Genomic DNA, 56245 nt, shown 5'->3' with positions numbered 1-56245 from the left:
ATGCCGAAGGCGACGACCCTCCTCGGCGCGGCGGTGATCGTAGGCGCCGGCATCTTCCTGTTCTTCCGTGAGCAGGCAAACGCGCGCCTCGCCCGCGCGCAGCAACAGGAACAGGAGGGCGCGGCCCTTCCGCCGCGCCCCTGAAGGCCTCTTTCGGGAGCGGACGGCCGGGCAGCGCGGAACGGGCGTTTCCATCCGCCCCGGCCTGTTCTATATTGCACGCATGTCCGACAGCTTTCCTTCCGGCAGCGTCCGCGATGCGGCCCTCGAAACCCTGCTCGATTTCTATGTCGAGGCCGGGGTGGATTGCGCTGTCGGCGACGCGCCGCAGGATCGCTTTTCCCAAAGCCTGCAGGCGCGCCCCGCCCCGCTCCCGGACAGGGACGCGCCACAGGTGACGCCGGGCGATCCCGAAAGCAAGCCGCAGCCGCAACCCGCCGTGGCAGCGCCCCGCATCCGCAGCTTCGACAATGCCGACGACTCCGCCCGCGCCGCGCGCGAACGCGCGCAGGCGGCGCAAACCCTCGATGAGCTGCGTGAGGCCCTCGCCTCGTTCGAGGGATGCGGCCTCAAGGCCACGGCGAAGAATCTGGTGTTCGCAGACGGCAATCCACAGGCGCGCGTCATGTTCGTCGGCGAGGCGCCCGGCCGCGACGAGGACATCCAGGGCCTGCCCTTCGTGGGTCGATCCGGCCAGTTGCTCGACCGGATGCTGCATGCCGTCGGCCTCGACCGCAAGACGGGCGCCTACATCGCCAACATCGTGCCATGGCGCCCGCCAGGCAACCGCACGCCGACACCGCAGGAAGCAGCGGCCTGCCACCCCTTCATCGAGCGGCAGATCGAGCTGTGCGACCCCGACATCCTCGTGTGCCTCGGCGGCCCGTCCGTGCAGGCGCTGCTTGGCGTCAGGGATGGCATCCTGCGCACACGGGGGCGCTGGTTCACCTATCACACCGGCCGGCGGGAGATCCGCGCGCTCGCCACGCTCCACCCCGCCTACCTGCTGCGCCAGCCATTGCAGAAGCGCCTCGCCTGGCAGGATTTCAAGGCCCTGCGGAACGCGCTTGCCGAAACGGCCCGGGCGAAAGCTCCCGCCGGGACGTAATAGAGCGCCCGCCCGCTTATGCTCCCCAGCCGGCCACGATCGCGAGTTCCGCCTCCGGCCGCACCGTGACGACCTCCCGCCGGCCGAGATAGACGGCGCCAGAGCTGCCGTCGATGGAGAGCCAGTCGCCCGACGACACGGTGTGATCGCCGATCGTCACGCTCGTCCTGCCGTCCTTCTCCGCGAAGCCCAGCGCGCGGCAACCCACGACGCAAGCGCGCCCGAGCTGGCGCGCCACGACGGCGGCGTGGGCGGTGCGGTTGCCGGCGGCCGTCAGGGTGCCGGACGCGGCGGCGATGCCGGCGACGTCGTCTGTGGCGATGTCATGCCGGATCAGGATCACAGGCTCGTGCTGGCCCGCAAGCCGCGTCGCGGTTTCGGAGTCGAAGGCCGCCCGCCCGGCGACGGTGCCGGGCGACGCCGGAATACCGGTCGCGGCAGGCGCCTCTTCCCCGGCGAAGCGCGTCAGCACGATCTTGTCGAGATCAACGCCCGCGAGCAGCGCCCTGCCCTCGGCCGGCGTCAGGGTTTTGGCCTCCACGAGATCGACGGCGACCTTCAGCGCCGCGCGCGGTGTACGCTTGGCGGCGCGTGTCTGCAGGAAATACAGCACGCCTTCCTCGACCGTGAACTCGACGTCCTGCATGTCCTTCTGCGCGGCTTCGAGCTGGGCGATTCCCGCCACGAGTTCCCGCGCTACATGAGGCAGCCGGCGTTCCAGCAGCGACAGGTCGCCGGGAAGCCGGCGGCCTGAAACCACATCCTCGCCCTGCGCGTCGAAGAGGAAGTCCGCGTAAACGCCCGGTGCGCCGGTGGCCGGGTCGCGCGAGAACGCCACCCCCGCGCCCGAGGCGCCGCCCGCATTGCCGAACACCATGGCCTGCACGGTGACGGCGGTGCCGGTCAGATCCTCGAAATGGTTCAGCCGCCGATACTCGCGCGCCTTCGGCGCCTCCCACGACCGGTAGACGGCAAGCGCCGCGCGCTCAAGCTGCTCGGCCGGATCGACGGGTAGCGGCTTGCCGATGCCCTGCATCGCCCGGCGGTAGTCGAGGGCCAGCCGCTCCAGCGATTCCGAATCAAGATCGGCGTCGGCGGCCACGCCCTCCTCGGCCACGAGCACCGCGAGGCGCTCCTCGAAAACGCCCGCGCCGATCCCGGCCACGACTTCGCCGTAACCCTGCTGCAGGCGGCGCAGGCTGTCCCACGCAAGACGCGGATCGCCATAGAGGCGCATCAGGCCGTACACGGCAGCCTCGTTGAGGCCGACGTTCAGCACGGTATCCATCATGCCCGGCATCGACCGCTCGGCGCCCGAGCGGACGGAAACGAGCAGCGGCTGGCGGGGGTCGCCGAACACGCGCCCCGTCTCCTGTTCCAGAAACCGGATGCCCATCGTCAGCGCGTCGCGCACCTGGCGCAGCGCATCCTCGTCACTCCGGTTGACCGGCCCGCATAGCGCCGTCGGCAGCACGAAGGCTGGCGGCACGCGCAGCCCGAGCCGGCTCATCAGCCGCAACTGCGCCGCCTTGGAACCGATGTCGCGGGCGCTCACGCCGGTTTCATCGGACGCGGTCTTGCCGGACAGCGAACGGCCGATCAGCACGGGACGAACTTCGATCTCGCTCATTGCGGGTTCTCCTCCAGACTTTCCCGTTCAGGACTTCCACGGCGCCAGATCGTCGAGCACGCAATGGCGCAGGACGAGCGCGGCATGCGCGATACGATCCGTGGAGGTCTCGATGGCGCGCGCCGTCTCCACGCCGACCGTCAGCGTGCGCGCGCAGTCGATGTCAGCGATAAAGCCCGCGATCGCCGCGCGCTGGGCGGCATCGGCCTGCTTCTCGGCCTGCACCGCGTCCTCGATGCCCTCCAGCGTGTCCGCCGTGTCGCGCCGGTTGCCCGCAGGCGCCTGCAACGCGGCCGCGACCGCCCGCACGAGACCGGAGCAGCATTCCACCGCCGTGCGCGCCAGCTCGCCCAGCGGCCGCGCGATCGTCTCCGTCGCCACGTGATCGGGGGCGATGCTGAGCACGAAAACCGCCTCCTCAAGCTCGTCGACCGCGTCCTCGATGCCGTTCACAATCGGCAGGAAACGCAGGCCGCGTCCCATCGGCCCCTCCGCCATCTCGCGGGCGCGCACCGTCAGCACGTCCGCCTTCGCCTCCAGGTGCTTCGCCCGCTGGCTGAGCCGCTGGGCTGCCTCCCGGTTGAGCCCGCGCCCGTCGGAGAGCGCGTCCTGGATCATGCTCGCGAGGTCGCGCGCAAGCCCGAGCTGGCGCAGCACGATATCGAGGATCTCCCGCTCTACCGACACGACGCATTGCGTCAGCTCCGCACGCACCTCGTCGCGCAGCAGCCGCGCGGAACGGCGCTGGGCAAGCCCCTGGCTGGAAAGGCGCATCACCCTGGCCAGCAGGTCATAGGCCTGCGTCGCCCCCAGCGCGGCGTCGAGCCGCGTGCCGTAGGGAATGCGCCCTTCGGCGCTGCGCTGGATCGCATCGAACAGCAGTTCGGCCCCGCCCAGCTCCAGAAAGCCCCGGTGGCCGTAATCCTCCGCCGCTGCCTGCCGCAGCAGGCGCACGGCCTCGGACTTGCTGACGAACGGCTGCAACGCCTTGCGCGCCTTGTTCCAGTCGATCAGGAACACGATCCGCGAACCCAGATATTCCAGAAACGCCTGGCAATCGTTCTCGTCGCGCGAGGTATAGCTGCCCGTCACCAGGAAGAAGGCAGCGCCCTCGGCGAGGCCGCGCGCCTTGCGCTCGGCCAGCGGCACCCAGTCCATCTTCCAGCTGTCGAACAGGCCGACGAAGAACTGGGCCCGGCGCAGGTGGATGTCCGTATAGGTGATCGTCACCGTGCCCGCCTCGACGGCGACGACGAGCACGTGTGCGTCGGTGGTGCCGATGTCGTTCTGGATGACGAGGCGCTCGCCGCTGCGCGCGGCCGTCGTCCCCAGTCCCGGATGGCCGAAGGCAAGCCCGCGCGTGCGGTCGACGCCGCGCATGAACGCGCGGATGCGCGGCCGGTCATCGTCCGCGATATGCAGCACGTGGGCGCCGGCGAGCGTTTCGACGGAGACCTCGGTCGAGAGCTTGTTGAGTGCCTTGTGCAGGTCCATCACCAGCAGATGCGCCGTGTCGCGCCCCTCGCGGTTCGCGGAGGTGAGCGTGGCGATCTCCGCATCGCCGACCGTCTCGCCCGAAAACTCCTCAAGGCGCAATTGCTGCAACCGGGCAGAAAAATCCGCCGCCGACGGCGCGGCCACCGCATCGAGCGGGGCGATCATCGCCTCGATATCCCCCCGCAGGCCGGAAACCAGGTCGTCCGCGCCCGGCACCAGTACCGCGTCCTCCGGCAGCAGCCGCGCGCCCCTGATGCTCTCCTCAAGCGCGGGATCGTCCATCCCGGCGGCCCGCAGTTCGCCCGAAAGGCTGCGCACCCCGGCCTCGGGGTGGCGCGCGTGGGCGACGGCCTCCTGCAGCACTGTCATGCGCAGCTTCGCGCGATCATTGGCCTGCAAGGCGCCAGCCAGCAGATCGGGCACGAGAATCGCCTTTTCTCCAAGATGCTCGACGATACCGGTCTTGACAGTCATGATGCACACCTCCTGCAGAACGGGCACCCTTATCCGATTCCGATGACATTCGCGTTGCCGGAAATCATTCGCAAAAGTGTCATAAAACGGCTCCCGCCACTCCTCATGTTTTGACCGCGCCGCAATCCAGCAGCGCTCGGGCCGCAGCGGCGACCTCTTCCGGTCCACCGCCCGTCTGCAGCCGCTGCCAGTCGATCGCGCCGACATCATAGGCGGATTGCGCACGGACCACGCCGACGTCGGCATCCGACGCATCGCCGGTGCGTGCCTCGACGCGCGCTTCCAATACCGGCAGCGGCGCCTCCAGCCACAGGCCGTCGAAAGGCACGCCGACGTGCGCCGCAACCTCTCCGATCGCCGCCCGCTCCGCCGGCTTTGCATGCACGGCATCAACCACGACGCTCTGCCCCGCGCTGAGCGCCAGTGCCGCGAGATGGCGCAACCGCGCGTAGGTCCGCGCGGTGACCTCAGACGTGTAGGCTTCCGGCGGCAGATGCTGCGTCTCGGCCGTGCCGAGCAGGTTCTTGCGCTCGATGTCGCTGCGCAGATGCACCGCGCCGACCGGACGGCCGAAGCCCGGCGCCAGCAGGGCGGCGAGCGTGCTCTTGCCCGTGCCCGACAGGCCGCCGATTGCAAGAAGCCGCGCCGGGACGGGCGCGATGAAGGAGCCGGCAAGCGCGAGATAGGCCTGCGCCTCCCCCTCCGCCGTTGCCAGCGCCTCGCCCGCGAGGTGCGGCAGGGCGGCTGCCGTCACCATGGCGCGCACCCCGGCGCGGATGCTCAGCAGCAGCGGCAGCGCCGCAAGCCCGGCGATATCCGCGTCCTCCGCCCGCGCCCACAGATAGCGGTTCATCACGCCGTTGGCGATGCCGTGAAGATCGCGATCCCACAGATCCATGAGCAGGAAGGCGAGATCGTACAGGATGTCGACGGTTGCAATGCTCTCGTCGAACTCGATGGCGTCGAACAACACCGGCGCATCATCGATGAGCGCGATGTTGCGCAGGTGCATGTCGCCATGGCAGCGGCGCACGAAACCCGCTTCGGCGCGCGACAGCAGCAGGCCGCGCTGCGCATCGAGGGCGGCAAGGCTCGCGGCCTTCACCGCCTTCACCTGCTCCGGCGGGAACAGGTCCGGCCGGCTGGCGAGCCCCTCCGCGTTGCGGGCGATGTAGGTGCCGAGGTTGCGGATGGCGGACGCCGGCTCGACAGCCGCGGGCGCCGCCGCATGCGCATGCACCACCATATCCGCAAGGCGTGCCGTCATGTCCTTCGGCAACGCGCCGCGTTCGGCGAGCCTGTCGAGTGTCGCGTTCTCGTCGAACCGGCGCATGTGCACCGCCCATTCGACGACCTCTCCTTCGGGCGGCAGCTTGGCGCCAGGGGGCCCGGCCATCGGCGACTCCGCCACCGGCTGCCGGTCGGCACCAAGCGCGAGCCCCGACGGCGTGCGCAGGATCGGCGCCACGCCGAGATAGAGCGCCGGCGCATTGGCGCGGTTGGCCACGATTTCCGCCTCGCAGACCGCATGCCGCCTGTCGAGCGTCGAGAAATCCATAAAGGAATAGCGGACGGCGCGCTTGACCTTGTAAACCTCATCGCCGGCCAGAAAGACGACGGCGCCGTGCGTATCGATACGCCGAACCGCCTCTACGGCAGCTTTCCCCGCACGGGCATAACTTTCCGGGCGCGCGAGGAAGGCGAAGACATCCTCCTGCTCCCCCTCCCGTCCGGCATCTGGTCGCGCCACGGCCTTCACCCCGAACTCCCGCCGCTCGTTCATCTCCAGCCCCCGGAATCGCGCGATCCTCATGTCCATGACACGAACTTATCAGCCGTTCATGGCATTCCTATCCCTGTCGCGCGCCCATGCGGCGAAGGCACGCACGGCGATATCCCTTCGGACCAGAGAACCCGCCGCACGATCGCATCCGGACGCTCGTCCGGAAAGCCGGTTTTTCGAGCTTCGAGAAAACAGGATTCCTGTATCGACGTCTCGAAGTCCATGTCTCCGTCATCGGCAGCGGAAAGCGGAAATGTCAGACCAGGCGGCGGACCACGGCGCGACAGACCCGGGCGGGTGGAAGCAGGATCGCCTTCAGGTGCGACCTGAGCCGCGGAAAGCGGTTCGCAAGCCGACGGGCAGGCGCCGTCACCCGCCAGAAGGAACTGCGGGCGATTGCGTCATAATGCGTTTCGGCAACATGCAATTTCTTCCGCACCTCCTCCTCGCGACGTCGCAATTCTTCCTCGCGGGCGCGATACCCTTGATGCGCCCCGTCGCTTCTGGCAGCCGCCTCCTGCAGTTCCCTTTCCAGCCCGCGGATTTTGTCCTCAGCCGCCGTCAACCCGCCCCGCAGCTCCTGCTCCGCCCTCTCCAGCGCACTGACCCTGTCCCCGGCGGCGCGGGCCCTCTCCTCGGCGGCGCTCAATCCGTTACGCAGCTCCTCCTCCTGCGCGAGATACCTGTCGCACAGAAAAAGCGCTTCGTCGCCTCTGGCCGTGACCTCCTCCAGCTCCGTCTCCAACGCACGCAGTGCGACGCGCGACTCTTCCTCACGCGCGAGATGCCTGTCATGTGCCTCGTCGTTTCTCGCGGCGGCCTCCCGCAGTGTCATTTCCAGCGCGCAGGCCCTGTCTTCGGCGGCGGTCACCTGGCTCCGCAACTCCTCCTCGATCGCCCTCAGCCGCTCTCCGGCACCGTAATGCTCCCGGAAGAAGCGATCCCGCGCCTTGCAGAAGACATCCTGCAACAGCGGGGCCGTCGTGCGGTAGTAGCGGTCCCCGTCGTAAATGCAGTCCGGATAGCGGAACAGCGGACTCTCGGAAACCTTGCGCGCCTGCGCAATCATGGTTTCCCCGAAGAACCGGGGTTCGATAGAGAGCGCCTCGCCGATCTCGAAAACGTCCCTCAGGGCTTCAGGTTCGGCATAGGCGCACAGCGTTCGGAACGCCGTTTCCTCGAGCCCCGCCGAACGCAGTAGGATCTTGAAGAAAATCGGTGTGTATTCAAAGCAATGGCGGGGTTCATGCTTGAGATCGGGACTGAAGAACCAGTAGGTCCAGGGCGGAGCGCCGCTCATGAACTCCTTGAGAGTCTTGTAGGACACAGAATTGGGAACCGACATCACCAGCGTGGCTTCAGCGCCCATCCGCTCTGTGATGTTCAACATGACTCCGCTGTGATCTTTATCGACGTGCTCAAGCGTCTCAAAGAACAGGATCGTGTCGAACCGTTCCTCGATCGGCCAGTCCTGTTGACCGAGATCGAAGTTGTGAATCCGGATATCGAGCCGGGCTCCCTCCATCTCGACCGTTCTGGTCACGATCGGGCGGGGATCGTCCGGCTGAAGCTCGATCCCCTCGACGTGCGCGTAACCGAGATATCGCCATGCCCAGTAGGCCATGTATCCGAAACAGCCGACGTCCAGGCAGGTAGCATCGTCCTTCTCGGCCATGGGGATCATCGTCAGCGACGCCGCCAGACGGCGACGATGGCCCAGCACGTATGTGTATTCAAGCGCGCCACCCGTGCGTCGCAAGTGCTCGATCGTTTCATCCACGATCTCATAAGCCCGCTCCAGAGGCAGATAGCGCCCACGGGCCGGCGTCTCGGGAATGACACCCAATTCTGCGACGACTCGTTCGGCGAGCAATTGCTGGTTCATGGTCATTCCTCGCCTCCGATCATCTGTCGGGTCAGTGCATTGGGCTCAAGCAGGGGATGCTTCGCCCTGGCCTCCCTGTAAGCGGCGCGCGCCTCGGCCATGCGACCTGCGGAGTGGTAGTAAATGCCAAGCGTCAATATCAGACTCCACCGATTTTCATCGTATAGCGAAGTATCAATAAGTTGCCGAAGCAGGCGGACGTTCTCGTTGACATCCCGATACCACGACAGATCATGCCCGAAGCGTTCCGTGACCACCCGCGATGTAACCGGTTTCAAGCACCGGAAAGCGACGCTGCCGCCCCATTTCAACTCGACCGCCTTCTCGAAATGATCCTGCAGCCGCATCATCGAGATGTGGATATGCGGATGATATTCGTGGATGAATTCCTGCTGAATGACCAGGCCGCCGGCCATGATATTCGGAAAGAACTCCCGGACGGCGAAGTCTGTGATTGACGGCGCCTTGCAGAAATCGACTCCGAACACTTCGATTTCGCAGTCATCCGGATAACCTATCTTCGTGACATCGCCGGCCCTCACATCGAGTAGATGGGCATAGCCCTTCAGGTTTTCCTTGAAGATCGGCAGAAAACTGGTTTCTTCAGCAAAGTCATGGTTCGGATAGTTCGAGCGCAGATGCTCCAGAATGTAGTCGTCGTCGATCTCGAACAGGTCGTAGACGCGGATCGGGGCAGCGCCAACCGTCCTGTCCGCGAACTGAGGGTTGTTGCGAAGCCCCTCGATAAGAGCCGTGGTGGTTCCCCCGACGAAGCAGCCGCCATCGACGATGGTCCCCCGGAAACGGAAGTGTTTGCCGGCGTGAAAGTACAGCGCCCGATCGCCATATGTCAGCATGGCCGGGAAGGATTTGAGCTTCTCGGTCGCACCGTCCTCGTATTCCGCAAATATCTCCGCCACCTGTGCCTCGTTGACGGCGAGCGCGGCGTCTCTCCCGCTACGCGGCGGAAGCAGCTTCGGCGGCGTGGGCCTCTCCACGTGGACAACGGCACTTTCAAGGCCAAGCTTGGCGCTGTGGTACTCAATGAGGAACCGGACCGGGAATTGGGAAATGAGTGCCCGGCTGAACTCCCCGTCACGCCCGAGCGCCGACCGCCGGATCATGTCGAGCAGGTTGGAGACCATGTTCTGACTGGTTGCGGTTACGGCATCACGCAATATCTCTTTCAGGACGGCAACATAGTCAGCCATTCCATCGGGCGAGATACCATCCGTTTCGATTTTCCATATCAGGTGCCAAGCATGTAGAGCGGCGAAGTTGCCCACCTGCTCCTGCACGCTGAACATCTTGAGCCGGGCCACGGTCTCGCGCCACAGATACGCATATCGATGGACTTTTGCGGACGACCACCCCGTGGTGGACAGGCTCCCCGGCCGCAGCCGATACTGGACCACGACGGCGGGCTCGTAGAAGACACCGTCGGATCTGAGGTACAGGAACGGCGTGTGCGCCATGTCCTCATGTTCACCTGGAGGATAATCGAGGTTCAGTTCAATATAATAGGCGCGTTCGATCAGCGTGCCCCAGGCCCGCATCGGTATATAGGCGGCGTCCGGCAGGCCGATTGCCCCGACGAAGGCATCCATGCCGCGAAGCACGCTGCCGGGGGCGCCGTGGCGCTGGCGATCGTGCATGCGGTCGTACTCGGCGGTAGAACCGTCCGGCAGCAGCCGCTCGCAACTGCCGACAACCACGCGATGACCGCCTATTTCCGCATCTGCGACCAAAGTGCGCAAGGCATCGGGCCGGGCCAGCCTGTCGTCTGAGTCGAGAAAGAACACATAGGTTCCCCGGGCGCGCCGCGCCCCGGTATTCCGTGCCGGTCCCAGGCCGCGGTTCTCCGCATGCGTGAGTATCTGCACACGCGGGTCATTCGCCGCAATGCGCTCCGCAACAGCGCGCGACCCGTCCGGAGATGCGTCGTCGACAAGCAAGACTTCGATGTCCTGCATATCCTGCGTCAGGACGCTCTGCAGACAATCCTCAAGGTACTCTTCGACGTTGTAGACCGGAATGACGACCGACACCGTCGGTACATCGTCGTAGGCAGAGGGCAGATTGGCGAAGGAATCAGACAGCCAGACCTCAAGCCCCAACGTCTGCAAATCGAACTCGGAATGATGCTCAAGAGCCTTTTTAAATTCCGCGTTTTCCGGCTTTGCGGACGTAATCTCCTTGAATTCGACGGCGAACTTAGCTTTCAGTGCGGCCAGGATGCTACTGGGCGACATGAAGTTCGAACACGACCCTGTACTCTGCTTGTCCAGATTATAAACCCATCGGATAACGGTTTCCGCATGCGTGGAAGGCATTCCCCTTGCAATGAGAAGTTCCCTCAGTTCCTGCGGTGCATGAGTCAGGTGGGCCCAGTCCGGTATCGGGTTATGGTCGGGATTGGCAAAGCTGTAGGCAACATCTTCACTGGACACATCCTGCGCCAGCGGCACCCCCTCCGCCGCCGCGATCTGCCCCCGATCCACCCAGACATGATGCCCGAGGCTGCCCGTCCAGATCGGATACCCCTGCAAGTAAGCGATACCTCCGGGACGCAGGGCTCGCCTGATGGCACGTGCCACCCGCGACATGTCCGGAATATGCTCAAGAATTGCAATGCCGTAGACAATGTCAAAACCATGTTCGGGCAGTTCCGCCTCGGCAACATCGCCGACGGAAAACCTCACTCTGGCGGGCAGTGGTTCGCCACTACGCCAGTCGCCGATGTTCGTCGCCATGACGGATTCAGCGCCATTGGCCGCGAAAAGACGGGCCGTCGCGAGATGAAAGTCGCTGCCGATCTCAAGCACGCGCTTCCCGCGCACATCGATGCGGTCTAAGAATTTCCTGAACTCGTCCAGTTGATAGCCCGTCGCGGTTGCCTTGACATAGGGCGGTACGACAAGTCTCGGCACCGGGCTGCGCCGTTGGCGGATGAGCGGACGCCGGCGACGGCCGTCTATCGGCCCCAGCAGATCCTGCATGGCTGAATGATGGCGCTCTACATAGGCTTCATAAGCAATGGCGGTATCCTGCCGCACGGTGTCCAGAAGCCCGCGATCGACGACAAGGTCTTCTGTCAGCCTTGCAAGATCGCGCACCTCCGCAGCGGAGTGGAACCGGCTCGCGCTGCCGATGCCGGCGCCGCCGGCCACGGTTGTCATGACCGCGCAGCCATGCGCCATAGCTTCCAGCGTCTTGATCTTGATGCCCGTCCCGCCGCGCTCAGGATTGATGACCACATCGCACATCTCGAACAGCCGAGCGACGTGATCCATCCTGCCCAGCATCCGGGGCCGGGTGGCGGCGAGCAACTCCGCCGGCGCGTAATACGCAAGCGACAGCGACACGCCTCCTCCGATAAGCAGTTCGGCCCCTTCCTGCAAAAGGGGGCTCTCGCGCCAGGCCTCAAGATAGGCGATAAGGTTGTGTTCGTTGACGTAATTGCCCGATCCGATGTACCCGACCCGCAGTTTCGCGGCAGGCGGCGGCGCCTTGAACGAAATCGCCGTCGGTATCGGCCCCACGGTCACGACGTCCGCGCGTTCGCCGGCAAGCCCTCTGAAGTGATCGGCCTCATCTTCCTGCAGCGCAACGACGACGTCGGCCCTTTCGCACGCGGCCCGCTCGCCCCGATGGTCAAGGCTGACCCAACTCGCTTCGGGGTACCCCTGGGCGAGAAGCCGCCTGTTCCGATCGGCAAAACTATCATGCGTCAGCAGTATCTTCTTTGTATAAGAAGCTATGACATCGAATACTGCTGACATGAACGGATAATTGACGATCGCCACATCGTACTCGAAGCACGCCACCAGATCGGCAACACCGTCGAGCAACTCTCGCCCACACCAGTCGTCAACGTGCACATTCACGCCGTTCCGGTTGCCACCTACGAGCTGCGTGGAGACATCGATCTCCCTGTACAGATCATACTCACCGCCGGCGCGCCTTCTTACAGTCTCATCTATCGTTTCCTTATCGATTCCATAGTATAAGACGTGAATACGATAGTCAGCCTCTTTCAGATATGCGAGCCACTGACGCATGAGGGCTGAATTTCCCTCAAACTTCAGGGGATGAAAGCTGGTCACGAACAACGCAACCTTCTCTCTCGGCCGGCGATCGTCCTGAACGGCCTCCAGAAGCCGCTCAGCGGAAAGCTGTGAGGCCGGTGTCTCACGGCCAACCCAGAGATCGCAGTCTTCCTTCTTTACAGGAAAAGCATCGCATCGCTCGTAGTAGGGCAAGAATTGCACGCGATCCACGAGACCGCTTTCATCGAGATAGTTCCAGACCGAAAACGGCTCCGCCGGATCGCGCCGCCCGGCGAGAACCAGATTCACGTCGTCCCTTGTATCTGATAGCGTTTTGAACGCATATAATAATTCTTTAATTGGATATTTTTTTAAATTTAATGGTATATCGGCGCATATAAACTTTATTGAATTCAAATCTCCTCTTTTTAACACGGATTCTCTCCTGATAACAACATTATGATACAGCGAAACTATGTTATACGTTCTATCAAAAATGGCAAAAATCGAGTATCATCATTTTATTCACCTGACAAGACATCGTCAGTTGCGTATTTATCATATATTTTTATAAACTATATATTCTGAAATTAACTTAAATAAAATTATTTTAATGTTTTCACATATTAAATTATATTGATAAATTTTATTTATTGATTTTATAATTTAGCGCATGGGATACTTATATTGTAAAATAACATTATATAACTTCTATTATTTTTGGCTGTCGTGCGGAGAGAACTGCGAGCGGATACGCACCTCTCCCTCACCTCACCCCCCCCTTTACAGAGTTCATTTTATGTTCTATTTAAGGGCTATCTTTGTTCGAGAACGCAGGGCGCACAATGGCTTGCCTGGAAGCTGACGGCATCGTGGAAGAGGGACGGCGCGGCGCACTTCCGCCGGGCGACGGGCCTCTGCCGCCTAGTCCGCGGCTGCAGCGCGGGCGCGGCGCGGTATCGAATCCGACTGGCCGGTACGAGCCCGCGCAACGCGAGGCGATGGACGACGGCTGGGGCGAGCCGGACGAGCTGCCGCCGCTCAGGACCGACGTGCTGGTCGACAAGGCGCGCACCGTCATCACGCGCAACGCCTCGCCCGACATTCCGTTCGACCGCTCGATCAACCCCTATCGCGGTTGCGAGCACGGCTGTGTCTATTGTTTCGCGCGCCCCACCCATGCCTATGTCGGGCTTTCGCCCGGGCTCGACTTCGAGTCGCGGCTGTTCGCCAAGCCCGATGCCGCAATCCTGCTCGAAAAGGAGCTGTCGAGGCCCGGCTACACACCACGCACGCTCGCCATCGGCACCAATACCGATCCCTACCAGCCGATCGAGCGCCAGTACCAGCTGATGCGCGGCATTCTCGAAGTGCTGGGGCGGATGGGGCATCCAGTCAGCATCGTGACGAAATCCGCGCTCGTCACACGCGACATAGACCTGCTCGCGCCGATGGCGAGCCAAGGCCTTGCCTGCGTCGCGATTTCGGTGACGACGCTCGACGGAAAGCTCGCGCGCACCATGGAGCCGCGCGCAGCAGCACCCCACCGGCGGCTAGCGGCGATACGGCAGCTGGGCGAGGCGGGCATTCCCGTCTCCGTCATGGTCGCACCGATCATTCCGGCCATCAACGACAGCGAGATCGAGACCATTCTCGAAAAGGCGCATGAAGCCGGCGCGCGGGAAGCGGGCTACGTGCTGCTGCGGTTGCCGCTGGAGGTACGCGATCTCGTGACCGAATGGCTGGTGACGCATTACCCCGACAAGGCGAGACATGTCCTGTCGCTCATCCGCTCCATGCGTGGCGGCAAGGATTACGATGCGCGCTGGAACGAGCGCATGACGGGCACCGGCCCCTACGCGGCGCTGATCGCCCGCCGTTTCGAACTCGCCATGCAGCGTATCGGCTACCTCAAGCGCCACCCGCGGCTGCGCACGGATCTCTTCCGCGGCGCGCCGAAGGCCGCCGAACAGTTGAGCCTGTTCTGATGCGCGTCCTGTGGCCGTCAGGCCTTCCCGCGTTCCTTCAGAAAGGCCTCGTGCGCACGCTTCAGTTCGCCGGAAAGGCCGACCGCGATAAGGGCCCGCGTCTCCGCGACGCCGTAGAGCGCGATGAAGGAGCCGAAACGCGGGCCGCGCTCCTCACCGAACAGGATACGGTAAAGCGTGGAAAACCATGTCTGCGAGACGCCCGGACGGCCGTCCGGGCTTTTCGTCTTGCCGCTGGTATCGGGAAAATGTTTGCGGCCGACTTCGTAGACAACGTTCTGCAGCGCCTCTGCGTCGGTGGAGCCCGTCTGCTGCGCGAGTTCGGCGGACAAGTCCTCCAGCGCATCCAGCTCCGCGTCCGTCGGGTCGGCGTAGTTCTTGGCCGGCTTCACGAAGTCACGGAAGTAATTAATGGCATACCCGACGAGCCGATCGAGCTGCGGATGGTTTTCCGGCGAGGTGCCGGGTGCGTAGCGCTGGATGAAGCCCCACAGCACCGTCTTGTCCTCGGAGTTGGCGACGGCGGCGAGGTTGAGCAGCATGGCGAAGCTCAACTGCGTGCCGCGCCCCTCGTCCGAGGGCGCGCCGATCGTCTCGGGCGCGGGCGGGTTTCCGGCATGGATGTGCCAGACCGGGTTGCCCAGCCGCAGCTTCCATTCCTGCCGCCCGTAATTGGCGAGGAAGGAAAGATAGTCGTCGACGTGGCGCGGAATGACGTCGAAATAGAGCCGTTTGGCCTCGCGCGGCTTGTTGTACATGAACAGCGCGAGACTTTCCGGCGTGCCGTAGCGCAGCCATTCATCGATGGTGAGGCCATTGCCCTTCGACTTGGAAATCTTGGTGCCGTGCTCGTCGAGGAACAGCTCGTAGTTGAAGCCTTCCGGCGGTTCGGTGCCGAGCACGCGGGCGATCTGGCCGGACAGCTTCACCGAGTCGATGAGGTCCTTGCCAGCCATTTCGTAGTCGACGCCGAGCGCCGCCCAGCGCATCGCCCAGTCGGGCTTCCACTGCAGCTTGACGTGACCGCCGGTCACCGGCGTCTCGAAGCGCTCCTGTGTCTCGGGGTCGCGCCAGACGATGGTGCCGGCCTCCGCGCGCACCTCATCCACCGGCACCTGCATCACGATGCCGGTCTTCGGGTGGATCGGCAGGAAGGGCGAGTAGCTCTGCGCCCGCTCGGCGCGCAGGCTTGGCAGCATCACTTCCATCACGGCGTCGTAGTGGCACAGCATCAGCAGCAACGTCTCATCGAAAACACCGCTGCGGTAGACCTGTGTCGCCGAACGGAATTCGTAGTCGAAGCCAAAACTGTCGAGAAACGCCTGCAGCCGCGCGTTGTTGTGGGCACCGAAGCTGTCGTGGGTGCCGAAGGGATCGGGCACCTGTGTCAGCGGCCGGCCGAGGAAGGGGATGAGGCTTTCCTTGTTGGGAATGTTGTCCGGCACCTTGCGCAGGCCGTCGAGGTCGTCGGAAAAGGCGACGAGGCGTGTGGGAACGCGGCCCTCCGTCAGCACCTGGAAGGCGTGTCGCACCATGGAGGTGCGCGCCACCTCGCCGAAGGTGCCGATGTGCGGCAGGCCGGACGGACCGTAACCGGTCTCGAACAGCACATCCTTCTTGCCGGTCCGCCCGATGCGCGCCACGAGTTTGCGCGCTTCCTCGAACGGCCACGCGGCCGAGATCTGAGCTGCCTCGACAAGCGCGGGATCAAGGTGGAGCGGGGCAACCATGGGTTCACTCTTTCGACATTGGACGACACGAATCCGCCCGCGCGGCGCCGATCGGATGCCGGTCGGGCGGACGGAAGGCGGATCAGGGGCGCAGACAGTAGGAATTGTGCGCGGCAACGTCAACGCGGCAGGTACCCCTTCACCGCGATTCAGGACGCCGCCGACCGGAATTTGGGCTTTCCCGCGGCGATTTTGTCGATATCGTGTGCCGTTGCGTCGCGGAACGGGTTAGTTTCGCGCTTCATTCGGCTTCGTGGGGAGAATCGCCATGACCAGCAGGTACCAGTCCTTCGATGATCCGGCCGCTGCCACACCGCCCGGCGCGCGACCGGGAGCGGAGCGTCTGGCCGCCCTCCGCCGCGTGCTGGCGCAGCACGGCCTTTCCGGCTTCATCGTACCCCGCGCCGACGAGCATCAAGGAGAATACGTCCCGGCGGGCGAGGAAAGGCTGGCGTGGCTGACGGGCTTTTCCGGCTCTGCCGGCACCGCGGTGGTGCTGGAGAATGAAGCCGCGGTGGTGGTCGACGGGCGGTACGTCATTCAGGTTCGCGAGCAGATCGACACCACTCTCTTCGCGCCGGTCGCGCTTGCGCAGACCACGCCGGAGCAATGGATCGCCAGCCACCTGCCCGAAGGTGGCGCGCTCGGCTATGACCCATGGCTGCATACGGACGGGCAGGTCCGGCGACTGGAGAAGGCCGCCGCGGAGGCGCGCGGCACGCTTGTGGCGGTCGCTGAAAACCCCCTCGACACCGTCTGGAGCAACCGTCCGCCGCAGCCACGCGCGCCCGTCCGGCTGCATCCGCTTTCGGTCGCCGGCGAAACCGCAGCCAGCAAGCTGGCGCGCCTGCGCGAGCGGCTCGCGCAGGCAAAGATTGACGGGCTGATCGTCAGCGATCCGCACAACATCGCGTGGCTGTTCAATATTCGCGGCAGCGACGTGCCTCACACGCCGATTGCGCTCGGCTATGCACTGGTGCCGGCGACGGAGAGGCCGACGCTGTTCCTCGCGCCCGACCGCTTCGACGAGATCACGGCGAGCGCGGTCAGTCAGGTCGCGGACCTGGCGCCGGCGGGTACTGCGCCCGAGGGGCGTCCCCTCGGGGCGCGGGAGGCGCTGGCCCACGCCATCGCCGGTCTCGTGGCACGCGCGGGAAAGGCCGTCTGCATCCAGATCGATTCCGCGACGGGCGCCTTCGCCCTGCAGCATACCGTCGCCAACGCCGAGGCCCGGTTCCACATCGCTGACGACCCGCTGACAGCGCTCAAGGCGGTCAAGAACCGGCGCGAGATCGAGGGTGCGCGCGCTGCACAGCGGCGGGACGGTGCTGCCGTGACGCGGTTCCTGGCCTGGGTGGCGCGCGAGGCCCCCTCCGGCAAGCTCACGGAGATCGATGTCGTCGAGGCGCTGGAAGGCTTCAGGCGCGACACCGGTCTGCTGGTGGACATCTCCTTCCCGACCATCGCCGGCGCGAACGAGAACGCCGCGCTGCCCCACTACCGCGTCACCCGCGCCGGCAACCGCCCGGTGACGCCCGGCATCCTGCTGGTCGATTCGGGCGGGCAATATGTCGACGGCACCACGGACATCACGCGCACGGTGGCGATCGGCACGCCGTCGCCCGAATTGCGGGACCGGTTCACGCGGGTCCTCAAGGGCCATATCGCCGTCGCGACCGCCGTCTTCCCCAAAGGCACATCCGGCACGCAGATCGACCCCTTCGCCCGGCTTCCGCTCTGGGAAGCGGGGCTCGACTTCGACCATGGCACCGGCCACGGCGTCGGCTCCTTCCTGTCGGTGCACGAGGGGCCGCAGCGCATTTCCCGGCTCGGCGGGGTCGCGCTCGAAGCCGGCATGATCCTGTCGAACGAACCCGGATACTACCGCGAGGGGCATTACGGCATCCGCATCGAGAATTTGCTGGTCGTCGAGGACCGGCAGGTGCCGGGCGCGGACCGACCCGTCCTCGGGTTCGAAACCATCACGCTCGCGCCCATTGACCGCAGCCTCGTTGCCGTGTCGCTGCTGAGCGACGCCGAGCGCGCGTGGCTCAACGCCTATCACGACCGCGTCCGCAACACGCTCGCGGCCCATGTCGACGACGAGACGCGCGCGTGGCTTGCCAGCGCGACGGCGCCCCTCTGATCTGTTTATCAGCATACAGGACTTGCGTGGACGATGGTCATGTTTCCCAAACGGCTTGTAGACGGTTACCGCTCATTCCTCGACGGACGCTTCACCAGCGAGCGGTCGCGCTACGCGGTGCTGGCGGAGAGCGGACAGAGCCCCGAGATCATGGTGGTCGGCTGCGTCGATTCGCGCGTGTCGCCGGAGGTCATTTTCGATGCCTCGCCCGGTGAGCTGCTCGTGGTGCGCAACGTTGCCAATCTGGTGCCGGCCTATGACACGGACCGTGATTCGCAACACGGCACGAGCGCGGCGCTGGAATTCGGTGTCCAGGCCCTCAAGGTGAAGCATATCGTCGTGCTCGGCCACGCCTCCTGCGGCGGCATCAAGGCGTTCGCGGACGAGAGCAAGCCGCTTTCGGCGGGCGACTTCATCGGCAACTGGATGTCCCAGATCGCACCGGCGGCAAACGGGCTAGGCGCGCGGACGGGGTATGACGGAGCGGATTATCTGCGGCGCCTCGAACTGGCGTCTGTGGCGCTGAGCCTCGATAACCTGCTGACCTTTCCCTTCGTCGCGCGGGCGGTCGCGGGCGGCGCGCTCACGCTGCACGGCGCCTATTTCGGCATCGGCAGCGGCGAACTGCTGGTGCGCGACCCCGCTTCCGGCGCATTCGAGCCGACCGTGGAGGCCTCCGCGTTGCTCCCCCGCTTTCGCTGCACCTGATACCCTCCCTCGATCGAGGCAGGGGCAAGGACAGGCGTTGATATGAGTCATCCAATCACAAAACGGGTGCCGTTCTCTGGATGAATTTGAGGCGAAAGCAAGGGGGCGGAGCCGGCGCAACGTCCGCTCAGTCAGGGCGCAGGCTCGCGAGCGTTTCCGCGAAGGCGGGGTCGCCGCGCCGCGCGTCGCGGATCAGGTGGCCTTGCGCCATGACGACGAGGCGGTCGGCGGCCTCCGCCTCGCGCCGCACGTGGGTTGCAATCAGCATGGTGCGCCCACCCGTTTTTGCCGCGCCATGAAGGCGGCGCAACACGTCGCGCGCTGTCACGGCGTCCAGGCCTTCGGTCGCCTCATCGATGAGCCACAGGGGATCGGGGCGCAATAGAAGGCGTGCGAGCGCGAGCCGGCGTGCCTGCCCGCCCGAAAGCCCGAGGCCGCCCTCGCCGAGGCGCGTGTCGAGGCCGGAGGACATCCGGCGCACGCCGGCAGCGAGCCCCGCATCGTCGAGCGCCTGCCAGAGCAGCGCGTCGGATGCGGCGGGCGCGGCGAGACGCAGGTTGTCGCGCAGGCTGTCCTGAAAGAGTTCCGTGCGCTGGGGCAGCAGCGTCAGGGGCTGCGCCCTCACGGTGCCCGTGCGCGGCTGCAGTTCCCCGGCGAGAAGCGCGAGCAGCGTTGATTTCCCCGCGCCGCTCGGGCCGACGAGGGCGACGACCTCGCCTTCGGATATCGTCAGAGACAGGTCGTCGAGCACGGGACACTCCGCGCCGTCATGGAAGAACGTGACCCGTTCCAGCGCAAGCGCCAGGCCGGGCGTGGGCCGCGCGGCGGACGCCGCCGCCTCCCCCGCGTCCGCCAGTTGCGGGCCGAGCCGGCGCGCGGAGAGCAGCGTGCGTCCGAGTTCCAGCGCGCCGCGTTGCAGACCTGCGAAGGGTTCGAGCGCAGCGAGCGCGACGAGCAGCAGCAGCGCCGCCACAGGCGCGCCGATCGCACCGCCTTCCACCAGCACGCCGACCGTTAGCAGCATCGCGGTAAGGACGGCGGTCGAGACGAGACCGAAGCCTGCGGCCGAATACGTATCGAGACGATGAAGGGCATCGTCCGCCGCGCTCAGCCGCCCGTCGGCCGCCAGCACCCGCTCGCACTGTGCCGCGAGCTGCCCGGCCATGACGAGTTCCGTCTGCCCGGAGGAAAGGTCGATGGTGCGGGCGCGCAATGCCTCCAGTGCGAAGGCGCGCAGGCGAGCCTGCCGGCGGCTGGCGCGGGCGACCGCAAGCGGAATGCCGAGCCCGGCGGCGAGCAGCGCCACCGCCAGCGCCAGCCCCGTCCAGGCATGGGCAAGCGCGACCGCGCCCCCCGCGAGCAGCGCCGTGGCGATGGCGGCGACCGCAGGCACGATCACACGCAGATAAACCGAATCGAGGGCATCGACGTCCGCCGTGAGCCGGAAGAGCAGCGTTGCCGGGCGCATCAGCAGGCGGCGGGCCATGCCGGGCCGCGCCCAACCACGAAACAGCCGCTCGCGGATCGTGGCGAGGATGGCGAGCGTCGCATCGTGCGTCGTCAGCCGCTCGCCGTAACGCCCGGCGGTGCGCACCAGCGCCAGCAGCCGAACGCCGGCGGCGGGCGCGAACACGTCGAACGCCAGCGCGGTCGCCGGCAGCAGCCCGGCAAGCGCGGCAGCGGCGATGAACCAGCCGGAAAGGCCAAGCAGGGCGACACCGGCGAGCATCGTCAGCGCCGCGAGCGCGACGCCGAGCAGCAGCATCCGCCGTTGTCCGGCCCAGAAAAGCGCGAGGATGGGACGCATGTCGCGCCAGCCGCCCCGGATCATGACGCCTCCCGGCCCGCCGGCGCGGCATCGCCGATGCGCACGACACGATCCATGCGCGCGGCGAGCACGGGATCGTGGGTGGCGACGATCAGTGTGCGCCCCGCGGCCGATTGCAGCAGGCCCGCCGTGACCTCCGCCGCCGTCATGGAATCGAGATGGGCCGTGGGTTCGTCGGCAAGGATGAGATCGGCGCGCGGGTCCGCCGCCGCCCGCGCCAGCGCGAGCCGCAGGGCTTCGCCGCCGGAAAGTCCCGCGCCCGCCTCGCCGACAATGCGCGTCGCAGCCCGGTCGCCGATGGCGCATAGCGTGAGGGCGCGCGCCACGTCCGCCCGCCCGATCCGGTCGCGGTCCAGCGTGACATTGCGCGCGACGCTGCCGGCGAAGAAATGCGGCTTCTGCCCGATCCAGGCCATGCGCCCGCGCAGGCTCGCCGCCGTGTCGCCGGTGAGCGGCATGCCGCCGACGGCGATCTCGCCCGTCCGCGCACCGGCGAGCCCGGCGATCAGCGCCAGCAGGGTGGATTTGCCCGCGCCGCTCGTGCCCAGCAGAGCGACCTTCTCGCCGGCCGCGACATCGAGCGAAAAGCCGTCGATGACGTTTTCGGCATCTCCCGGATAGCGGAACGCGAGATCGCGGACCGCCACGGCGGGCGGCAGGGCACGCGCGCCGGTGTCAGCGGACGCACGCGCGGCGACGAGCGCGCCGGGCAGGAGCATCGCTCCGTCTCCCTCCCCCGCCAGCCCGCGCAGGGCGCCGAGAGCCGCCTCGCCGGCGGCACGGTCGTGCCAGACGGTGGCGAGTTCACGCAGCGGCTCGAAGAAAGTAGGCGCCAGCAGCAGGATGAACAGTCCCTCGCCCAGCGTCAGCTTGCCGCCCCATGCGCCGAAGGGAAACTGCCCCAGAAAATGGAAACCGACATAGACTGCGATCAGCGCCACGCCGAGCGCCGAAAACAGCTCCAGCACGGCGGAGGACAGGAAAGCGATGCGCAGCACAGCCATCGTGCGCTCCTTCAGCGCGACGGCGGAAGCACGCAGGCGCAGTGCCGTCGCCTCCGTGGCGTGCAGCGCGCGGATGGTGGTCATGCCCCGCAGCCTGTCGAGCAGGAAGCCGTTCATGCCGCCGATCTCCAGCATCTGCACCTCGCTGGCCTCCTTCGCGCGCAAGCCGATCAGCGCCATGAAGAGCGGGATCAGCGGCGCGGAAACCAGCAGGACGAGCGCCGCCAGCCAGGACAGCGGCAGGACGACGGCGAGGATCGCGGCAGGCACCAGCGCGGTACGCAGGCGCACGGGCCGATAGCGCGACAGATAGGGCAGCACGGCCTCGGCCTGTTCGCCGATAGCACTCGCCGCAAAGCCGGAAGCGGGCTTCTCCCGGTCGACCGGCGACCGGCGCGCGATGGCCGTCACCGCCCGCGCACGCATCGCCGCGAGTTGCGCACGCGCGGCACGGAACGTCAGCCGACTGCCCGCCGCGTGGACAAGCGCGCGCAGCGTGCCCAGCAGGAAGACGGCCGCCGCCGGCAGAACCACCGCCCGGAAGCCCGCGCCCGTCGAGAGCTGCTGCACGGCCCACGCCAGCGCCGCGGCCTGCGGCAGCCAGAGCAAGGCGGCGCCCGCCTGCATCCAGGCGCCAAGGCCAACGCCGGACCGTCGCGACCTGTCATCGGGAACGGCCGCCTGCAAATCAGCGGCCGCTTGCGTGCTTTCTGGCGGGCGTCCCTTCACCGGGTTTTCGTTTTCTTCGCTTCGTCGTCCATCAGTTCATACCACATCGCGTTCAGCACCGCGAAGGCGGCCGCCAGCGGCAGGCCGAGAAGCCATGCGAAATACCACATCGTCGTTCCCCCTTCAGTAGGCGTGTCCGCCGCCCTCTACCTCTTCCCGCCCGACCTTGCCGCGCAGGATGCTGTAGACCCATGCCGTGTAGGCGAGCACGATCGGCAGGAAGAGCAGGCTGATGCAAAGCATGATGAACAGCGTCTGGTGGCTCGACGAGGCGTCCCACACCGTCAGGCTTGCGCCCGGCTGCTCGGTGGACGGCAGGATGAACGGGAACATCGAGACGCCCACGGTCGCGATGATGCCGAACGCGCTCACCATGCCGGCGGCCAGCGTGACGATCTCCCGCTTCGAGCCGATCAGCGCCCATACGACGAGCGGCCCGAGGAAGCCGAGCGCGGGCGCGATCAGCGTCCACGGATAGGCGCCGTAGTTGGCGAACCACGCCTGCGCCTCGCGCTCCACCGTCTTCAGCAGCGGGTTCGACGGGCCGGCCGGGTTGATGACGCTGGTGATCACGTAGCCGTCCACGAAGAGCCACAGCGCGACGCCCCCGAGCGCGAAGAGCGCGATCGTCGCCAGCGCCGCGCGCTTGCCGTACGAGACGGCGCGCGCCCTCACCTCGCCCTCCGTCTTCAGCGCCAGCCAGGTTGCGCCGTGCATGGTCAGCATGGCGACGGAGACGAGGCCGCACAGCAGCGCGAAGGGGTTGAGCAGGCCGAAGAAGGTGCCGTCGTAAAAGATGCGCAGGTCATCGTCGATGCGGAACGGCACGCCCGCCAGCGTGTTGCCCACCGCCACGCCGAAGATCAGCGAGGGCAGGAAGCCGCCGATGAACAGCGCCCAGTCCCACGCCGAGCGCCAGCGCGTATCGTCCAGCTTGCTGCGATATTTGAAGCCGACCGGCCGCAGGATCAGCGCGAACAGGATGGCGAACATCGCCAGATAGAAGCCGGAGAAGGAGACGGCATACAGCTGCGGCCACGAGGCGAAGATGGCGCCACCGCCCAGGATGAGCCACACCTGGTTGCCCTCCCACACCGGGCCCACGGTGTTGATGACGATGCGACGCTCCACGTCGTCGCGCCCCACGAAGGGCAGCAGGATGCCGGTTCCCAGATCGAAGCCGTCCATCGCGGCAAAGCCGATCAGGATGACGCCGAGCAGCACCCACCAGATGACGCGCAGCGTCGGATAGTCGATCAGTTCATGCAGAATCATCGCTGTCACTCCGCTGCGACGAGATTGGCGGGAACGAGCGGCGCCGGCGCGCCGTGGTCGGCCTCCGGCCCCTTGCTGATGGCGCGCAGCATCAGCTTCATCTCGATGATGAACAGCACCGTGTAGATCACCGCGAAGCCGCAGATGGTGATCAGCAGCGTCGTGATGCCGAGATCGGACACCGCGACCGCCGTGGGCAGGATGCCCTCGATCGACCACGGCTGGCGGCCCGTTTCGGCCACCACCCAGCCGAGTTCGGCGGCGATCCACGGCAGCGGAATGGCGGCGACCGCGACCCGCAGCAGCCAGCGGCGGCGATCGAGCTGGCGCGTGGCGGACAGCAGGAAGAAGGTCGCCGTGAGGAGGATGAAGAAGAACCCGAGCCCCACCATGACGCGGAACGACCAGAACAGCGTCGGCACGTGCGGCACCGTATCCCACGCCGCGCGGGCGATCTGCTCGTCCGTCGCGAGGCGCGGATCATCGACGTAACGCCGCAGCAGCAGGGCATAGCCGAGTTGGCGGCCGTTCTGCTCGAAAGCGGCCTGCGCCTCCGGCGGCACCGGCTCGCCCGGTTTCACCGCGCGGATTTTCTGCAAGGCGTCATAGGCGACAATGCCGTTGCGGATATGGCCCTCGGCGCTCCTGACGAGGTCGTTGATGCCGGGGATTTCCGTGTTCAGCGAGCGGGTCGCGATGAGGCCCATGACCACAGGAATGCGGATGGCAAAGTGCGTCTCGCGCGCCTGCTGGTCGGGAAAGCCGAACAGCGTGAAGCCGGCCGGCGCGGGCTCGGTCTCCCACATCGCCTCCATGGCCGCGAGCTTCATCTTCTGATGCTCGTTGGCGAGATAGCCGCTCTCGTCGCCCAGCACGACCACGGAAAGCGAGGCGGCAAGGCCGAACGAGGCCGCGACCGTCATCGAGCGCTTGGCAAGCTCCGGCACGCGGCCCTTCAGCAGATACCACGCGGAGACGCCGAGCACGAAAAGCGAGGCCGTGACATAGCCGGCAGAAACCGTGTGCACGAACTTGGCCTGCGCCACCGGGTTAAAGAGCACGTCGGCGAAGTTGTCGATCTCCATGCGCATGGTCTGCACGTTGAACACGGAGCCCACCGGGTTCTGCATCCAGCCGTTGGCGATCAGGATCCACAGGGCCGAGAAGTTGGAGCCGAGCGCCACCGCCCAGGTCGCGGCGAGATGCCCGACCTTCGACATCCTGTCCCAGCCGAAGAAGAACAGGCCGACGAAGGTCGCCTCCAGAAAGAAGGCCATCAGCCCTTCCGCCGCCAGCGGCGCGCCGAAGATATCGCCGACATAATGGCTGTAGTAGCTCCAGTTCATGCCGAACTGGAATTCCATCACGATGCCCGTCGCAACCCCCATGACGAAGTTGATGCCGAACAGCGTGCCCCAGAACTGGGTCATTTGCCGCCAGATCGGGCGGCCCGTCATCACGTACACGGTCTCCATGATGGCGACCAGCACGGACAGGCCGAGCGTCAGCGGAACGAACAGAAAGTGATAGAGTGCCGTCAGCGCGAACTGGAAGCGCGAGAGCGATACGATGTCGAGTTCCATCTTTCCACGCCGGTTGCCCGGCGTCCTCTCAATCTCCGCACAGATGACGGGAGATGCCCGTTGGCTCCGCGGATTCGGCCAACGGATGCGAATTGGCCCCAAGGGTGCTGCCTAAAGATTACGAAACGCAAAGGACCATATCACGAATATTATTACAACAATAATAAATGTAAAATAAAAAATGATATAGTTGCAACATGCAACTATATATCCGAGTTTTACTATGGAAAAACGCATTAGAACGCCAAACGTTCTGACGGAATCAGACCGTGCGCTCTAAATCTTATATTTCACCGCAACTTTTATTCAATTCGATGAATTGACTTGAATGCAGACTGCTCCAGAATCTGCCCTGTTTACGTTGAAACAGGACAGATTCTCGATTCCTTATTTTGAGCGAATTCTGATCGATCAGATGGTTCCATCTGATCGGAACGCGCTCCAAGGCGCCGCAATGCGCCCTGCTCCGCAACGGAAACAATATCCGCGTGCGGCAGACGGCGCAAATGCGTCGCACTCCTGACAGCGGTACGTGCTGCCAGCGTGTAAATGCTATAGGCCCATCGGACGCCATGCGGAACCGGACATTATGTCCGACATGTTTTGTCGCACCGGGTAAATGGTCGCACCCGGTCGCCGCGATCAGACGACGGTGCCGACCAGCGCACCGATGGCGGACGTCACCGCCATCGCGAGAGCGCCCCAGAACGCGACGCGGACCGTCGGCTTCAGGATGCCGGCGCCGCCCGCCACCGCCCCCACCATGCCGAGCACGGCCAGAAACACCAGCGAGCCCGCCGACACGGCCGGCAGCAGCCACTCCCTCGGCGAAACCAGCACGAGGGCGAGCGGTGCGGAAGCGCCGATGGTGAAGGTCGCGGCCGAGGCCATCGCGGCCTGCACGGGCCGCGCGGCCGTGACCTCCGATATGCCGAGTTCGTCGCGTGCATGCGCGCCCAGCGCATCCTTCATCATGAGCTGGTCTGCGACCTGGCGGGCGAGCGAGACGTCGACGCCGCGCGCGACATAAAGCTGGGCGAGTTCCTCCCGCTCGAACGCCGGATCGTCCTCAAGCTCGCGCTTTTCACGGGCGAGGTCCGCGTGCTCGGTGTCCGACTGCGAGCTGACGGAGACATATTCGCCCGCCGCCATGGACATCGCGCCGGCGACGAGACCGGCCACCCCGGCGAGCAACACCTCGCCCTTGTCCGCCGCCGCGGAGGCGACGCCGAGAATAAGGCTCGCCGTCGATACGATGCCGTCGTTCGCGCCGAGCACAGCCGCCCGCAGCCATCCGATGCGTCCGACGAGATGGTTTTCCTTGCCCATGCCGTTCCGCCCATATCGTTCCGTCCACATAGCTCCGTCCGGAGCAGTTTGGAACGGTTCTCGTATAAGCTAGACGGAAGCGGGTATCAATGCGTCCCGGCCTCCCGATCCGCACCCGTCACAGGATGCCGACAAGGCTCTCGCGGCTGATTTCCTTCACGGAGCGCGCGCCCGTGAGCGCCATCGCCACGCGCATTTCCTTTTCGTACAGATCAAGCAGATTGGCGACGCCCGCCTGCCCCGCCGCCGCCAGCGCATAGACGAAGGAACGGCCGATCAGCACTGCCCTCGCGCCGAGCGCCAGCATGCGCACGACATCGAGGCCAGAGCGGATGCCGGAATCGGCCAGCACGGCAAGGTCGCTGCCGACAGCGTCCGCGATCGCCGGCAAAGCCCGCGCCGACGACAGTACACCGTCGAGTTGCCGCCCGCCATGGTTGGAAACGATGATCCCGTCCGCCCCGAAGCTCACTGCGTCGCGGGCATCGTCAGGATCGAGAATACCCTTGATGATCATCGGCCCCTTCCAGAACTGCCGGATCCATTCGAGGTCCTTCCAGCTGATGGAGGGGTCGAAGTTCGCGCCTAGCCATCCGATATAGTCGGCGAGGCCCGTCGGCTTGCCCAGATAGGCGGAAATGTTGCCGAGGTCGTGCGGCCGGCCCAGCACGCCGACATCGAGCGCCCACGCGGGATGCAGCGCCGCCTGCAACAGACGCCGCGCCGGCGCGTAGGGGCCGGACATGCCCGAATGTGCATCCCGGTAGCGGGCGCCCGGCACCGGCATATCGACCGTGAATACAAGCGTCTTAACGCCCGCCTGCTGCGCCCGCTCCAGTGCGTTGCGCATGAAGCCGCGGTCCTTCAGCACATAGAGCTGGAACCAGATCGGCGCCGAGACGGCCTTCTGCACCTCCTCGATGGAGCAGACGGAGACGGTGGACAGCGTGAACGGCACGCCCTTCGCTGTCGCCGCGCGCGCCGCCTGCACCTCGCCTCGCCGGGCGTACATGCCCGTCAGCCCAACCGGTGCCAGCGCCAGGGGCAGCGCCAGTTTCTCGCCGAACAGTTCCGTCGAGACGTCTAGTTCCGCCACGTTGCGCAGCACGCGCTGGCGCAGGGCAAGCCCCGCCAGATCGTCGACATTTCGCCGCAACGTGTATTCCGCGTAGGCGCCGCCGTCGATGTAGTGGAACAGGAACGGCGGCAGCCTGCGCTGCGCGGCCCTGCGATAGTCGGTTGACGCGGAAATGATCATCTGGCTCACACCCTCAGGGACGGCTCGGGAGCCGGGGACAGTGGCGCCCCGTCCCGCCCGGCATGGGCAGGCGCGGCATGCGGGTGACCCTGCGGCGGCTCACGAAGCGGGCGGACACTATGCGATTCTGCCGCCCACCGCCAGAGCGGCGGAGAGGGAAGCGGCACCGCTCCGTCTTCCCGGTCGCGCATTGACCGATCCGGAGACACGGTCCGCTCCCGGTCCGACGGGCCGGTGCGCTCAGAAATGCGCCGTCAGCGGGTCGGATCCGATGCGCCCCTGCGCGGAATCGAGCGCGCCGATGGCGGCGATGTCCTCCGCGTCGAGCGTGAAGTCGAAAACGGCGAAGTTCTCCTCGATGCGGGCCGGCGTGACGGACTTCGGAATCGCGATCAGGCCGTTGTCGAGATGCCAGCGGATGATCGTCTGCGCCGGCGTTCGTCCGTGCTTGCGCGCTACGACGGCGATGGCGGGATCGGCGAGCAGCCTGCCCTGCCCCAGCGGACTCCAAGACTGCGTCGCGATGGCATGCTCGGCATGGAAGGCGCGCAGCGCACGCTGCTGGAAGTGGGGATGCAGCTCGACCTGGTTGAGCGCCGGCACGACGCCCGTCTCGCCGATGATGCGTTCGAGATGCTCGGCATTGAAGTTCGATACGCCAATGGAACGCGCCCGGCCACTGTTCTTCAGTTCGATCAGCGCCTTCCACGTCTCCACATAGGTGCCCAGGCGCGGCATGGGCCAGTGGATCAGATAAAGATCGACATAGTCGACACCGAGCCGTTCCAGGCTTGCGTCGAACGCCCGCAGGGCGTTGTCGTGGCCCTGCGCGTCGTTCCAGAGCTTGGTGGTGAGGAAGATGTCGCCGCGCGCCACGCCCGAGGCGCGCATGCCCTCGCCCACCTCGCGCTCGTTCCCGTAGACCGCGGCGGTGTCGACATGCCGGTAGCCGACCTCCAGCGCCTTCCGCACGGCCGCCACGGCGACATCCTGCCCCGCCTGCCAGACGCCGAGGCCGAGTTGGGGAATCGTATGCCCATCATTGAGAAGCACGGTCGGTTGATCCGTCATGGGAATATCCTTGGATGAATGCCGTTGGCAGATTGACAGGAGAGAGCGGCCCGACGTCCGCCGATCCTGAACCGTTGGACAAGCGCTGGCCGCTGTCAAGTGAGGGTCGGCACATTGCGGATGCGCTGAGACGGAAAATACCTGTAAACCCTTGATTTTTTGGAGGATTCCTCCAAGTGGCAGCGAATCTCGACCAGAAGGCATTCTATTGTAGAATTTATTCGCCATCGACGGGAAACTCCTCGATGGTTAGGCGAGCAACCCATAAATAATACGGAATAGAGAATAAAATAACCAATATTTTTCATTTCAATGATATATTTTAAAATTTGAGAATATTATTCTTTAGAAATTTTATAAATAAAAATTATATGAGTTATTTGTACTTTTCACTGAATATGTATATTTTCCCGGTCGGAGAATGACCGCAGGCGGGCAGCCGGTGTCGCTGGCCGGTTCCCGCGTGGTGACGAGACGCGCTCCATCCTCGCGCAGCGGGAACGCTGCCTGCCCATCGTGAATCATATACATACATCCGGGAGATAGTTGCATGGTCGAGTTCAATCCCACCGTTCCCGCCGCCGCGGGCCGGCGCTTCGCTGCCGCCGCTTCGCTGGCCGCCCTCGCGCTGGTGCTGGCTGCGCCCGCGTTCGCCGAGCCCGTCGTCAGGAAGACCGAGAAGGTTGGCGTCGGTCTCTACCAGTCGTTCATCGACAATAACGGCGCCCTCAACGTCTCCAACACCGGCGCGCAGCGCGCGGCGCCGGATGGCAAGATCCTCGTGCTCGATCCCGGGACCCTGGCGCTGAAGTCGGAGATCACCACCAAGGACTCCGCCGCGCTCGGGCTCGCCTTCAACGCGAAGACAAACACCGTCTTCACCACCGACACGCGCCACGCGAACGCATCCGTCGTCGATCTCGGCAGCGGCAAGGTCGTCGCCACCTTCACGCAGGGCGACAAGGCCCACCCCTACAACGTCGTCGTCGACGAAACCGCCAACCGCGCCTACATTTCCATCACCGGCGGCCCGGAGGACGAGAAGAGCGCGGTCTGGGTGATCGATGGCGCGGCGAAGAAGATCGATCACGTGATCGAGAACCTCGGCGGCCGCGCGGCGGGCATCGAGCTTGACGCCGCCAACAGGCAGCTCTTCCTCACCCGCCTCGTGACACACGACATCGCCGTCGTCGATCTCGAAAAGAACGCGATTGCCCGCACCTTCAAGTCCGGCGGCGAGGGGCCGATCCGCGTGGTGCTCGACGCCAAGGGCGAGCGACTGTTCGTCACCAACCAGGTGTCCGGCACGCTGACCGTTCTCAACCCGAAGACGGGTGAGTTGATCAAGTCGGTCGAGACAGGCAAGGGTGCCATCGCGCTCGCCTATAACCCCGCCAACGACCAGATTTACGTTGGCAACCGCGGCACGGGCACAGTGACGATCGTCAACGGCAAGGACTATTCCGTCATCGCCGACCTGAAGACCGGCAGCCACCCGAACCACATCACCGTCGACCCGAAAACCAACCTCGTCTACGTGGTCAACAAGGCCAAGCGCGCCGAGCGTGGGCAGCCGGAGATCGAGGATCCGGAAGGCGACACCGTCAGCATCATCGCGCCCTGAGCGCCGCGCGAAGCATCATGCGCAGAAGGCGCTCCACGGAGCGCCTTCTTTTTGTCGATAGGCCGTTTTCCCGCAAACCGCCGTCAGGCGAAGCTCGGCCTGGTGCGGGCGCGGCGCCAGATGCTGATCAGGATGGCGAGCGTCACCACGGCCTCGGTGAGGAACCACGGGCCGGCCAGACGGTCGAAACCGGAGGCGGACAGCTCCGTCGTGACAAAGCCCGCGAGCGCCGAACCGCAAGGGCAGTTCCCCTCGAAAGTCGAGAAAATGGTCAGCCGAGACGCCCAGATGGCCTGCACCACCATCAGCCCGCCGAGGCCATAGAGCAGTTTCTGCGGCACGTGGAAGACGTTGGCCTGCGCCAGCGCGATCCAGCCCACGATGAAGAACGGCGACGAGAGGAACGCGGCGATGCTCAGCACCTCGGTCCAGCACAGCCGGCAGGAGGTGATGATCGGCCCGAGCAGCGCGATGCCGGAGCCGATCAGCAGGGCCACCCCCGCCACATAGACGCCCTGCCGGCCAAGCACCCACGACAGCGCCACAGCGCCGACCAGCGACAGGATGATCACGAAAAGTAAGAACATGCCCCGCTCCGCCACAACGAAAAGTGCGCCCCGCGGGCATGGGCGACGACAGTCCCTCCCCGCATCCATCCTGCTTGCCACCGGCGGGGCGGCAAATCAATGCAATATCTGCCCCAGGAACAGTTTCGTGCGCTCGTGTTGCGGATTGGAGAAGAACTCCGTCGGCGTGTTCATCTCGACGATCTGTCCTTGATCCATGAAGATCACCCTGTCGGCCACCTGCCGGGCGAAACCCATCTCGTGGGTGACCACGAGCATGGTCATGCCCTCCATGGCGAGGCTCACCATGGTGTCGAGCACCTCCTTCACCATCTCGGGGTCGAGGGCGGAGGTGGGTTCGTCGAACAGCATGATCTTCGGGTTCATGCACAGGGAACGGGCGATGGCCACGCGCTGCTGCTGGCCGCCGGAGAGCTGGCCGGGATACTTGTGCGCCTGCTCCGGAATCTTCACCCGCTCCAGGTAGCGCATGGCGGTCGCCTCCGCCTCTTTCTTCGGAATCTTGCGCACCCAGATCGGCGCCAGCGTGCAGTTTTCCAGAATGGTGAGATGCGGGAACAGGTTGAAGTGCTGGAACACCATGCCAACCTCGCGGCGCACCTCATCGATGCGCTTGATGTTGTTGGTCAGTTCCACGTCGCCGACGATGATGCGCCCCTTCTGGTACTCCTCCAACCGGTTGATGCAGCGGATGAGGGTCGACTTGCCAGAGCCGGACGGCCCGCAGATCACAATGCGCTCACCCCTCGCGACGTCGAGGTTGATGTCGCGCAGCACGTGAAACTCGCCATACCACTTGTGGACGTCGATCATGCGGATCACGGGCGCGCCACCGAGATGGCGGGCGCTCTGCCCGGCCTGCTGCGCGGCGGAAGTCATCTATCGGTCTCCTGTCGTTTATGGCCGGTCGCCAGACGTTTTTCCATTGCTATAGAATAGCGAGACATACCGAAGCAGCATACAAAATAAAAGATGGCGGCGAAGGCATATCCGCTTGCCGCCGTCACCGGCGTCGCCCATCTCGGGTCCGCGAGCGACACCTCGATGGTGCGCATCAGGTCGAAGATGCCGACGATGGACACGAGCGACGTATCCTTGAACAGGCCGATGAAGGTGTTGACGATGCCCGGGATCACGATGCGCAGCGCCTGCGGCAGCACCACGAGGCGCGTCGTCTGCCAGTAATTGAGACCCAGCGACGCCGCCCCTTCGAACTGGCCCTTCGGAATGGCCTGCAGGCCGCCGCGCACCACCTCGGCCATATAGGCGGAAGCGAACAGCGCCACGCCCACCAGCGGCCGCAGCAGCTTGTCCGGCGACATGTTGCCGGGCAGGAACAGCGGCAGCATCGTGTTCGCCATGATCAGCACGGTGATCAGCGGCACGCCGCGCCAGAACTCGATGAATGTCACCGACACGAGCCGCACTAGCGGCAGGCGCGAGCGCCGGCCGAGCGCCAGCAGCACCCCGAACGGCAGCGACACCACGATGCCCGCGAACGCAACGACGAGCGTCACCACCACCCCGCCCCACAGCGAGGTGTGCACGTGCGGCAGGCCGATCGTCGGCCAGCCATAGAGCAACACGACGGCCGCCACGGGAAACAGGCCGAAGAAGAAGATTGCCCCGAGGTCCTTGCGTGGCGCGCGCGTCCACAGCAGCCACACGATGCCCGCCGCGCACAGGGCGAACACGAGGTTGACGCGCCACAGCTGCCCGTCGGGATAGGCGCCGTAGACGAAATATCGCAGCCGCGACGCCACGAAGGCCCAGCAGGCGCCCACCGGCTGCCCGGCTGCGGACACGAGGCAGGCGTTGCGGTCCTCCCCCGTCCACACGGCGTCGACGAGAAGGAACCGCACCGCCGGCGGCACCAGCACATAGACGATGTAAAGCCCGGCAAGCGTCAGCGCCACATTGAGCGGCGACGAGAGCAGGTTTTCCCGCAGCCACGCGAGCGGGCCGCTCGTGAGCGGGGGCGGCCGTTCCGGCGGCGCGACTGTCGTGCGCAGGTAGGCGGCGGAAGCGGTTTTTCCGGATGTCGTCATCGCCGCCTCCTATCGTTCGACGATCGCCACGCGGCGATTGTAGATGTTCATCGCCAGCGACGTCAGCAGGCTGAGCAGCAGATAGACCAGCATCGTGATGACGACGCACTCGATGGCCTGCCCCGTCTGGTTCAGCACGGTGCCCATGAACACCTGCACCAGGTCGGGATAGCCGATGGCGACAGCCAGCGACGAATTCTTGGTGAGGTTCAGCAGCTGGCTCGTCAGCGGCGGCACGATCACGCGCATCGCCTGCGGGATGATCACCAGCCGCTGCGTGATGCCCGGCCGCAGCCCCAGCGAATACGCGGCCTCCGTCTGCCCGCGAGAGACGGAAAGCATGCCCGCGCGGACGATCTCGGCGATGAAGGAAGCCGTGTAGATGCTCAGGCCCAGCAGCAGCGCCACGAATTCGGGATAGATCTGCAACCCGCCGACGATGTTGAAGCCGCGCAAATCCGGCACATTGAACGTCACCGGTCGGCCCGCCGCAAACCAGCCCAGAGCCATGAAACCGGCGAACAGGGCCAGCGAAACCAGCCCCTTGGCATGCTGGTGGCCGGTGCGGTCCTGATCCCGCCGCGCCCAGCGCCGGAAGACGGCGATGGCGGCGCACGCGAACACCGCCGCGACCAGCAGCAGGCCGCTGCCCTCCCCGAACACGGGCGCCGGCACGAAGAGGCCGCGGTTGTTGAGGAATACGGCGTCGGCCGTCGACAGCGACTGGCGCGGCGCCGGCAGCGCCCGCAGCACGGCATTGTACCAGACGTAGAGCTGCAGAAGCAGCGGGATGTTGCGGAAGAACTCCACGTAACACGCCGCGAGGAACGAGACGATCCGATTGCGCGACAGCCGCGCGATACCGACGACGAACCCGATGACGGTCGCCAGCACGATGCCCGCGCTCGCCACCAGCAGCGTGTTGAGCAGGCCGACCCAGAACGCCTCGCCATAGGTCGAATAGGTGGAGCTGTAGCTGATCAGCCGCTGGTTGATGTCGAACCCGGCCGGGGCGTTCCAGAACCCGAAGCCCGAGACGATGCCGAGCCGACGCATGTTCTCGATGGCATTGGTCGACGCTTCGTAAAGGATGAGGACGACTGCCGCGGCCAGCGCGACCTGATAGGCTGCGCCGCGCACGGCTGGATTGTAGAGCCAGGAGCCTGTCGCATCGCCCCGGTCGGGCGGCGGGCTCTGGACGGGCGGCGTTCGCGCCATCGACGATCCTCCCGGTAGGATGAATCTCACACCGACGCTCCCGGTCTGCGACCGCTCGCATGGGTTTTGCTCAGGCCACGCGCGAGCCCGACCGTCCCTCGAATGAGCCTCACTCATCGAGGGACGGCATCAAATGCGGGATGCGCGGCGGGCTGCGCGCCCACGGCCGTCGTCAGCGGATGGGCGGAGCGTAGAGGATGCCACCGTTTGTCCAGAGCCTGTTCAGGCCACGATCGATTTTCAGCGGGGAGTCGGGGCCGAGGTTCGCCGCGAAAATCTCGCCGTAATTGCCCACGTGGCGGATGATACGCACCGCCCAGTCCGCGGGAAGCCCGATACCTTCGCCGAAGTTCCCTTCCACGCCGAGCAGGCGGCGGACTTCCGGGTTTTCGGACTTGAGCTGCTCGTCGACATTGGCCTTCGTGACGCCAAGTTCCTCGGCGTTGATGGTGGCGTTGACTGTCCACTGCACCAGATCGAACCACTGGTCGTCGCCGTGGCGGACGACGGGGGCGAAGGGCTCCTTCGAGATGATCTCCGGCAGCACGACGTGCTCGTCGGGTGCGGTGAGGCGCAGGCGCTCGGCATAGAGCGCGGAGGCATCCGTGGTGAAGGCGTCGCAACGGCCGGAGTCGTAGGCCTTCACGGCCTCCACCGCCGAGGCGTAGGTAACGGGCTCATACTTGATGTTGTTGGCGCGGAAGAAATCCGCCAGATTGAGTTCGGTCGTGGTGCCCTGCTGCACGCAGACCGAGGCGCCCTCCAGCTCCTTGGCCGACTTCAGGCCGAGCGAGCTGCGCACGATGAAACCTTGTCCGTCGTAGTAGTTCACCGGGCCGAGATTGAGGCCGAGCGACGTATCGCGCGACATCGTCCAGGTGGTGTTGCGAATCAGCACATCCACCTCGCCCGACTGCACGGCCGTGAAACGATCCTTGGCCGTCAGCGGAATGAACCGGACCTTGGCGGGATCGTCAAAAATCGCCGCAGCGACGGCGCGGCAGAAAGCCACGTCGAAGCCCGTCCACTGCCCCTTGTCATCCGCGACCGCGAAACCCGCAAGGCCGGGGTTCGATCCGCAATGCAGCACGCCGCGCTGCTTCACCTGATCGAGCGTGGCGGCCGAAGCACCGGCGGCACCGAAAGCAGCAACCGTGACAATGGCGGCCAACAGAGATTTCTTCATCGAAAACAATCCCCTCTTCATATCCTTGTATATGTCCAATATTTGTCCATCTCTCCGCAAGGTGCAAGCTCGGAAATGACACTGCCCATGGACTGCCTCAACGGCTGGAGGGCAACTCTTATGTTATGTCAGGTTTGTGAACTTTCTTCGTTTGCAATGCGAATTTCAGGAATAATGCGTATGTTGCATATCTCAATCTAATTCCCCTCGCGGGTCAAGAAGAGATTGCGGGCACTCTCCAGCCCGCCGCGAACGGGTGGACGGCGACGAAATCCTGAAGGAAAACGAGAACTTGCAACGGGCGGCGCCTCGCGTCACAGTCACTCCCTGCTCGTCAATAATGCGGGGTTGTCCGGTCCTATGCACAAACTTTCACCCGAAGATATCGCCAGATTGCACGACGGCACGCGGCTCGCCGTGGCCGGGCGTCATGCGGACGAGGCATTCGGCTTCGTCAATCCGCCCGTCTACCATGGCTCCACAGTGCTGCATCCCACGACGCGCGATCTCGTCGAGCACACCAACCGCTACGCCTACGGCCGGCGCGGCTCGCCCACCATGACGGCGCTGCGCGAGGCGGTCGGCGCCCTGGAGGGTGGGGCGGGCGTCGTGCTGTGTCCGTCCGGCCTGTCCGCCGTCTCGACGGCATTGCTTTCCTGCCTCAAGGCGGGCGACCACCTGCTCGTCACCGATTCGGCCTACGATCCGATCCGCACCTTTTGCGACAGCGTGCTCACCCGCTTCGGCGTCGAGGTCAGCTATTACGACCCGCTGATCGGCGCGGACATCGCCCGCCTCTTCCGGCCGGAGACCCGCGCCGTGCTGACGGAATCACCCGGCTCGCTCACCTTCGAGGTGCAGGATATTCCGGCCATCGCCAAGGCCGCCCACGCGCGTGACATCGTCGTGCTGCTCGACAACACCTGGGCGACGCCTCTCTTTTTCCCCGCCCACGCGCGCGGCGTCGATATCTCGATCTGGTCCGGCACCAAGTATCTCTCCGGCCATTCGGATGTGATGTTCGGCACCGTCTCCGCCAATGCGCGGCACTGGCGCGCCCTCATCAAGACCCATGGCGACACCGGCCTCACCGTCGGTCCGGACGACGTCTATCTGGCGTTGCGCGGCCTGCGCACGCTTGGCGTGCGCCTCGCGGCGCATCAGCAGTCGGCGCTGGAGATCGCGCGTTGGCTGGAGACGCGCCCCGAAGTCTCGCGCGTGCTTTATCCCGCGCTCGAAAGCGATCCCGGCCATGCACTGTGGAAACGCGATTTCCTCGGCGCGACGGGCCTGTTCTCGATCGTGCTCAAGCCGGTGCCGTTCAAGGCCGTAGAGGCCTTTCTCGACCACCTCTCCTTCTTCGGACTGGGCTATTCCTGGGGCGGATTCGAGAGCCTCGCCATCCCGTTCGACGCCGCCCCTTACCGCACGGCGACGAAGTGGGAGCCCGAGGGGCCGACCATCCGCCTGCAGATCGGCCTTGAGGACGTGCGCGACCTCCGGAGCGATCTCGAAAAGGGGTTCGAGCGCCTCAACGCGGCGGCGGCCGTGTAGACACGGCCTGCCGGATCATTCGTCGGGCGCCTCGACGATCGGATCGAAGCGCCCGGCATCGAAACCGAGCAGGTTCCACGACTGCTGCATGTGCGGCGGCAGCGGGGCAGTGATGTCGAGCGGCTTGCCGGTGCGCGGATGGGGAATGACGATACGCCGCGCCAGCAGATGCAGCTTCTTCTGGATGCCGCCCGGCAGTTCCCAGTTCTCGACGTTGAAATATTTGGGATCGCCGATGATCGGATGCCCGATGTGCGCGGTGTGCGCGCGCAACTGGTGCGTGCGCCCGGTCACCGGCTTCAACGACAGCCAGGCGAGCTTCTGCGCCACGTTGTCGACGAGGGCATAATAGGTCACGGCGTGGCTTGCGCCCTCGTCGCCGTGCTGCGCCACGGCCATGCGCGCATCGCCGCCGGACACCTCCTCACGCGCGAGATAGGTCGAGATGCGCCCCTGCTTGACACGCGGCACCCCGACCACCAGCGCCCAGTAGACCTTGCGCGCCGAGCGCGAACGGAAGCTCTTCGCCAACGCCGTCGCGGCAAAGCGCGTCTTGGCGATGACGAGGCAGCCAGCCGTGTCCTTGTCGAGGCGGTGGACAAGGCGCGGCTTCTGCCCATCCTTGTCGCGCATCGCCTCCAGCATGCCGTCGACGTGGCGCGTGGTGCCGGAGCCGCCCTGCACCGCAAGCCCCATCGGCTTGTTGAGCACGAGCAGATCCTTGTCCTCATAAAGCGTGATCGACTTGAGGAAGGCGAGGTCGTCGCCACCATGTTTCAGGCTGCGCGGTGCCGCCGGGCGCTCATCTATCTTCAGCGGCGGCACGCGCACAGTCTGCCCTTCCAGAAGGCGTTCGTTCGGTTTCGCGCGCTTGCCGTCCACCCGCAACTCGCCCTTGCGCACGATCCGCTGGATATGCGTAAACGGCAGCTGCGGGAAACGGGCGGTCAGAAAGCGGTCAAGCCGCATATCGGCCTCGTCGGCGGAGACGGTCAGCGTTTGCACTCCCGTGGCGAGCGCGGCGCTTGCCTCTGCCTTCTGCTCCGCCTTCGTCGGGACGGCTGCAACAGCCCTGCCCGCCGGCTTCACCGCCGCCGGCCTGCCGCTTCCGGCAGGCTTCGTGCTACCGAAAGGCTTGGCTGGACGCGCCGTCCGCACCGGCCTGCCGGCCTCGGCGCCGGTTGCCGGCTTGCCCGGCCTGCGATTTCCGCGAAACACGCTCATGAAAAGCTCCGCACCATGACGAGCCCGATCATGAGCCCCAGGAACACCGAAACGGCAGAATACGCCATCACCCCTCGCCCCGCCGTTCCGCACGCAGTTTCTCCCACCAGCTCAGACGCTTGCGGATCTCGCGCTCGAAACCACGTTCCACCGGCTCGTAGAATGTCTTGCGGCCGATGGCCTCCGGCCAATAGTCCTGCCCCGAGAATGCATCCGGCTCGTCATGGTCATAGGCATAGCCCGCACCGTAACCTTCCGACTGCATGAATTTCGTCGGCGCATTCAATATCACCTTGGGCGGCATCGGGGAACCGCTCTCCTTCGCTACCTTGCGCGCCTTTTTGTAGGCCGCGTAGGCGGCATTCGACTTCGGCGCCGTCGCCAGATAGATGATCGCCTGCGCCAGCGCCAGTTCCCCTTCCGGCGAGCCCAGAAAGTCATAGGCGTCCTTGGCCGCATTGGCGACGAGCAGCGCCTGCGGATCGGCGAGCCCGATGTCCTCCACCGCCATCCGCACCATGCGCCGCGCCAGATAAAGTGGGTCTTCTCCCGCATCCAGCATGCGCGCGAAATAATACAGCGCCGCGTCGGGGTCGGAGCCGCGCACGGTCTTGTGCAGGGCGGAGATCAGGTTGTAGTGCCCGTCCTGCGCCTTGTCGTAGATCGGCGCGCGCCGCTGCACCACCTCCTGAAGCTGCGCGGCCGAGAACACCTCGCCAGCGCCCGCCGTGCGCCAGATTTCCTCGGCCAGCGTCAGCGCCGCCCGCCCGTCGCCATCGGCCATGCGGGCAAGTGACAGCCGCGCCTCCTCGTCGAGCGGCAGCGGGCGTCCTTCCTCCTTTTCCGCCCGCGCCAGCAGCGCGAGAATCGCCGCCTCGTCGAGCGAATGGAACGTCATCACCCGCGCCCGCGACAGCAGCGCCGCATTCAGCGCGAAGGACGGATTCTCCGTCGTCGCACCCACAAGGGTGATGGTGCCGTCCTCCATCACCGGCAGGAAGGCATCGAGCTGCGCGCGGTTGAACCGGTGGATTTCATCGACGAACAGCAGCGTGCCCTGCCCGTTCTCGCGCCGCGCCCGCGCCGCCTCGAACGCCTTCTTGAGGTCGGCGACACCGGAGAAGATCGCCGACATCTGCACGAAGACGAGGTTGGTTTCACCTGCGAGAAGCCGCGCCACCGTCGTCTTGCCGGTGCCGGGCGGCCCCCAGAAGATCAGGCTGCCGATCGAACCCGAGCGCAGCAGGCGCGTCAGCGCCCCGTCCGGCCCCGTCAGGTGTTCCTGCCCGACGACGTCCGCAAGACGGGTCGGGCGCAGCCTGTCGGCGAGCGGGCGCGGCGCGCTCTGTTCAAGGCCGGCATGGGAAAACAGGTTGGACATGATGTTTCGACAACTCGCGGCCGGAATGGCATCCGGCACGATAGCACCGGCGTCCGCCGGAATGAATGGCCGCCGCCGGTCAGCCCTGCAGTTCGGTGCGCAATATCCGCCCCTGCCGGTTGACGACGATGCGCCAGTATCGCGGCAGGATGCGCCAGACGCTGTCGAAATCGCGCGTATTGGCGATCTTGCGTTCATTCACGCTGACCAGAATGTCGCCCCGACGGAAGCCATAGCGGGCGGAAGAACCGGGATCGAGGATCACCACGCCCTTGTCCGACTGATTGACGGACAACTCCTCCGCCACCGCCGGCGAAAGATTGACGACCGTCGCCCCCGCGAAAGGCGACAGCGGCCGCTCACCCGCCGTGACGGGATCGCGCGGCGGCTGCTCCGGCGCGCGCATCAGCGCGACCTTCAGCGTCAACGCCTTGCCCGCGCGCAGCACGCCGAACGCCACCTCGCCCGACAGCGGCCGCGACGAAAAACGATATCCGAAGCCTTCCGGATCGTCCACGCCGTGGCCGGAGACCTCCGTGATCACGTCTCCGGGCTTCAGCCCCGCCTGAGCCGCCGGGCTATTCTCCTCCACTGCGGCCACCAGCGCGCCCGCCGGGCGCTCAAGCCCCAGGCCCTGCGCGATCTCCGGGCTCACGGCCTGTAGCCGCGCGCCGAGCCACGGGCGGCGCACGATGCCCCCGCCCGCTCGGGCGGAATCCAGCACCAGCCGCACCATCGCTGACGGCACCGCGAAGCCGATGCCGTGGTTGCCGCCGGAGCGTGAAAAGATCGCCGTGTTGATGCCGATCACGTCGCCCTTGAGGTCCACGAGCGGCCCGCCGGAATTGCCGGGATTGATCGCCGCATCCGTCTGGACGAACGACTGGAAATCGCTGATGCCGACCTGCGTGCGCGCCAATGCGGAAACGATGCCCTGCGTCACTGTCTGGCCAACGCCGAACGGATTGCCGAGCGCCATCACGAAATCGCCGACTTCAAGCGCGTCCGAATCGCCGAGCTGGGCGGCAGGGAACGGCCCCTCGCCTTCGATGCGCAACACCGCAAGGTCGCTGCGCTCATCGGAGAGCACGATTTTCGCGGGAAACTCGCGCTTGTCATGCAGCGACACCTTCACCTCCGTCATGTCGGCGATGACATGGTGATTGGTGATGACGAGGCCCGAGGCATCCAGAATGACGCCCGACCCCAACGAACTCTGCACCCGCTCGCGCGGCACGCCGAAGCCGCCGTCACCGAAGAACTGGCGGAAGAACGGATCATCCAGAAACGGATGCGCCTGCCGCTGTTCGACCCGCGCCCCGTAGACGTTGACGACGGACGGCGCGATCTCCCGCACGGCCGGCGCCAGCGACAGCAGCACCTCGCCCTTGCCGCTTGGCAGGACACGTTCCTGCGCGCTGGCGACCACAGCTCCGCCCAGACCGGTCACCACAAGCGCCGCAAGCGCGACTACGATCGCCACGATTCTGTTCATGCCCGACCTTCCCTCAACTTTCCGGCAAGAGAATGGCTGCGACAGACGCCATCGCCTTCATATCGGCGCATCCCCACGCCAGCGCAAATACAAAAAAGGGCAGCCGAAGCCGCCCTCCTTATTACCCTGCAGATACGCGCCACGCCTTACGCAGCCGCATCCTCTCCGCCCTGCACCGGGCCGGAATCCTGGCCCTTGGCATTCACATCGCGATCGACGAACTCGATGACGCCAATGGCGGCATTGTCGCCATAGCGGAAGCCTGCCTTGAGCACGCGGGTGTAGCCGCCGTTGCGGTCCTTGTAGCGCGGGCCGAGCACGTCGAAGAGCTTGCGCACGACGTCGAGATCGCGAAGCTGCGCGACCGCCTGACGGCGCGCATGCAGATCGCCGCGCTTGCCGAGCGTCACCAGCTTCTCGACGATAGGACGCAGATCCTTAGCCTTCGGCAGCGTGGTAACGATCTGCTCGTGCTTGATCAACGCCGCCGCAAGATTGGCGAACATCGCCTTGCGGTGCGCAACGGTACGGTTGAAACGGCGATGGGCAAAACCATGACGCATGGCTGACTCCTTGATTGTGCAACCGCCGTGCCACGGTACGGTCGCCTGATTATCGTTTTTCCGATTGACGCAAACAAAAATCACGCCGCCAAAAATCACGCCGCGCGGTCACTTGAACCCGCGCGGCGATCACGAAGCGGAACAGGACCCGCCTCAGTAATGCTCCTCGAAGCGCTTGGCGAGTTCCTCGATGTTGTCCGGCGGCCAGCCCGAGACTTCCATACCAAGGTGCAGGCCCATGGACGCGAGCACTTCCTTGATCTCATTGAGCGACTTGCGGCCGAAGTTCGGCGTGCGCAGCATCTCGGCCTCGGTCTTCTGGATGAGGTCGCCGATGTAAACGATGTTGTCGTTCTTGAGGCAGTTGGCGGAACGTACCGAAAGCTCGAGTTCGTCCACCTTCTTGAGCAGCGCCGGGTTGAAGGGAAGCTGCGGCGTCGCCACTGCTGCTTCCTCGCGGCGCGGCTCCTCGAAGTTCACGAACACCGCAAGCTGATCCTGCAGGATGCGGGCGGCATAGGCCACAGCATCGTCAGGCGCGATCGAACCGTTGGTTTCCACGGTGAGCGTCAGCTTGTCATAGTCCAGAATCTGGCCTTCGCGCGTGTTCTCCACGCGATACGAGACCTTCTTCACTGGGCTGTAAAGGCTGTCGACCGCGATGAGACCGATGGGTGCATCCTCGGGCCGGTTACGCTCGGAGGGCACATAGCCCTTGCCGGTGTTGACCGTGAACTCGATGCGGATTTCCGCCCCCTCGTCGAGCGTCAGCAGCACCAGCTCCGGATTGAGGATCTGGATGTCGCCCACGGTCGCGATATCGCCAGCGGTGACCGCGCCAGGCCCCTGCTTGCGCAGAGTGATGCGCTTCGGCCCCTCGCTCTGCATCTTGATGGCGATAGCCTTGATATTGAGGATGATATCCGTGACATCCTCGCGCACGCCCGGGATGGACGAAAACTCGTGCAACACGCCGTCGATCTGGACCGCCTGCACCGCCGCGCCCTGAAGCGACGACAGCAACACACGGCGCAGGGCATTCCCCAGCGTCAAGCCGAAGCCGCGCTCAAGCGGCTCGGCGACGACAGTCGCGATGCGACGCGGATCGTCGCCCGGCGCCACCTGCAGCTTGCTGGGCTTGATGAGTTCCTGCCAGTTTTTCTGGATCACGACCGCACCTCTCGCAGTGCTCGACCGCAGCCTGGGACCTGATGGAAACGCCCCGCCAGCGGACTATAAGACCGCACGGCACAACCGCACGGCCGGTACAAAAGACACAACTGCATCAGACACGACGACGCTTGCGCGGACGGCAACCGTTATGCGGGATGGGCGTCACATCGCGGATGGACGTCACGGTGAAGCCGGCGGCCTGCAGCGCGCGCAGCGCCGATTCGCGGCCGGAACCCGGACCCGTCACTTCCACCTCGATGGTGCGCATGCCATGATCGGCGGCCTTGCGCGCCGCATCCTCAGCCGCGACCTGCGCCGCATACGGCGTGGACTTGCGCGAACCCTTGAAGCCCATTGCACCGGCGGAGGACCACGAAATCGTGTTGCCCTGTGCGTCAGTAATGGTGATCAGCGTGTTGTTGAACGACGCATTGACATGGGCCACGCCGGAGGCGATGTTTTTGCGCTCACGACGGCGGATGCGGGTTGCTTCTTTTGCCATTATCTTCCAGATCCTTCAGGCGCGCCCGTGATGCCAGGCGCTCGGGACGATTATATCGAAACGGATGAAATCGCCGCGGCGCGAGACCACGGCGACTGAGGGGCGGCTAGCGCCACCCGACAAATCACTTCTTCTTGCCGGCGATCGGCTTCGCCTTGCCCTTGCGGGTACGGGCGTTGGTGTGGGTGCGCTGACCGCGAACCGGCAGATTGCGGCGGTGACGCAGACCACGATAGCAGCCGAGGTCCATCAGGCGTTTGATGTTGATCGACACTTCACGGCGCAGATCGCCCTCAACCACGTAATCGCGGTCGATGGTCTCGCGGATCTGCAACACCTCGGCGTCGCTCAACTCATTCACGCGACGCTCGGGCGCGATATTCACCTTCTCGACGATTTCCTGCGCCTTCTTCGGACCAATGCCGTGAATGTACTGCAGCGCGATAACCACGCGCTTGCCGGTCGGAATGTTTACACCTGCTATACGAGCCACGCTCAACTCCATCTGGCGCCCTAACGGGCGGAAATATAGACATGCGTCCGGTGGAGGCCGGCCCTTGCACGTCTGGCCGTCAAACGGCGGCAACCGACTCTGTCGGTCGCCATCATCTGATTCAAGTGAAGGCAGACCCTTTATCGACTTTTCAAACGTTAGTCAAGAGCGGAGAAAGCGCTTTTTCGATATCGGCGGAAACCTTGTCGATCGGCTGCTGCCCGTCGATCTGCACGAGGAGTCCCCGCTCCTTGTAGTAGGGCGCGACGACAGCCGTATCGCGCGCATAGGCGGCAAGGCGGGTCTTGAAGACTTCCGGATCGTCGTCCTTTCGCACTTCCTCGCCGCGCGCCTGCGCCTCGGCGGCGCGATTGATGATTCGGTCTACAAGCTTGTCGTGGTCAACCACCAGCTCAAGCGCGAGATCGACCTTCTGCCCCTTCGCGGCAAGCGCTGCGTCAAGCGCCTCGGCCTGCGCGACAGTGCGCGGAAAGCCGTCCAGAATGAAGCCGTTGCGCGCGTCGGGCTCTTCGATACGGTCGACGATGATGCCGACAACGATGTCGTCGGACACAAGCTGTCCCGCCTCCATCACCGCCTTGGCCTTCAGGCCGACGGGCGTTCCCGCCGCCACGGCCGCGCGCAACATGTCACCTGTGGAAAGCTGGGGAATGTTGTACTTCTCGACCAGGCGCTTCGCCTGCGTCCCCTTCCCCGCGCCGGGCGGCCCCAAAAAAATCAGTCTCATCGTCTTCTCGCCCCCTTCAATTTAGCCTTCTTGACCAGCCCCTCGTACTGGTGGGCCATGAGATGCCCATGCACCTGCGCGACGGTGTCCATCGTCACGCTGACGACGATCAGCAATGACGTGCCGCCAAAATAGAACGGAAGAGATGCATAGGAAATCAGAACTTCCGGTAACAGGCAGATCAAGGCAATATACGCAGCACCGACCACGGTAATGCGAGTCAGCACATAGTCGATATAGTCCGCAGTGCGCTCGCCTGGCCGAATGCCGGGAATGAAGCCGCCGTGCTTCTTGAGATTATCCGCCGTCTCCGTCGGATTAAAGACGATCGCCGTGTAAAAGAAAGCGAAAAAGACGATCAGCGCGACATAGAGCACCATATAGAGCGGCCGGCCGTGCGCCAGATACGATGCCAGCGTGCCGAGAACGCCCGTGTTTCCGCCCGCCTGCGAGAAACTCGCGATAGTCGTTGGCAGCAGCAACAGCGAGGAGGCGAAGATCGGCGGAATGACGCCTGCGGTGTTGAGCTTGAGAGGCAGGAACGATGTCTGCCCCTCGTAAAGCCGGTTACCGACCTGGCGCTTGGGATAGTTGATCAGCAGGCGCCGCTGCGCGCGCTCCATGAATACGATGAACGCGATCACCACGATCGCCATCACGATGACGCCCAGAATGATACCCGTCGACAGCGCGCCTTGCCGCCCGAGTTCCAGCGTCCCGCCGATCGCTCTCGGCAGTTCGGCCACGATACCGGCGAAGATGATGAGCGACGTGCCGTTGCCGATGCCGCGCGACGTGATCTGCTCGCCGAGCCACATCAGGAACATCGTGCCGCCGACCAGCGTGATCACCGTCGAGATGCGGAAGAACAGCCCCGGATCAAGCACGATGCCGCCCGAGCTTTCAAGGCCGAAGGCAATGCCCCACGCCTGGAATATCGCCAGCACCACCGTCAGATACCGGGTGTACTGGTTGATGACCTTCCGGCCCGCCTCGCCCTCCTTCTTCAGCGCCTCCAGCGACGGCAGCACGCTCGTCAGGAGCTGAACGATGATCGAGGCCGAGATGTACGGCATGATGTTGAGCGCGAAGATCGCCATACGGCCGACCGCGCCGCCGGAGAACATGTTGAACAGGCCAAGCACCCCGCCCTGCGTCTGCTGGAAGATGTCCGACAGCGCCTGCGGGTTGATGCCGGGAAGCGGAATATAGGTGCCCAGTCGGTAGATGATCAGCGCGCCGAGCGTGAACCAGATGCGCTTCTTGAGTTCCTCGGCCTTGGTGAAGGCACCGAAATTGAGATTTGCCGCAAGCTGTTCAGCTGCCGATGCCATGGCTGTCAAATCCTCGGGTATACATTCCGCACAGGGCCATCACACGACAATGGCGACAGCCAGAGATCGCTCCCCGTGTCGCCACTGCCCCGTTCCCATATATAGCGCGATCTTACGCTTCCGCCACCTGCGACGGCGCAGCAGCGGCGGCAAAAATCGTCACCGATCCGCCGGCCTTCTCGATCGCCGCAACCGCAGACTTCGATGCGCCAGCGACCTCGAACGACACCTTCGCCTTTAGCTCGCCCTGGCCGAGGATGCGCACGCCGTCCCGCAGCTTGCTGACAACACCGGCCGCGAGCAGCACTTCGTTGGTGACGACCTGCGCCGCATCCAGCTTGCCGGCCTCGATGGCCTCCTGAATGCGGCCGATGTTCACCTCGTTGAAGTGCAGCGCGAAGATGTTGTTGAAGCCGCGCTTCGGCAGGCGGCGATGGATGGGCATCTGGCCACCCTCGAAGCCCTTGATGGCGACACCGGAGCGGGACTTCTGGCCCTTGACGCCGCGTCCGCCCGTCTTGCCCTTGCCGGAACCGATGCCGCGCCCGACGCGCGTACGCTCCTTGACGGCACCCGGATTGTCCGAAATTTCGTTCAGCTTGACCATTGCGCCCTCCTCACTTGCCGCTTTCGGAAGCGTCCGAAACGACGCGCACGAGGTGCTTGACCTTCTCGATCATACCGCGGACCGCCGGCGTATCCTCCAGTTCGGAGCGGCGGCGAAGCTTGTTCAGCCCAAGACCGATCAGCGTTTGGCGCTGGGCGGCGGGACGCCGGATGGGGCTACCCGTCTGCTCGACGATCAGCGTCTTGCCGGAAGTGTTATTCGTCATCATCCACCCCCTTACTCGGCGCCAGCCGCGTCGGCGCCGAACGTCTCGCCTTCGGTCGCATCGCGGCGACGCGACTGCAGGGTCGACACCTTCAGGCCACGGCGGGCGGCGACAGAGCGCGGGCTATCCTCACGCTTCAGCGCATCGAACGTGGCGCGGACCAGGTTGTAGGGATTGGACGAGCCAATGGACTTCGCCACCACATCCGCGACGCCGAGCGTCTCGAACACGGCGCGCATCGGGCCGCCGGCGATGATACCCGTGCCGGGAGGTGCAGCGCGCAGAACGACGCGCCCGGCGCCCCAACGGCCTGCGACATCGTGATGCAGCGTGCGGCCTTCCTTGAGCGGCACACGCACCAGCGCGCGCTTGGCCGACTCGGTGGCCTTGCGAATCGCTTCCGGCACTTCACGCGCCTTGCCGTGGCCGAAACCGACCCGGCCCTTCTGGTCGCCGATGACGACGAGCGCGGCGAAGCCGAAACGACGACCGCCCTTCACCACCTTGGCAACGCGGTTGATATGGACCAGCTTGTCCGTGAATTCGCTGTCGCGCTCTTCACGGTCGCGCTGCTGCTGACGTTCTCTTGCCATAACAGTCTCACTGACGCGGGGCGGCGGCCCCCGCTCGCATGATTAATTCAATCCGCCGAAACTTCTGACCGGACGCAGGCGGCCGATCAGAAGTCGAGACCACCCTCGCGCGCCGCATCGGCGAGAGCCTTGATGCGGCCGTGATAGATGAAGGCACCACGGTCGAACACGACTTCCTTGACGCCCGCCGCAATCGCACGCTCTGCAATGAGCTTGCCGACGACCTTCGCCGCCTCAATGTCGGCGCCAGTCTTGAGCTTCTCGCGCAGGTCCTTTTCGAGTGAAGACGCCTGAGCCAGAGTACGGCCATGCGTGTCATCAATGATCTGCGCGTAAATCTGCTTGGAGGAACGGTGAACGGACAGACGTGCCCGACCGTTTGCCGCCGCACGGAGCGCGCGACGGACCCGCGCCTTCCGGCGCTCCGTGGAACTGATATATTCAGCCATCGCTGCGCTTCCTTACTTCTTCTTGCCTTCCTTGCGGAAGATGAACTCGTTCGCGTATTTCACGCCCTTGCCCTTGTAGGGCTCGGGACGGCGATACTCGCGAATTTCCGCCGCCGTCTGGCCGACCCGCTGCGCGTCGATGCCAGTGATGACGATTTCCGTCGGCTTCGGCGTCGCGATCAGGATGCCCGCAGGAATCTCGAAGTCAACGTCATGGCTGAAACCGAGCGACAGCTTCAGGATCTTGCCCTGCACCGCCGCCTTGTAACCCACGCCATTGATTTCGAGTTTCTTCTCGAAGCCCTGCGTGACGCCCTGCACGAGATTGGCAACGCGCGAACGCGACATGCCCCACAGCGAGCGCGACTTCTTCGTATCGTCACGCGGGTCGACCTTAATCGCCCCGTCCTTCAGCTCGACGCTGACCTCATCCGGAACAACGAAGGACAGTTCGCCCTTCGTGCCCTTCACCTTGACAGCCTGACCGTTCACGGTCGCCGTCACACCTGCCGGGATAGTCACCGGCTTTTTACCAATACGAGACATAATGGCCTCCCGTGGCTCCCACTGACATGCCTGACAAATAATTCAAAGACCCTGCACAGCAGGCCTCAGAACACCTGGCAGAGCACTTCGCCGCCCACGTTGGCCTCACGCGCCGTATGGTCAGCCATGACCCCCTTTGGTGTCGAAAGAATAACGACACCAAGGCCATCGGCGACACGCGGCAGCTTGTCGACCGATGCGTAGACGCGCCGGCCAGGCTTTGACACGCGCTGGATGGAGCGGATGACCGGTTCGCCGTCGAAATACTTCAGTTCCACCTCAAACTCGGTGCGGCCGTTGCCGTACTCCGTCGACGAGAAACCGCGAATGTAACCTTCTGCCTGCAGAACCTCAAGCACACGCGCGCGCAGCTTGGAGCCGGGCGTCGTGACCTTACCGCGGCGGCGCAGCTGCGCGTTGCGGATACGGGTGAGCAGATCGCCAAGCGGATCGTTGATCGCCATCTTAATCGACCTCCTTACCAGCTCGACTTAACAAGACCGGGGATGAGGCCCTGCGACCCCAGTTCCCGCAATGCAATACGCGACATGCGCAGCTTGCGGTAATACGCGCGCGGACGCCCCGTGACCTCGCACCGATTGCGAATGCGCGTCGGGCTCGAGTTGCGCGGCAGCTCTGCAAGCTTGAGGCGTGCCTCGAAACGCTCCTCGATGGGCAGCGCCTCGTCGTTGGCGATCGCAAGCAGCGCCTCGCGCTTGGCGGCATAGCGCTTCACCAGCGCAGCGCGCCGCTTGTTCTTTTCGATTGAACTCTTCTTTGCCATATGTCTTGTCTCCGGTGTCCGCGTCTGAGAGCGAACGCTCTCACTGCCGGAACGGGAAGTTGAAGTGCTTCAGCAGCGCGCGGGCCTCGGCATCCGTGCGCGCCGTCGTCACGACGATGATATCCATGCCCCACGGCTGGTCGACCTTGTCGTAGTCGATTTCCGGAAACACAAGATGCTCCTTCAGCCCCATCGCGTAGTTGCCGCGGCCGTCAAACGACTTCGGATTGAGGCCACGGAAGTCGCGCACCCGCGGCAGCGCCACGGTCACGAGACGGTCAAGGAACTCGTACATGCGGGCCTTGCGGAGCGTCACTTTTGCGCCGATCGGCATGTTCTCGCGCAGCTTGAACGTCGCGATTGCCTTGCGGGCCCGGGTGATGACCGGCTTCTGACCGGCGATGAGCGCCAGATCCCCAGCCGCGACGGACGCCTTCTTGGAGTCGTTGACGGACTCGCCAACGCCCATATTGATGACGACCTTCTCGATCACCGGGACCTGGAGGGGGTTCTCGTAGCCGAACTCCTCGATCAGCTTCGCCCGCACGACCTCGTCGTAATGCTTGCGCAGGCGCGGAACGTAATTCGCGCCCAGATCAACGGTAGCTGCCTCAGACATCGATCACATCCCCCGAACGCTTGGCAAAGCGAACCTTGCGCCCGTCTTCCAGAATCCTGAATCCAACGCGCGTCGGCTTGCCGTCCTTGGGATCAGCCACGGCCAGATTGGACAGATGAAGCGGCGCCTCCTTGGAGATGATGCCGCCCTCGCTCGTCGCCGACTGGCGCGTGTGACGCTTGACGATGTTGACGCCACGAACGATCGCGCGCCCCTCTTCGGGAAGCACGCGCAGAACCTCGCCGGCCTGACCCTTGTCGCGGCCCGCGAGTACGACGACCTTGTCGCCCTTCTTGATCTTCGCGGCCATCACAGCACCTCGGGAGCAAGCGAAATGATCTTCATATGGTTCTTGGCGCGCAGCTCGCGCGGAACCGGCCCGAAGATACGTGTGCCGACCGGTTCCTTCTGGTTGTTGATCAGCACCGCCGCATTGTTGTCGAAGCGGATGACCGAACCGTCAGCGCGGCGGATATCCTTCGCCGTGCGCACCACGACGGCCTTCATCACGTCGCCCTTCTTCACGCGACCGCGCGGAATGGCCTCTTTCACGGACACGACGATGATATCGCCGACGCCGGCATACTTGCGCTTCGCGCCACCCAGTACCTTGATGCACATGACGCGACGCGCGCCGGAGTTGTCGGCAACGTCGAGATTGGTTTGCATCTGGATCATGGCACAGATCCTTTCTCTGTCTCAGACGGTTTCCCCAAGGGACAATGCCTCTGGGACTGCGCCTGACGGGGATCTTGCGGTCCCCTCGCCTTGTTGATGAACTTGACTTACGCCCCGGAACCGCTCTGCGATTCCTGCACAACCACCCACGACTTCAGCCGCGACAGCGGACGGGATTCCTCAATCCATACCGTGTCGCCGACCTTGAACTGGTTCGCCTCGTCGTGCGCGTGGTAGTTCTTCGTCCGCCGGACAGTCTTCTTCAGCAGCGGATGCGTGAAACGACGCTCCACCTTGACCACGACCGTCTTGTCCTGCTTGTCGCTAACGACAACGCCCTGCAAAATACGTTTCGGCACCGCCGTCTCCTCAAGCCTTAGCCGCACCGGCGAGCTTCGCCTGCTGGAACGTCTTCACGCGCGCGATATCGCGACGCACTTCCCTCACGCGACCCGTGTTCTCGAGCTGCCCGGTGGCGCGCTGAAAACGCAGGTTGAACTGCTCCTTCTTGAGCTTCACAAGCTCATCCTGAAGCTGGTCCACCGACAATGCCTTGAGGTCGGAGAGCCTCTGCTTCGATGTCATGTCGCCCTCCCTTACTCGGCGATACGCTGAACGAACCGCGTCTTGATCGGCAGCTTGGCGGCGCCGAGGCGAAGCGCCTCACGGGCGATCTCCTCGTTGACGCCAGCCAGCTCGAACATCACGCGACCCGGCTTAACACGGCACGCCCAGTAATCGGGCGAGCCCTTACCTTTACCCATGCGCACTTCCGCCGGCTTGTCCGAAACCGGAACATCCGGGAAAACGCGAATCCACACGCGGCCCTGACGCTTCATCTGGCGCGTAATGGCACGGCGGGCGGCTTCGATCTGGCGCGCCGTCACCCGCTCGGGTTCAAGAGCCTTGAGACCGAACTCACCGAAATTCAGATCGGTGCCGCCCTTGGCCTCTCCGTGAATACGGCCCTTGAACTGCTTACGAAACTTCGTCCTCTTGGGCTGAAGCATTTATCCTTACTCCCGCTCCTCAAGCCGCGGAATCGCGACGGCCGTGAGAGCGCTGACCGCCACTCTCTTCCGCCAGCCGCTTGTCCTGGGCCGAGGGGTCGTGTTCCAGGATCTCGCCCTTGAAGATCCAGACCTTGATTCCGCACGTACCGTATGTCGTGAAGGCGGTGGCTGTACCATAATCGATGTCAGCGCGCAAGGTGTGCAACGGCACCCGGCCTTCACGATACCACTCGAGACGCGCGATCTCGGCGCCGCCGAGGCGTCCCGAGCAGTTGATACGAATGCCTTCGGCGCCCAGACGGATCGCCGACTGCACCGCGCGCTTCATGGCGCGACGAAATGCCACACGCCGCTCAAGCTGCTGAGCGATCGAATCCGCAACGAGAGTCGCATCGGTCTCGGGCTTGCGCACCTCGATGATGTTGATGCTCACTTCGGCGCTCGTCAGCTTCGAAACCGTCTTGCGCAGCTTCTCGATGTCGGCGCCCTTCTTGCCGATGACGACACCCGGACGCGCCGAGTAGATCGTCACCCGTGCCTTGCGGTGCGGACGCTCGATAACGATACGCGACACCGCCGCCTGCTTGAGCTGCTTCAGCAGCGCCTCGCGGATCGCGATATCCTCATGCAGCAGGCGGCCGTACTCGCCCTTGCCTGCGAACCAGCGGGAGTCCCACGTCCGGTTGATACCGAGACGCAGGCCGACCGGATTGACCTTCTGACCCATCGTCTCCTCCTCAAGCCTCTGCAGCGACTTCGCGCACCACGATCGTCAGGTGCGAGAACGGCTTTTCAATACGCGCGCCGCGACCGCGGGCACGTGCGTGGAACCGCTTCATGACAAGACCCTTGCCAACGAAGGCCTCGGCGACGACCAGATCGTCCACATCGAGGTCGTGGTTGTTCTCGGCATTGGCGATAGCGCTCTCGAGCGCCTTGCGGACGTCGACGGCGATACGCTTGCGGCTGAACTGGAGATCGGCCAGAGCCCTCTCCACCCGCTTGCCGCGGATCAGCTGCGCAACCAGATTGAGCTTCTGGGGCGAGACGCGCAGGTTGCGCGCCACCGCCTTCGCTTCATTGTCCTTCAGCGCGCGGGGAGCAGATGCCTTACCCATGGCTTATCTCCTCTTCGCTTTCTTGTCGGCCGCGTGCCCGTGGAAAGTCCGCGTCGGCGAGAATTCGCCGAACTTGTGACCGACCATCTCCTCGGAGACCGCAACCGGAATGTGCTTCTGACCGTTATAGACGCCGAACGTCAATCCTACGAAGTGAGGCAGGATCGTGGAGCGACGGCTCCAGATCTTGATCACCTCCGAACGGCCGGAAGCACGCGCGGCCTCGGCCTTCTTGAGGACATAGCCGTCAACGAACGGACCTTTCCAAGTAGAACGTGCCATTGCGCGCCCCTTACCTCTTCTTCTTCGTGTGGCGGCTGGAGACAATGAAGGTATCCGTCCGCTTGTTGGAACGGGTCTTCTTACCCTTCGTCGGCTTGCCCCACGGCGTGACCGGATGACGACCACCCGACGTACGCCCTTCACCACCGCCGTGCGGATGGTCGATCGGGTTCATCGTTACACCGCGGTTGTGCGGCCGGCGACCCAGCCAACGCGAACGGCCGGCCTTACCCTTGTTGGTGTTCGAATGGTCAGGGTTCGAGACCGCACCAACGGTCGCAAAGCACTGGCCATGAACGAGACGCTGCTCGCCCGAGTTGAGACGCAGGATCACATAACCCTGGTCGCGACCCACGATCTGCGCATAGGCGCCCGCCGAGCGGGCGATCGTGCCGCCCTTGCCGATCTTCAGTTCGACGTTGTGCACGATCGTACCGACCGGAATGCTCGCCAGAGGCAGGGCATTGCCGGGCTTGATGTCGGCTTGCTCGCCCGAGGTCACCGAATCGCCGGCGTTCAGACGCTGCGGCGCGAGGATGTAGGACTTGCCGCCATCCGGAAACGCCAGCAACGCGATAAACGCGCTGCGGTTCGGATCGTACTCGATACGCTCGACGGTCGCGACCTCGCCCAGCCGTTCGCGACGCTTGAAGTCGACGATACGGTAGCTGCGCTTGTGCCCGCCGCCACGGAAACGCACCGTGATACGTCCGTTGTTGTTACGCCCGCCCTTGCTGGGCAGGCCCACGGTCAACGCCTTCTCCGGCGCGCCGCGGTGCAGCCCGGTCCGGTCGACGATCACCAGCTGGCGCTGGCTCGGCGTAACCGGTTTGAAATGCTTCAAAGCCATCGGTTCACTCCTTCACCAGCTTCACAGGCCTGTCGTCACATCGATGTTATGACCCTCTGCAAGAGTCACGACAGCTTTCTTGACGTCGGACCGCTGACCCAGAACGCCCTTGAAGCGCTTCGTCTTGCCCTTGGTCACGAGCGTGTTCACGCTCTCGACCTTGACGTCGAACAGCTTCTCGACGGCCGTCTTGATCTGCGGCTTCGTCGCCGTCTTGGCGACTTTGAACACGACCTTGTTCTGTTCCGAAAGGTTGGTGGCCTTTTCGGTGATGACAGGGCCGACGATCACATCATAGTGGCGCGGGTCAATACTCATTTGAAGCGCGCCTCCAGCGCGTCCACGGCGGCCTTCGTCAGAACAAGCGTGTCCCGCCGCAGGATGTCATAGACGTTGATGCCCTGCACAGGCAGGACGTCCACGTTCGGAATGTTACGGGCAGCGAGACGGAAATTCGTATCGATCTCCGTTCCGCCGATCACGAGAGCGTTCGACAGTCCGAGCTTGCCGAACTGCTCCTTCAGCGCCTTGGTCTTCGGCTCCACCGCGCGCGCATCGTCGAGGACGATCAGCGTCTGAGCGCGAGCCTTGGCGGACAGCGCATGCTTGAGCGCGAGCTGGCGCACCTTCTTGGGCAGGTCATGCGCATGGCTGCGCACCACCGGTCCAAAAGCCTTGCCGCCACCGCGGTACTGCGGCGCACGGGCAGAGCCGTGACGCGCGCCGCCGGTGCCCTTCTGGCGGTAGACTTTCTTGCCCGTGCGGGCGATTTCCGACCGGCCAAGCGACTTGTGCGTGCCAGCCTGGCGCGCGGCAAGCTGCCAACGCACGTAACGCTGGATGAGATCAGCGCGCGGCTCCAGGCCGAAGATGGCTTCATCAAGCTCGATCGCGCCGGCATTGCCGCCGTCGAGCGTAGTCACGTCGAGCTTCATTCCGCGCTCTCCTGCTCTTCCGCAGCCGCCGTCCCAGCCTGACGCTCCCGGAAGCTGCCCGGCTGCGGTGCTTCCTTGGGAAGCACGCGCTTCACAGCATCGCGAACCGTGATCCAGCCACCGGCAACTCCCGGCACTGCGCCTTCCACCAGAATGAGGCCGCGCTCGACGTCCGTCTGGACGACACGCAGGTTCTGCGTGGTCACGCGCTCGACACCGAGGTGGCCCGGCATCTTCTTGTTCTTGAAGGTCTTGCCCGGGTCCTGACGGCCACCGGTCGAACCGATCGAACGGTGCGAGACCGACACGCCGTGTGTGGCCCGCAACCCGCCGAAGTTCCACCGCTTCATGCCGCCCGCGAAACCCTTACCGGTGCTCACACCTGTCACGTCCACGAACTGGCCGGGAACAAAGTGATCGACCGTGATTTCCGCACCGACCGGAATCTCCTGACCCGGATCGACGCGGAACTCCGCAAGCTTCTTCTTCGGCTCGACCTGGGCGATGGCGTAATGGCCGCGCTCAGCCTTCGAGACATTCTTGACCTTGGCCAGACCGACGCCGACCTGCAGCGCGGTGTAACCGTTCTTTTCGACCGTCCGGTGCGCGACAACCTGGCAGTTGTCTACCTTCAGAACAGTCACCGGGATATGCTCACCCGCATCAGTAAAAATGCGAGTCATCCCGACCTTTTGTGCGATGACGCCGGAGCGCATGAGCATATCCTCCAGGGCGTTCCTGAGCCTGACCTTCCCCGCCGGGAAAGTCAGAGCCTGATTTCCACGTCAACACCAGCAGCCAGATCGAGCTTCATCAGCGCGTCGACCGTCTGCGGTGTGGGTTCAACGATGTCGAGAACGCGCAGGTGAGTGCGCATCTCGAACTGTTCGCGCGACTTCTTGTCGATGTGCGGCGAACGGTTCACAGTAAACTTCTTGATACGAGTAGGCAGCGGGATCGGACCCCGCACCTTCGCACCCGTCCTTTTCGCGGTCGAAACGATCTCGAGCGTGGACGCATCCAGCACGCGATGATCGAACGCCTTCAGGCGAATGCGGATATTCTGACCAGTCATGACAGAAACCTCAGGCCGATCCCGGCTAGAGCATCAAACCGGAAAGTATACTTACTTTCCGGAAAATTTGATGCATTAACAAACGTTTTAGAACTGCGAACAGCTCTATTGACGAACGCAGGCCGTCAGGCCAGCATCCACGGCAAACAAATCACTCGATGATTTCGGCGACGACGCCGGCGCCGACGGTACGGCCGCCTTCGCGGATAGCGAAGCGAAGCTTCTCTTCCATCGCGATCGGAACGATCAGGTGCACTTCCATGGA

Annotated in this window: 57 protein-coding genes (1 of these 57 cut by a window edge); 7 read left to right on the top strand and 50 right to left on the bottom strand. The window is 64.6% G+C overall.

Features of this window, described 5'->3' with window-relative positions:
• A protein-coding gene (locus ACFFJ7_RS15335) for a DMT family transporter (protein WP_166949942.1) crosses the window boundary here: on the top strand, positions 1–144 show its 3' end. It extends 804 nt beyond the left edge of the window; the window shows 144 of its 948 coding nt (coding positions 805–948); its start codon lies beyond the left edge, outside the window; its stop codon occupies positions 142–144.
• A gap of 79 nt (positions 145–223) precedes the next feature.
• On the top strand, positions 224–1108 hold the full coding sequence (locus tag ACFFJ7_RS15330; protein WP_377593488.1) for a uracil-DNA glycosylase: 885 nt from the start codon (positions 224–226) through the stop codon (positions 1106–1108).
• A gap of 16 nt (positions 1109–1124) precedes the next feature.
• Here ACFFJ7_RS15330 and ACFFJ7_RS15325 read toward each other — a convergent pair whose 3' ends face one another.
• From ACFFJ7_RS15325 to ACFFJ7_RS15305, 5 genes are all read right to left on the bottom strand, one after another.
• The gene (locus ACFFJ7_RS15325; protein ID WP_377593437.1) at positions 1125–2738 is read right to left on the bottom strand and encodes a PEP/pyruvate-binding domain-containing protein; all 1614 of its coding nucleotides are present in this window, start codon (positions 2736–2738) and stop codon (positions 1125–1127) included.
• 27 nt (positions 2739–2765) lie between these two features.
• A complete protein-coding gene (locus tag ACFFJ7_RS15320; protein WP_166949936.1) occupies positions 2766–4709 on the bottom strand; it encodes a hypothetical protein in 1944 nt (647 codons plus the stop codon).
• A gap of 103 nt (positions 4710–4812) precedes the next feature.
• Positions 4813–6528 carry a bifunctional aminoglycoside phosphotransferase/ATP-binding protein gene (locus ACFFJ7_RS15315; RefSeq protein WP_377593436.1) on the bottom strand — a complete coding sequence of 572 codons (1716 nt, stop codon included), beginning with the start codon at positions 6526–6528 and terminating at the stop codon, positions 4813–4815.
• A 220-nt stretch (positions 6529–6748) separates the two neighbouring features.
• Positions 6749–8383, bottom strand: coding sequence for a methyltransferase domain-containing protein (locus tag ACFFJ7_RS15310; RefSeq protein ID WP_377593435.1), 1635 nt, complete (start codon positions 8381–8383; stop codon positions 6749–6751).
• Positions 8380–12735: a glycosyltransferase gene (locus ACFFJ7_RS15305; RefSeq protein ID WP_377593434.1), complete on the bottom strand. Its 4356-nt coding sequence runs from the start codon at positions 12733–12735 to the stop codon at positions 8380–8382. The genes ACFFJ7_RS15310 and ACFFJ7_RS15305 overlap by 4 nt, the downstream gene beginning before the upstream one ends.
• A 536-nt stretch (positions 12736–13271) precedes the next feature.
• Between ACFFJ7_RS15305 and ACFFJ7_RS15300 the strand changes: the two genes are divergently transcribed.
• Entirely contained in the window at positions 13272–14414 is a 1143-nt protein-coding gene (locus ACFFJ7_RS15300) for a PA0069 family radical SAM protein (RefSeq protein WP_377593433.1), read from the top strand.
• A 17-nt stretch (positions 14415–14431) separates the two neighbouring features.
• On the opposite strand, the gene ACFFJ7_RS15295 is transcribed toward ACFFJ7_RS15300, so the two are convergent.
• Positions 14432–16144 (bottom strand): lysine--tRNA ligase, encoded by a 1713-nt coding sequence (locus tag ACFFJ7_RS15295; protein ID WP_377593432.1) that lies wholly within the window; start codon positions 16142–16144, stop codon positions 14432–14434.
• A gap of 268 nt (positions 16145–16412) precedes the next feature.
• Here ACFFJ7_RS15295 and ACFFJ7_RS15290 point away from each other — a divergent pair, with 268 nt between their 5' ends.
• Together ACFFJ7_RS15290 and ACFFJ7_RS15285 are read left to right on the top strand one after the other, a co-directional pair.
• On the top strand, positions 16413–18290 hold the full coding sequence (locus ACFFJ7_RS15290; RefSeq protein WP_377593431.1) for an aminopeptidase P family protein: 1878 nt from the start codon (positions 16413–16415) through the stop codon (positions 18288–18290).
• 39 nt (positions 18291–18329) lie between these two features.
• Complete coding sequence (locus ACFFJ7_RS15285) at positions 18330–18998, top strand: carbonic anhydrase (protein ID WP_166949919.1); 669 nt, start codon at positions 18330–18332, stop codon at positions 18996–18998.
• A 127-nt stretch (positions 18999–19125) separates the two neighbouring features.
• On the opposite strand, the gene cydC is transcribed toward ACFFJ7_RS15285, so the two are convergent.
• The 8 genes from cydC to ACFFJ7_RS15245 all read right to left on the bottom strand — a co-directional run bounded on the left by cydC (position 19126) and on the right by ACFFJ7_RS15245 (position 29075).
• Positions 19126–20826, bottom strand: a complete 1701-nt coding sequence (gene cydC, locus ACFFJ7_RS15280) for a thiol reductant ABC exporter subunit CydC (RefSeq protein WP_377593486.1) — start codon at positions 20824–20826, stop codon at positions 19126–19128.
• Positions 20826–22559 carry a thiol reductant ABC exporter subunit CydD gene (gene cydD, locus ACFFJ7_RS15275; protein WP_377593430.1) on the bottom strand — a complete coding sequence of 578 codons (1734 nt, stop codon included), beginning with the start codon at positions 22557–22559 and terminating at the stop codon, positions 20826–20828. Before cydD ends, cydC begins: the two co-directional genes overlap by 1 nt.
• The gene (gene cydX / locus ACFFJ7_RS15270; RefSeq protein WP_166949914.1) at positions 22556–22669 is read right to left on the bottom strand and encodes a cytochrome bd-I oxidase subunit CydX; all 114 of its coding nucleotides are present in this window, start codon (positions 22667–22669) and stop codon (positions 22556–22558) included. Before cydX ends, cydD begins: the two co-directional genes overlap by 4 nt.
• A 13-nt stretch (positions 22670–22682) precedes the next feature.
• Positions 22683–23834, bottom strand: a complete 1152-nt coding sequence (gene cydB / locus ACFFJ7_RS15265) for a cytochrome d ubiquinol oxidase subunit II (RefSeq protein WP_377593429.1) — start codon at positions 23832–23834, stop codon at positions 22683–22685.
• 5 nt (positions 23835–23839) lie between these two features.
• Complete coding sequence (locus ACFFJ7_RS15260; protein ID WP_377593428.1) at positions 23840–25417, bottom strand: cytochrome ubiquinol oxidase subunit I; 1578 nt, start codon at positions 25415–25417, stop codon at positions 23840–23842.
• Between the two features lie 642 nt (positions 25418–26059).
• Positions 26060–26746: a VIT1/CCC1 transporter family protein gene (locus ACFFJ7_RS15255; RefSeq protein ID WP_377593427.1), complete on the bottom strand. Its 687-nt coding sequence runs from the start codon at positions 26744–26746 to the stop codon at positions 26060–26062.
• A 118-nt stretch (positions 26747–26864) separates the two neighbouring features.
• Entirely contained in the window at positions 26865–28004 is a 1140-nt protein-coding gene (gene lldD, locus ACFFJ7_RS15250) for an FMN-dependent L-lactate dehydrogenase LldD (RefSeq protein WP_166949906.1), read from the bottom strand.
• A gap of 240 nt (positions 28005–28244) precedes the next feature.
• Entirely contained in the window at positions 28245–29075 is an 831-nt protein-coding gene (locus ACFFJ7_RS15245; RefSeq protein WP_166949904.1) for an aldo/keto reductase, read from the bottom strand.
• A gap of 550 nt (positions 29076–29625) precedes the next feature.
• On the opposite strand from ACFFJ7_RS15245, the gene ACFFJ7_RS15240 reads away from it, so the two are divergent.
• Positions 29626–30699, top strand: a complete 1074-nt coding sequence (locus ACFFJ7_RS15240; RefSeq protein WP_377593426.1) for a YncE family protein — start codon at positions 29626–29628, stop codon at positions 30697–30699.
• An 83-nt stretch (positions 30700–30782) separates the two neighbouring features.
• Here the strand turns inward: ACFFJ7_RS15240 and ACFFJ7_RS15235 are convergent, their stop codons facing one another.
• The 5 genes from ACFFJ7_RS15235 to ACFFJ7_RS15215 form a co-directional block, all read right to left on the bottom strand.
• Positions 30783–31286 (bottom strand): hypothetical protein, encoded by a 504-nt coding sequence (locus tag ACFFJ7_RS15235; RefSeq protein WP_166949900.1) that lies wholly within the window; start codon positions 31284–31286, stop codon positions 30783–30785.
• Positions 31287–31382: 96 nt separating this feature from the next.
• Positions 31383–32099, bottom strand: coding sequence for an amino acid ABC transporter ATP-binding protein (locus tag ACFFJ7_RS15230; protein ID WP_246225155.1), 717 nt, complete (start codon positions 32097–32099; stop codon positions 31383–31385).
• A 62-nt stretch (positions 32100–32161) separates the two neighbouring features.
• The gene (locus ACFFJ7_RS15225) at positions 32162–33334 is read right to left on the bottom strand and encodes an amino acid ABC transporter permease (RefSeq protein ID WP_377593424.1); all 1173 of its coding nucleotides are present in this window, start codon (positions 33332–33334) and stop codon (positions 32162–32164) included.
• A gap of 9 nt (positions 33335–33343) precedes the next feature.
• Positions 33344–34552, bottom strand: a complete 1209-nt coding sequence (locus ACFFJ7_RS15220; RefSeq protein WP_377593423.1) for an amino acid ABC transporter permease — start codon at positions 34550–34552, stop codon at positions 33344–33346.
• Positions 34553–34724: 172 nt separating this feature from the next.
• On the bottom strand, positions 34725–35738 hold the full coding sequence (locus ACFFJ7_RS15215; RefSeq protein WP_166949892.1) for an amino acid ABC transporter substrate-binding protein: 1014 nt from the start codon (positions 35736–35738) through the stop codon (positions 34725–34727).
• A 360-nt stretch (positions 35739–36098) separates the two neighbouring features.
• Here ACFFJ7_RS15215 and metC point away from each other — a divergent pair, with 360 nt between their 5' ends.
• Entirely contained in the window at positions 36099–37292 is a 1194-nt protein-coding gene (gene metC, locus ACFFJ7_RS15210) for a cystathionine beta-lyase (RefSeq protein ID WP_377593422.1), read from the top strand.
• Positions 37293–37307: 15 nt separating this feature from the next.
• On the opposite strand, the gene ACFFJ7_RS15205 is transcribed toward metC, so the two are convergent.
• From ACFFJ7_RS15205 to ACFFJ7_RS15055, 31 genes are all read right to left on the bottom strand, one after another.
• Complete coding sequence (locus ACFFJ7_RS15205) at positions 37308–38609, bottom strand: RluA family pseudouridine synthase (protein ID WP_377593421.1); 1302 nt, start codon at positions 38607–38609, stop codon at positions 37308–37310.
• Complete coding sequence (locus tag ACFFJ7_RS15200; protein ID WP_377593420.1) at positions 38584–39897, bottom strand: replication-associated recombination protein A; 1314 nt, start codon at positions 39895–39897, stop codon at positions 38584–38586. Before ACFFJ7_RS15200 ends, ACFFJ7_RS15205 begins: the two co-directional genes overlap by 26 nt.
• Positions 39898–39976: 79 nt before the next feature.
• Entirely contained in the window at positions 39977–41392 is a 1416-nt protein-coding gene (locus tag ACFFJ7_RS15195) for a Do family serine endopeptidase (protein ID WP_377593419.1), read from the bottom strand.
• A gap of 146 nt (positions 41393–41538) precedes the next feature.
• Positions 41539–41955 (bottom strand): 50S ribosomal protein L17, encoded by a 417-nt coding sequence (gene rplQ / locus ACFFJ7_RS15190; RefSeq protein ID WP_166949884.1) that lies wholly within the window; start codon positions 41953–41955, stop codon positions 41539–41541.
• Positions 41956–42108: 153 nt separating this feature from the next.
• Positions 42109–43155: a DNA-directed RNA polymerase subunit alpha gene (locus tag ACFFJ7_RS15185; RefSeq protein WP_208394133.1), complete on the bottom strand. Its 1047-nt coding sequence runs from the start codon at positions 43153–43155 to the stop codon at positions 42109–42111.
• An 85-nt stretch (positions 43156–43240) separates the two neighbouring features.
• On the bottom strand, positions 43241–43630 hold the full coding sequence (rpsK, locus tag ACFFJ7_RS15180; protein ID WP_166949880.1) for a 30S ribosomal protein S11: 390 nt from the start codon (positions 43628–43630) through the stop codon (positions 43241–43243).
• Between the two features lie 124 nt (positions 43631–43754).
• On the bottom strand, positions 43755–44123 hold the full coding sequence (gene rpsM / locus ACFFJ7_RS15175; RefSeq protein WP_166949878.1) for a 30S ribosomal protein S13: 369 nt from the start codon (positions 44121–44123) through the stop codon (positions 43755–43757).
• 151 nt (positions 44124–44274) lie between these two features.
• Positions 44275–44871, bottom strand: a complete 597-nt coding sequence (locus tag ACFFJ7_RS15170) for an adenylate kinase (RefSeq protein WP_166949876.1) — start codon at positions 44869–44871, stop codon at positions 44275–44277.
• Positions 44868–46205: a preprotein translocase subunit SecY gene (gene secY / locus ACFFJ7_RS15165; RefSeq protein WP_166949874.1), complete on the bottom strand. Its 1338-nt coding sequence runs from the start codon at positions 46203–46205 to the stop codon at positions 44868–44870. The genes ACFFJ7_RS15170 and secY overlap by 4 nt, the downstream gene beginning before the upstream one ends.
• Positions 46206–46317: 112 nt before the next feature.
• Complete coding sequence (gene rplO, locus ACFFJ7_RS15160) at positions 46318–46812, bottom strand: 50S ribosomal protein L15 (RefSeq protein ID WP_377593417.1); 495 nt, start codon at positions 46810–46812, stop codon at positions 46318–46320.
• A gap of 10 nt (positions 46813–46822) precedes the next feature.
• Positions 46823–47038: a 50S ribosomal protein L30 gene (gene rpmD / locus ACFFJ7_RS15155; protein WP_166949870.1), complete on the bottom strand. Its 216-nt coding sequence runs from the start codon at positions 47036–47038 to the stop codon at positions 46823–46825.
• A gap of 11 nt (positions 47039–47049) precedes the next feature.
• Positions 47050–47631: a 30S ribosomal protein S5 gene (rpsE, locus tag ACFFJ7_RS15150; protein ID WP_166949868.1), complete on the bottom strand. Its 582-nt coding sequence runs from the start codon at positions 47629–47631 to the stop codon at positions 47050–47052.
• Between the two features lie 86 nt (positions 47632–47717).
• A complete protein-coding gene (rplR, locus tag ACFFJ7_RS15145; protein ID WP_166949866.1) occupies positions 47718–48080 on the bottom strand; it encodes a 50S ribosomal protein L18 in 363 nt (120 codons plus the stop codon).
• A 12-nt stretch (positions 48081–48092) separates the two neighbouring features.
• Positions 48093–48626: a 50S ribosomal protein L6 gene (gene rplF / locus ACFFJ7_RS15140; RefSeq protein ID WP_166949864.1), complete on the bottom strand. Its 534-nt coding sequence runs from the start codon at positions 48624–48626 to the stop codon at positions 48093–48095.
• Positions 48627–48691: 65 nt separating this feature from the next.
• On the bottom strand, positions 48692–49090 hold the full coding sequence (gene rpsH / locus ACFFJ7_RS15135; RefSeq protein ID WP_166949862.1) for a 30S ribosomal protein S8: 399 nt from the start codon (positions 49088–49090) through the stop codon (positions 48692–48694).
• Positions 49091–49104: 14 nt separating this feature from the next.
• Entirely contained in the window at positions 49105–49410 is a 306-nt protein-coding gene (gene rpsN, locus ACFFJ7_RS15130; RefSeq protein ID WP_166949860.1) for a 30S ribosomal protein S14, read from the bottom strand.
• 40 nt (positions 49411–49450) lie between these two features.
• Complete coding sequence (gene rplE / locus ACFFJ7_RS15125) at positions 49451–50029, bottom strand: 50S ribosomal protein L5 (RefSeq protein WP_166949858.1); 579 nt, start codon at positions 50027–50029, stop codon at positions 49451–49453.
• Positions 50022–50339, bottom strand: a complete 318-nt coding sequence (gene rplX / locus ACFFJ7_RS15120; RefSeq protein WP_166949856.1) for a 50S ribosomal protein L24 — start codon at positions 50337–50339, stop codon at positions 50022–50024. The genes rplE and rplX overlap by 8 nt, the downstream gene beginning before the upstream one ends.
• The gene (gene rplN / locus ACFFJ7_RS15115; RefSeq protein ID WP_166949854.1) at positions 50339–50707 is read right to left on the bottom strand and encodes a 50S ribosomal protein L14; all 369 of its coding nucleotides are present in this window, start codon (positions 50705–50707) and stop codon (positions 50339–50341) included. The genes rplX and rplN overlap by 1 nt, the downstream gene beginning before the upstream one ends.
• A gap of 107 nt (positions 50708–50814) precedes the next feature.
• Positions 50815–51066 carry a 30S ribosomal protein S17 gene (rpsQ, locus tag ACFFJ7_RS15110; RefSeq protein WP_166949852.1) on the bottom strand — a complete coding sequence of 84 codons (252 nt, stop codon included), beginning with the start codon at positions 51064–51066 and terminating at the stop codon, positions 50815–50817.
• 10 nt (positions 51067–51076) lie between these two features.
• A complete protein-coding gene (rpmC, locus tag ACFFJ7_RS15105) occupies positions 51077–51292 on the bottom strand; it encodes a 50S ribosomal protein L29 (RefSeq protein ID WP_166949849.1) in 216 nt (71 codons plus the stop codon).
• An 11-nt stretch (positions 51293–51303) separates the two neighbouring features.
• The gene (rplP, locus tag ACFFJ7_RS15100; RefSeq protein WP_166949847.1) at positions 51304–51717 is read right to left on the bottom strand and encodes a 50S ribosomal protein L16; all 414 of its coding nucleotides are present in this window, start codon (positions 51715–51717) and stop codon (positions 51304–51306) included.
• Between the two features lie 19 nt (positions 51718–51736).
• On the bottom strand, positions 51737–52447 hold the full coding sequence (gene rpsC / locus ACFFJ7_RS15095) for a 30S ribosomal protein S3 (protein ID WP_377593413.1): 711 nt from the start codon (positions 52445–52447) through the stop codon (positions 51737–51739).
• Positions 52448–52457: 10 nt separating this feature from the next.
• Complete coding sequence (rplV, locus tag ACFFJ7_RS15090) at positions 52458–52838, bottom strand: 50S ribosomal protein L22 (RefSeq protein ID WP_166949843.1); 381 nt, start codon at positions 52836–52838, stop codon at positions 52458–52460.
• Positions 52839–52841: 3 nt separating this feature from the next.
• Positions 52842–53120 carry a 30S ribosomal protein S19 gene (rpsS, locus tag ACFFJ7_RS15085; RefSeq protein WP_166949841.1) on the bottom strand — a complete coding sequence of 93 codons (279 nt, stop codon included), beginning with the start codon at positions 53118–53120 and terminating at the stop codon, positions 52842–52844.
• Positions 53121–53130: 10 nt separating this feature from the next.
• Complete coding sequence (rplB, locus tag ACFFJ7_RS15080; RefSeq protein ID WP_166949839.1) at positions 53131–53970, bottom strand: 50S ribosomal protein L2; 840 nt, start codon at positions 53968–53970, stop codon at positions 53131–53133.
• A 21-nt stretch (positions 53971–53991) separates the two neighbouring features.
• Positions 53992–54288, bottom strand: coding sequence for a 50S ribosomal protein L23 (locus ACFFJ7_RS15075; protein WP_166949837.1), 297 nt, complete (start codon positions 54286–54288; stop codon positions 53992–53994).
• A complete protein-coding gene (rplD, locus tag ACFFJ7_RS15070; protein WP_166949835.1) occupies positions 54285–54905 on the bottom strand; it encodes a 50S ribosomal protein L4 in 621 nt (206 codons plus the stop codon). Before rplD ends, ACFFJ7_RS15075 begins: the two co-directional genes overlap by 4 nt.
• Positions 54902–55621 (bottom strand): 50S ribosomal protein L3, encoded by a 720-nt coding sequence (gene rplC / locus ACFFJ7_RS15065; protein ID WP_166949832.1) that lies wholly within the window; start codon positions 55619–55621, stop codon positions 54902–54904. Before rplC ends, rplD begins: the two co-directional genes overlap by 4 nt.
• A 50-nt stretch (positions 55622–55671) precedes the next feature.
• Positions 55672–55980, bottom strand: a complete 309-nt coding sequence (gene rpsJ, locus ACFFJ7_RS15060; protein ID WP_166949830.1) for a 30S ribosomal protein S10 — start codon at positions 55978–55980, stop codon at positions 55672–55674.
• Between the two features lie 151 nt (positions 55981–56131).
• A partial coding sequence (locus ACFFJ7_RS15055; RefSeq protein ID WP_446686882.1) for an EF-Tu C-terminal domain-related protein occupies positions 56132–56245 on the bottom strand: 114 nt, incomplete at its 5' end.

It is taken from the genome of Pseudochelatococcus lubricantis, assembly GCF_042432495.1.
Classification (GTDB): Bacteria; Pseudomonadota; Alphaproteobacteria; order Rhizobiales; family Beijerinckiaceae; genus Pseudochelatococcus; species Pseudochelatococcus lubricantis.
The sequence above is the reverse complement of the archived record's forward strand: the minus strand, read 5'-3'. Positions and strand labels throughout refer to the sequence as shown.

What these genes read in the sequence shown, in the direction of transcription:
- ACFFJ7_RS15330 (WP_377593488.1), top strand. Translation starts at nt 224, where the DNA reads ATGTCCGACAGCTTTCCTTCCGGCAGCGTCCGCGATGCGGCCCTCGAA.
- ACFFJ7_RS15325 (WP_377593437.1), bottom strand. Translation starts at nt 2,738, where the DNA reads ATGAGCGAGATCGAAGTTCGTCCCGTGCTGATCGGCCGTTCGCTGTCC.
- ACFFJ7_RS15320 (WP_166949936.1), bottom strand. Translation starts at nt 4,709, where the DNA reads ATGACTGTCAAGACCGGTATCGTCGAGCATCTTGGAGAAAAGGCGATT.
- ACFFJ7_RS15315 (WP_377593436.1), bottom strand. Translation starts at nt 6,528, where the DNA reads ATGGACATGAGGATCGCGCGATTCCGGGGGCTGGAGATGAACGAGCGG.
- ACFFJ7_RS15310 (WP_377593435.1), bottom strand. Translation starts at nt 8,383, where the DNA reads ATGACCATGAACCAGCAATTGCTCGCCGAACGAGTCGTCGCAGAATTG.
- ACFFJ7_RS15300 (WP_377593433.1), top strand. Translation starts at nt 13,272, where the DNA reads ATGGCTTGCCTGGAAGCTGACGGCATCGTGGAAGAGGGACGGCGCGGC.
- ACFFJ7_RS15295 (WP_377593432.1), bottom strand. Translation starts at nt 16,144, where the DNA reads ATGGTTGCCCCGCTCCACCTTGATCCCGCGCTTGTCGAGGCAGCTCAG.
- ACFFJ7_RS15290 (WP_377593431.1), top strand. Translation starts at nt 16,413, where the DNA reads ATGACCAGCAGGTACCAGTCCTTCGATGATCCGGCCGCTGCCACACCG.
- ACFFJ7_RS15285 (WP_166949919.1), top strand. Translation starts at nt 18,330, where the DNA reads ATGTTTCCCAAACGGCTTGTAGACGGTTACCGCTCATTCCTCGACGGA.
- cydX (WP_166949914.1), bottom strand. Translation starts at nt 22,669, where the DNA reads ATGTGGTATTTCGCATGGCTTCTCGGCCTGCCGCTGGCGGCCGCCTTC.
- cydB (WP_377593429.1), bottom strand. Translation starts at nt 23,834, where the DNA reads ATGATTCTGCATGAACTGATCGACTATCCGACGCTGCGCGTCATCTGG.
- ACFFJ7_RS15260 (WP_377593428.1), bottom strand. Translation starts at nt 25,417, where the DNA reads ATGGAACTCGACATCGTATCGCTCTCGCGCTTCCAGTTCGCGCTGACG.
- ACFFJ7_RS15255 (WP_377593427.1), bottom strand. Translation starts at nt 26,746, where the DNA reads ATGGGCAAGGAAAACCATCTCGTCGGACGCATCGGATGGCTGCGGGCG.
- lldD (WP_166949906.1), bottom strand. Translation starts at nt 28,004, where the DNA reads ATGATCATTTCCGCGTCAACCGACTATCGCAGGGCCGCGCAGCGCAGG.
- ACFFJ7_RS15245 (WP_166949904.1), bottom strand. Translation starts at nt 29,075, where the DNA reads ATGACGGATCAACCGACCGTGCTTCTCAATGATGGGCATACGATTCCC.
- ACFFJ7_RS15240 (WP_377593426.1), top strand. Translation starts at nt 29,626, where the DNA reads ATGGTCGAGTTCAATCCCACCGTTCCCGCCGCCGCGGGCCGGCGCTTC.
- ACFFJ7_RS15235 (WP_166949900.1), bottom strand. Translation starts at nt 31,286, where the DNA reads ATGTTCTTACTTTTCGTGATCATCCTGTCGCTGGTCGGCGCTGTGGCG.
- ACFFJ7_RS15230 (WP_246225155.1), bottom strand. Translation starts at nt 32,099, where the DNA reads ATGATCGACGTCCACAAGTGGTATGGCGAGTTTCACGTGCTGCGCGAC.
- ACFFJ7_RS15225 (WP_377593424.1), bottom strand. Translation starts at nt 33,334, where the DNA reads ATGACGACATCCGGAAAAACCGCTTCCGCCGCCTACCTGCGCACGACA.
- ACFFJ7_RS15220 (WP_377593423.1), bottom strand. Translation starts at nt 34,552, where the DNA reads ATGGCGCGAACGCCGCCCGTCCAGAGCCCGCCGCCCGACCGGGGCGAT.
- ACFFJ7_RS15215 (WP_166949892.1), bottom strand. Translation starts at nt 35,738, where the DNA reads ATGAAGAAATCTCTGTTGGCCGCCATTGTCACGGTTGCTGCTTTCGGT.
- metC (WP_377593422.1), top strand. Translation starts at nt 36,099, where the DNA reads ATGCACAAACTTTCACCCGAAGATATCGCCAGATTGCACGACGGCACG.
- ACFFJ7_RS15200 (WP_377593420.1), bottom strand. Translation starts at nt 39,897, where the DNA reads ATGTCCAACCTGTTTTCCCATGCCGGCCTTGAACAGAGCGCGCCGCGC.
- ACFFJ7_RS15195 (WP_377593419.1), bottom strand. Translation starts at nt 41,392, where the DNA reads ATGAACAGAATCGTGGCGATCGTAGTCGCGCTTGCGGCGCTTGTGGTG.
- rplQ (WP_166949884.1), bottom strand. Translation starts at nt 41,955, where the DNA reads ATGCGTCATGGTTTTGCCCATCGCCGTTTCAACCGTACCGTTGCGCAC.
- rpsK (WP_166949880.1), bottom strand. Translation starts at nt 43,630, where the DNA reads ATGGCAAAAGAAGCAACCCGCATCCGCCGTCGTGAGCGCAAAAACATC.
- ACFFJ7_RS15170 (WP_166949876.1), bottom strand. Translation starts at nt 44,871, where the DNA reads ATGAGACTGATTTTTTTGGGGCCGCCCGGCGCGGGGAAGGGGACGCAG.
- secY (WP_166949874.1), bottom strand. Translation starts at nt 46,205, where the DNA reads ATGGCATCGGCAGCTGAACAGCTTGCGGCAAATCTCAATTTCGGTGCC.
- rplO (WP_377593417.1), bottom strand. Translation starts at nt 46,812, where the DNA reads ATGGTCAAGCTGAACGAAATTTCGGACAATCCGGGTGCCGTCAAGGAG.
- rpmD (WP_166949870.1), bottom strand. Translation starts at nt 47,038, where the DNA reads ATGACGAATAACACTTCCGGCAAGACGCTGATCGTCGAGCAGACGGGT.
- rpsE (WP_166949868.1), bottom strand. Translation starts at nt 47,631, where the DNA reads ATGGCAAGAGAACGTCAGCAGCAGCGCGACCGTGAAGAGCGCGACAGC.
- rplR (WP_166949866.1), bottom strand. Translation starts at nt 48,080, where the DNA reads ATGGCTGAATATATCAGTTCCACGGAGCGCCGGAAGGCGCGGGTCCGT.
- rplF (WP_166949864.1), bottom strand. Translation starts at nt 48,626, where the DNA reads ATGTCTCGTATTGGTAAAAAGCCGGTGACTATCCCGGCAGGTGTGACG.
- rpsH (WP_166949862.1), bottom strand. Translation starts at nt 49,090, where the DNA reads ATGGCGATCAACGATCCGCTTGGCGATCTGCTCACCCGTATCCGCAAC.
- rpsN (WP_166949860.1), bottom strand. Translation starts at nt 49,410, where the DNA reads ATGGCAAAGAAGAGTTCAATCGAAAAGAACAAGCGGCGCGCTGCGCTG.
- rplE (WP_166949858.1), bottom strand. Translation starts at nt 50,029, where the DNA reads ATGTCTGAGGCAGCTACCGTTGATCTGGGCGCGAATTACGTTCCGCGC.
- rplX (WP_166949856.1), bottom strand. Translation starts at nt 50,339, where the DNA reads ATGGCCGCGAAGATCAAGAAGGGCGACAAGGTCGTCGTACTCGCGGGC.
- rplN (WP_166949854.1), bottom strand. Translation starts at nt 50,707, where the DNA reads ATGATCCAGATGCAAACCAATCTCGACGTTGCCGACAACTCCGGCGCG.
- rpmC (WP_166949849.1), bottom strand. Translation starts at nt 51,292, where the DNA reads ATGACATCGAAGCAGAGGCTCTCCGACCTCAAGGCATTGTCGGTGGAC.
- rplP (WP_166949847.1), bottom strand. Translation starts at nt 51,717, where the DNA reads ATGCTTCAGCCCAAGAGGACGAAGTTTCGTAAGCAGTTCAAGGGCCGT.
- rpsC (WP_377593413.1), bottom strand. Translation starts at nt 52,447, where the DNA reads ATGGGTCAGAAGGTCAATCCGGTCGGCCTGCGTCTCGGTATCAACCGG.
- rplV (WP_166949843.1), bottom strand. Translation starts at nt 52,838, where the DNA reads ATGGGTAAGGCATCTGCTCCCCGCGCGCTGAAGGACAATGAAGCGAAG.
- rpsS (WP_166949841.1), bottom strand. Translation starts at nt 53,120, where the DNA reads ATGGCACGTTCTACTTGGAAAGGTCCGTTCGTTGACGGCTATGTCCTC.
- rplB (WP_166949839.1), bottom strand. Translation starts at nt 53,970, where the DNA reads ATGGCTTTGAAGCATTTCAAACCGGTTACGCCGAGCCAGCGCCAGCTG.
- ACFFJ7_RS15075 (WP_166949837.1), bottom strand. Translation starts at nt 54,288, where the DNA reads ATGAGTATTGACCCGCGCCACTATGATGTGATCGTCGGCCCTGTCATC.
- rplD (WP_166949835.1), bottom strand. Translation starts at nt 54,905, where the DNA reads ATGAAGCTCGACGTGACTACGCTCGACGGCGGCAATGCCGGCGCGATC.
- rplC (WP_166949832.1), bottom strand. Translation starts at nt 55,621, where the DNA reads ATGCGCTCCGGCGTCATCGCACAAAAGGTCGGGATGACTCGCATTTTT.
- rpsJ (WP_166949830.1), bottom strand. Translation starts at nt 55,980, where the DNA reads ATGACTGGTCAGAATATCCGCATTCGCCTGAAGGCGTTCGATCATCGC.